The organism is Xenorhabdus khoisanae, from assembly GCF_001037465.1.
GTDB lineage: Bacteria > Pseudomonadota > Gammaproteobacteria > Enterobacterales > Enterobacteriaceae > Xenorhabdus > Xenorhabdus khoisanae.
In genome coordinates, this window is record NZ_LFCV01000021.1 from 1 (window position 1) to 57,671 (window position 57,671).

Consider the following 57,671-nt stretch of genomic DNA (forward strand, 5'->3'; position numbering starts at 1 on the left):
ATAGATATCTAACGCCTTATTCTATAAGGCTGTTTATTTTTCATTATGTTACGATTTTTCTTGGTACAGAAGAGAAGCGAAGAATATAAAATTAAATCTCTTTACTGAATGATAATAATTTCATTATATTGGCTTAAGGGAATAGGATTTTTCTTAAATAACGAATTTAGCGCATTTTTAGCTTACATCAAATATCGGGAAAATATATTCCAACACAAAATGTGTGGAAAACTATTAATATATCAAGGTGCTATGTGGTTAAATTAAAGATAAGACAGTATGTAATTGGTTCAATAATTACTATTGCCATTATTGGTGCTGCTGCAACGTTTTGTTTTGAATCCCCGCGTCCCAGCGTTGCGCAAGTATTATACTCAAGGCCTATTAAATCAACTGTTGCTGTTAGTCAATCCTATTGCCATATCACAGTATCTCCCATTCCTGTTACAGTAAAAGATATTGCGGAAAATTTTTTACCGAATCATGAATACCGTATATTAACACTTATTAATACCTTAAAAGTAAAAAGGGAATACCCTGCGTTAAAGCATTCGGAGCTAAAAAATTGTGTCACCGTTGATCTTAAGCAACCACGTGTTGTTGGATACGATGTCGTTTATCTTATCGGAGATAAACCAGGAAAAATCAGGATTCCATATATACCAGGGGAAACGATTCCTTTAAATGAGAAAGGCCAATTAATTCTAAAAATACAGTAGAATAATACGTTCACGATACTCTTTAATAGAGGGTTAATTAGAGGATTACACTGTTTAGCAGGTAGTTCACATGAAATTACATTAGTGAACTGTATTAGCAAAACAGTGCAATCATAGAATAAATCCCTCAACTTTTAATTTACAGATTGAAAGCTATTGGGGACAACTCTGATGTTGAACAAACGCTTCCAACAATTGCTGAATGAAAGATAAACGAGCTGCTCGCTCCGTTAATTCTGTAATGAATTTCAGTTTAGACGGGCCATCTAGCCGATAGATATGAGGCTGAGTCTGTAATAAACCGATCAAATAATTAGGATCGACTTTATTATCATTGCTAAAATCAACGAAACCACCTTTCTCATGTGCTTCAATACGTTTGATACCCAATTTACGGGCTATCAGACGAATGGAAGCCGATTGTAACAGTTGGCGTCCCGGGTCAGGTAATAAACCAAATCGATCAATGAGTTCGACTTTCAATTCATCCAATTCGGCATTATCTTGTGCGCTGGCGATGCGCTTATAGAAAGACAAGCGCATGTTTACGTCCGGGATATAATCATCGGGTAAAAGTACCGGCATGCGTAGCTCTATGTCGGTCTGGTTATTGGTGAGATCTTCAAGTGAAGGTTCACGCCCATTTTTGAGTGCATCAACAGCACTTTCCAACAATTCCATATAGAGAGTGAAACCGATGCTGGCCATCTGCCCGCTTTGATCTTCACCTAGTAATTCACCTGCCCCTCTGATTTCCAGATCATGGGTTGCCAATGCGAAACCAGCGCCTAAATCCTCAAGAGATGCAATAGCCTCCAGCCGTTTTTGAGCATCACTGGTCATGGCCTTTGGATGTGGTGTCAGCAAATAAGCATAGGCTTGATGATGAGAGCGTCCGACACGTCCACGTAGTTGGTGTAATTGAGCCAACCCAAAATGATCGGCGCGTTCAATGATAATGGTATTGGCACTGGGAATATCAATACCTGTTTCAATAATGGTGGTGCACACCAAAACATTAAAGCGTTGGTGATGGAAATCTGTCATAACGCGTTCCAAATCACGTTCACGCATTTGACCGTGTCCTACAACAATCCTGGCTTCGGGAACCAGTTCTTCCAATCGTGCTTTTGCCTTTTCAATGTTTTCGACATCGTTATAAAGATAATAAACTTGCCCGCCACGCAATATTTCACGCAGGATGGATTCACGAATAACAAGACTGTCATATTCCCGCACAAAGGTTTTTACTGCCAAACGACGGGCAGGAGGAGTGGCGATAATGGACAAATCGCGCATGCCACTCATTGCCATATTGAGTGTACGCGGGATTGGCGTTGCAGTAAGCGTTAGGACATCAACATCGGCACGAATGGCTTTAATACGTTCCTTATGGCGAACCCCGAAGCGATGTTCTTCATCAACGATTAGCAAGCCGAGATCTTTCCAGTGCAGATCACTTTGCAGAAGTTTATGGGTGCCAATAATGATATCCACTTTCCCTTCAGCCGCCATATCAATGACTTGTTGTTGCTCCTTTGCACTACGGAAGCGTGACATAACTTCAATGTGCACAGGCCAGTTAGCAAAGCGATCACGGAAATTATCATAATGCTGTTGTGCCAATAGGGTTGTTGGTACAAGTACGGCGACTTGCTTGTTATTGGTAATGGACAGAAATGCGGCACGCATCGCCACTTCCGTTTTTCCAAACCCGACATCGCCACACACCAGACGATCCATAGCAATCGGCTGACACATATCACCCAATACAGCATTGATGGTCTGTTCCTGATCAGGTGTTGTATCGAATGGGAAGCTTTGGCAAAACAGTTGGTATTGTTCGCGATCTTGCTTGAAGGCAAAACCCGGCTTAACGGCGCGCTGGGCGTAAACATCCAATAGTTCGGCAGCAACATCACGCACTTTTTCGGCCGCTTTTTGGCGGGCCTTGATCCATGCTTCTCCTCCCAGTTTATGCAGCGGTGCACTTTCCTCTGCGCCACCAGCATAACGGCTTATAAGATGGAGAGAGGAGACAGGCACATACAGTTTGTCTTCTCCTGCGTAGGTAAGGATAAGATACTCAGCCTTGATGCTGCCCGCTTCCAGCGTTGTTAGCCCTTGATAACGCCCAACACCATGTTCAAGATGTACGACAGGTTGACCGTGCCGTAACTCAGCGAGATTTCGGATTAGCGTATCGGTATTGATAGTACGCCGGTTATCCTGGCGGCGGCGACTGACTCGCTCCCCAAGCATGTCACTTTCACAAATAAGCGCGAGTTTATTGTTTTCATCAATAAAACCGTGCTCTGATGCCCCAATCATCAAAAAATGGCCGGGTTTATCAGCATCTATTAGCTGGCTTATTTTGATTGGATTGACGTTGATGCGTGATAGCAATTCTTGTACGGATTCCCGGCGTCCTTCACTTTCCACCGAGAACACGATCTTACCGTTAAACTGCTCCATAAAACGGCGCAATTTATCCAAAGGCGCTTTTTGCTGTGGAGACACAGATAGATCAGGCAGAACTTGATAAGCAAGATTGGTGGTTCCTGATTTTTGGGGAAGTGTTTCGTTATCAACTTGAAGACGGGGCCAGTTTTTTAACTCTGAGAATAGATTATTGACTGGCAACCAAATCCGCTCAGGGGAGAGTAGCGGACGCATGGGATCAACTCTGCGGCTTTCAAATCGCAGTTTTGTGTCCTGCCAGAATCGCTCGGCAGCACTGATAAAATCCTGCGTGATTAGCAGCGTATTTTCGGGTAGATAATCAAAGATGGTCGGCAAAGGCTGTTCAAAGAATAGTGGTTGCCAATACTCAATGCCGGCGGGTAACACTTTTTTACTGACTTGCTGATAAATATGCTCAGCATCACGGCGAACTTCAAACTGCTCGCGCCATTGACTGCGAAATAGTTCAATCGCATCTTGGTCAGTTGGAAATTCATGGGCTGGCAATAAACTGATTTTTTCCACTTCTGCCAGCGTTCGTTGGGTATCTACATCAAAGGTGCGCAGACTATCGATCTCATCATCAAAAAAATCAATGCGATAAGGATATCCACTGCCCATTGGAAACAGATCGAACAAGGCTCCGCGCGTAGCAAATTCACCATGTTCAAGCACCTGTTCAACGCTGCGATAACCGGCCTGTTCTAATTCTGCCCGCAGTTTATCACGGGAAAGGTGTTGCCCCTTGTGCATGACCAAAGCGTGTCCCTTGAGGTACTCATGGGGGCAGACACGTTGCATCAGCGTATTGACAGGTAGGATTAATGCGCCTTTTGTCATGAATGGCAAGTGATACAGCGTGGATAGACGGTTAGAGATGATTTCCTGATGAGGAGAGAAACTATCATAGGGCAAAGTTTCCCAATCTGACATCATATTTATCGGTGCGTGGGTGAATTGTTGGATTTCATCACGCAATCGAAGGGCATTCTGCATATCCTTTGTCACCAGCAGTATTGGCCCTGAGTGGCGTTCAATGATTGCGGCGCATTCAACAGCGCAGGCGGCACCGGTCAAGTGACCTAGTTGGCGGATATCACCGCGGCGTTCAGGAAGTTGATAACGATTTTTTGCTGACATAAGTGTTTGATGTGTTCTCTAAGATTCAGTTCATTCCCAACACACTTTTGACCCAGTAGCCTTGTAATAAATAAGCTGGCAGGTTGAGAGAAAGTAAAAAAACAGAACCGGGATGTGAATGGCTCCATAAAGTACAGCTACCCTTTATTATCCTCGTACACTTTGCTTTGGCAACAGGAGAGTAGCAGATTTCATGTAAGGATAGGTTGTACAGCCAACTTGAGTCACTGCAAAAGAACAGGAATTTCTTAATCCGGGTGAAAAATATCGTATCGTTAACTGGGTAGCCTGCATATCTATAAATGTTGAGAATATTTTAGGACGGCGTTTTTGGCTGAATAAGGTTTACGTTGAAAGTGAATTTTCTAGTTTAAAATCGGTAGTATTTGTTGTCTGAATTCAGTTTTATATACCCGCGTTATCAATAATCAGATTAAACGATATCTTTAAGTGGAAAGGGGACATTTTTTTACCTTCAACTGGGAGTGGTGATAAGTAAATCTCTGCCAAACGATGATAATATGTAACAAGTGAACTATATGGATTTGAGTTTTGTACATAATACGTACAAAAATAGGGGTTAAAGATGAATTTTCTTATTAATCTATTGTTTCTAAATAAACTTCTTTGATACGGCGGATTTCATGTTTCAATCTGTCTCATTATTTATAGGATTGCGCTATATGCGCGGACGAGCGGTCGATAAATTTGGCCGTTTTGTTTCATGGTTATCAGCTATTGGCATTACGCTGGGGGTAGCTGCACTGATTACCGTATTGTCAGTAATGAACGGTTTTGAGCGCTCACTGGAGAACAGCATTTTAGGCTTTATGCCTCAGGCTATCATTACATCGGAAAAAGGTTCTATTAATCCGGTTGAGCACCCGAGTGATCAATTGAAAGGATTAAAAGGTGTTAACAACATTACCCCTATTGTGCAAGGAGATGTTGTGCTACAAAGCCCCGGTAATGTTGGGGTTGGTGTTATGTTGGGTATCACCCCACATGAATATTCTCCATTGGTGAAACATATTGTCGATGCTGATCGTAGTCAGTTACAACCAGGGCGATACTTTGTCATTCTGGGAGAAAGATTGGCTGCAAAATTGAATGTTAAACGTGGTGATAAAATCCGCGTTATTGTACCAAGTGCCAGTCAATTGACACCGATGGGGAGAATTCCTAGCCAGCGGTTATTTACCGTCGCTGGCACGTTCTTTGCTAATAGTGAGGCTGATGATACAGAAATGCTGGTTAATCAGCAGGATGCAGCACGATTGTTACGTTATCCTATTGGTAATATTACAGGCTGGCGTTTGTATCTCAATGAACCCCTGTTGGTTGATGAACTGAGCCAACAAACTCTGCCGGAAGGGTTGATTTGGAAAGATTGGCGCGAACGTAAGGGAGAATTTTTTCAGGCAGTACGCATGGAAAAAAATATGATGGGTTTATTGTTGAGCCTGATTATTGCTGTTGCTGCTTTTAATATTATTACTTCTCTCTCTTTGCTAGTGATGGAGAAACAGGGGGAAATAGCCATTTTGCAAACGCAAGGGCTGACCCGCCGTCAGGTAATGGCAATCTTTATGATCCAAGGCGCAGGTGCAGGCATCGTTGGTGCTTTACTGGGAACTGGATTGGGAGTGCTGCTTTCCAGCCAGTTAAATAATCTTATGCCGGTTGTTGGCCTGCTGGTTGAAGGCATTCAATTACCTGTTGCGATTGATACCACGCAAGTGGTGATGATCGCTATCAGTGCGATGCTGATATCCCTATTATCGACTTTATATCCTTCCTGGCGCGCGGCTGCCACTCAACCTGCTGAGGCTTTACGTTATGAGTAACCAACCTTTATTGTTGTGTCATCACCTGTGCAAAAAATATCAGGAAGGAAAGGTTTCCACAGAAGTATTGAAAAATGTCACTTTCTCCATGCAGCAAGGAGAAATGATGGCTATTGTCGGGAGTTCGGGCTCAGGTAAAAGTACACTTTTACATTTACTTGGTGGTTTGGATTCGCCTACTTCGGGTGAAGTACTTTTCAAGGGGCAATCACTGAACGATATGTCCTCTTCTGCGCGGGCAGAATTGCGCAACAATGAAATTGGTTTTATTTACCAGTTTCATCATTTATTGCCTGACTTTAATGCACTGGAAAATGTTGCCATGCCGCTGTTGATTGGAAGGAAATCGATTGGTGGGAAATCAATTGGCAGTAAGAGACGTCTGGCACAACAAAAAGCGCTGGAGATGCTGGAGGCTGTTGGGTTGGAACATCGGGCACAACATCGGCCATCCGAGCTGTCAGGAGGGGAGCGGCAGCGTGTAGCGATTGCCCGGGCGTTGGTCAATGAGCCTTCATTGGTATTGGCGGATGAACCAACCGGCAATCTTGACCAGCGTAATGCAGACAGTGTGTTTCAGCTTTTGCAAGAATTGAACCAGCAGCAAGGCACGGCATTTCTGGTCGTGACTCATGATTTGAAATTAGCTGACCAACTGACACGTCAGGTAGAAATGCGTGATGGGTATTTACAGGATGAATTAACCCTAACGGGAGAGATGTAATGGCAAATCTGCCTCTTGCATTACTGACTGCTTTACGGTTCAGCCGGGGCCGCCGCCGTTCAGGAATGGTATCTCTGGTTTCTGTCATTTCGACACTGGGAATTATGCTGGGCGTTGCAGTATTGATTATTGGTCTGAGTGCTATGAATGGTTTTGAGCGAGAGCTGAAAAACCGGGTACTTTCCGTTGTTCCTCATGGGCAGATTTATGCCGTAGAGCAGCCTTTTCAAGATTGGCAACCGGCACTTGAGCGTGTAAGGCAGACTCCGGGTATTGCGGGAGCGTCTCCCTATATTACGTTTACTGGCTTGATGGAACGTGGCGAAAAACTCCATGCTGTACAGGTGCGGGGTGTAGATCTGGAAACTGAAGCGGAAGTCAGTACCTTACCTCAGTTTGTGCGTAATGAAGCATGGAAAACGTTCAGGGCAGGTAAACATCAGGTAATCTTGGGGCAGGGTGTGGCGAATTCACTGAATGTAAAACAAGGTGATTGGCTGACGGTCATGCTCCCCAATACGGATCCGAGCCTGAAACTCTTACAACCTAAACGTATCCGCTTACAAGTTGCTGGCATTTTCCAATTGGGGGGGATGCTAGATCACAGTTTTGCTTTGGTTCCTTTATCTGATGCCCAGCAATATCTGGATTATGGCAATGCCATTACAGGGATTGCTATTAAAGCTGATAATGTTTTTGCTGCGGAGCAGCGGGTTTTAGAGGCTGGTAAGGCTACTGAAAAATATGTTTATATCAGCACATGGTTAAAAGATTATGGCTATATGTACAACGACATCCAGATGATACGCGGCATTATGTATCTGGCTATGGTGCTGGTTATCGGTGTCGCTTGCTTTAACATCGTTTCAACGCTGATTATGGCCGTGAAAGATAAAAGCAGCGATATTGCCATCTTGCGCACACTGGGCGCTAAAGACAGTCATATCAGGGCCATATTTTTGTGGTATGGATTACTGGCAGGCATGATTGGTAGCATCATTGGCGTGGTTGTTGGGGTTTTCACATCATTAAATTTGACGACTATTATTAAAGGGCTGGAAAAACTGCTTGGGCATCAATTTTTGTCAGGCGATATCTATTTTATTGATTTTCTGCCGTCAGAATTACATATGATGGATGTTTTTTATGTTTTGCTAACGACATTGGTATTGAGTTTATTGGCTAGTTGGTATCCTGCTCGTCGGGCCAGTAAGCTTGATCCAGCCCGAATTTTGAGCGGTCAATAATAAGCCAAAGTATCAACATGTATCTAATCACGCTATTGTATGATCTTCAATCGGCAAAAACGCTCTTGGCATATGTCCTGAGTGGAATAGTGATTAAGAATGAAGGGTATTTTAACAATCGGTTTTTTAAGCAATCAGTCTTTAAGAAAATCGTGCCTTAAGGAAATAGCCATATGCGGGTTCGTTATCGGTACAGTAAATTTTGCCGGATTAGACGGTTACGGCGTCAGAGACTGCAAAGACAAATTTTTTACAGGGATACTCAATTGGCAAATAAAATAAGAAAACCCCATGTGGTGGTGCTGACTGGAGCGGGTATTTCCGCTGAGTCAGGCATTCAAACATTTCGCTCTTCCGATGGCCTGTGGGAAGAGCATCGTGTTGAAGATGTTGCTACACCTGAAGGTTTCCAGCGTGATCCGAGTTTAGTACAGGCTTTTTACAATGCACGGCGGGAACAGCTTCAACAACCAGAAATTAAACCTAATGCAGCGCATTATGCTTTGGCAGAGCTTGAACAGGTGCTTGGTGACCATTTTCTATTGGTGACACAAAATATTGACAATTTGCATGAGCGTGCAGGGAATCATCGTGTGTTACATATGCACGGTGAATTGCTGAAAGTTCGTTGTTGCCAGTCTGGGCAGGTGATTGAATGGACGGCTGAACTAAGCATGGAAGAGCGTTGCCATTGTTGCCAATTCCCCTCTCTGTTGCGCCCTCATGTCGTGTGGTTCGGGGAGATGCCACTAGGTATGGAGCAAATCTATTCTGCTTTGACTGACGCCGATATTTTTATCGCTATCGGAACATCAGGTCACGTTTATCCCGCTGCCGGTTTTGTACATGAAGCAAAGTTATCTGGAGCACATACTGTTGAACTGAATCTGGAACCTAGCCAGGTTGAAAGTCTATTCGATGAAAAACACTATGGCTATGCCAGCGAAATTGTTACTCAATATGTTCAGTCTTTAATTCAGCAGGTGAAGGCAGATAAAAGCTGATTTGACGCAATACCTGCTCTATTCATCTTCTCCATAATAAATCCACATAAATTAGGGGGAGAAGATGGATAGACTATTAGAGCGTTTTTTTAAATATATAGCATTTAATACTCAATCAAAACCATCCGCTAAGACCATTCCCAGCAGCGGCGGTCAACTGCAACTCGCCAAAGCCTTATATGAGGAGCTGATTCAACTTGGCTTTGTCGATATTACTTTCGATGAGCGGGGATGTGTTATGGCTACATTACCATCAAATGTTGCCTGGCATGTACCAGTGATTGGCTTTATTGCGCATCTTGATACCTCACCGGACTTTTCTGGAAAGCATGTTAATCCTCAAATTTTGGAAAATTACCGTGGCGGTGATATTGCATTGGGAATAGGCGATGAAGTTTTGTCGCCGGTGATGTTTCCGATATTGCATAACTTGCTGGGAAAAACATTGATTACGACCGATGGAAAAACCCTGCTAGGTGCGGATGATAAAGCAGGTATCGCTGAAATCATTACCGCTATGGTGCGCTTGCGGCAAAAGAATATTCCACATGGCGATATTCGGATTGCATTCACGCCTGATGAAGAGATTGGTAAAGGTGCGCACTATTTTGATATAGATGTTTTTGGTGCTGAATGGGCCTATACCGTTGATGGAGGAGGTGTGGGGGAATTGGAATTTGAGAATTTTAATGCAGCATCAGTGCTTATTAAGATTGCGGGTAACACGGCTCATCCCGGCAGAGCCAAAGGCGTAATGGTCAATGCGTTGTCGCTGGCAATGCGTATTCACCATGAATTGCCTGCCGAAGAGACGCCTGAACATACAGAGGATCGTGAGGGTTTTTATCATTTACTGAGCATAAAAGGCACGGTAGAGCGTGCTGAGATGCACTATATCATCCGGGATTTTGACAGTACAAATTTTGAGAAACGCAAAAAAACACTACTCGCCATTGCTGAAAAAGCAGGAAAAAGGCTGCATCCGGATTGCTATATAGAACTGACGATTGATGATGATTATTACAATATGCACAATGAGATAATTAAACATCCGCATGTGATTGCATTGGCTAAACAAGCCATGCTGGATTGTGGTATTGAACCGATCATCCAGCCGATTCGGGGTGGCACGGATGGAGCACAGTTATCTTATCGTGGGTTACCTTGTCCGAATATTTTTACTGGAGGATATAATTATCACAGTAAGCACGAATTCATTTCGCTGGAAGGTATGGAGCAGGCGGTTAGCGTTATCATGCGGATTGCTGAATTGGCGGCAAGTCATGAAAATAGAGTGATACCTGATTAATGCTATGACACCAACAGGGTATTTTCCCCTTATACCCGTCGCCTTTCAAGTTGCCTCTTTGTTGGCTGCGCTCGCTCACCCCGGTCACATAGTTATCTATGCTCCCGGGGATTCACTCTCTTGCCGCCGCGATGCATCTTGAAATTCATAGGGTATGTAACTGATGACGGTTCAGAAATATGTATCTCAGGTTAAAAAATACGGGAAAAGGGGCAGAAGAGTGCCCCTTTGTTCACGGATTAATCATTAAAATACCAATAACCGCTATTGACCAAAGCTGTGAGCAGGCTGATAAATCGAACATCATCGATCGCATCGCCCAAAAGTTTGGCGTTGACTTTATCATATTGACAGAGCGCATCAGCAGCGTGGATATGAGAAGTATCCATCAACTCTCCATTGACGAAACATTGATCACCGACACGCAGGACGCGCAATCCACTCAACCGATTTAGCTCTTCACCCTGTTTCAGCAATTCATAAATCTCGTCACTTTCATAAGGTGGTTCAGGTGGTGCAAGATCCAATTCATGGCGTGATTGCGAGATAAATTCACCAAACCAATTCTGGAAAGTTTCGGGTTGTTCTAACAATTCACGCATCATTGAATGCAGTGAATCCAGTTCATTTGTTTGGATCAACGCTGGGTTATCACGGAATTTCAGGTCAGGATCGCTGTAACGATAGCTGCCTAATTCATTTGCCAGAATATAATCAGCAAATCCACTGAATAACTCACGGGCATTGGGGGCACGGAATCCGACCGAATAATTCAGCGAGTCTTCAATAGCATAGCCTTCGTGTGGGAAACCCGGTGGAATATAAAGTATATCGCCCGGCAACATTTCTTCATCGATAATGGCCTCAAAGGGATCAACCTGTAATAAATCAGGATGAGGGCAATGTTGTTTCATTGGGATTTTCTCGCCTACGCGCCAGCGTCGACGACCTTTTCCCTGAATGATAAAAACATCATATTGATCAAGATGGGGGCCGACACCGCCACCGGGCACAGAGAAAGAGATCATCAAATCATCCATGCGCCAGTCAGACAGCACACGGAAAGGCTTCCTAAGTGCAGAAGAGGGGAGATGCCAATGGTTGACGGCCTGTACAAGCAACGACCAGTCTTTCTCGCCTAAATGGTCGTAGGATTCAAATGGCCCATGGGAAACTTCCCAGCGCCCATTTTTCTGGCTGACCAAACGGCTATCAATTTCATTTTCCATCGCCAGACCCGCCAGTTCATCGGGAGAAAGGGGATCGATAAACTGATGGAAACCCTGCTTAATCAGCAATGGTCGTTTTTGCCAATGGTTTTGCAAAAACGCCTGCCAGTCCAGATTCAGCTGATAATCCATGGTGACATCCTGAAGTGAGAAGTGAATTTCGCGCTATTATAACGAATAGTTAACGGCGATATCAGATTTGGTTGAAATATTTCGCGATTGTTATGACGATCACTTAACTATCAGTCAGCTAGATATCAGCCACCTAACTATCAGCGACATTGATTTGCTGCACCCGAAATATCACGCTCACTCTGGCCCCACCAAGTGGGCTATCTTCAATACTGATAGTGCCTGCATATTGCTCGACAATTTCAGAAGCTATCGACAGACCTAATCCTTGCCCTGCTTGCAATGTATCAGCTCGTAAACCACGCTGAAAAATCATTTCACGTTTGTCTGGTGGTACACCGGGGCCATCGTCATCAACTATTATGGTGACAGAGTTTTCTCTCATGGTGGCGGTGACTCTGACAAACTCCAGACAATATTTACAGGCGTTGTCCAGAATACTTCCCATCACTTCCAGAAAGTCATTCTTTTCACCTAACCACGTAACTTCAGGAGATACATCCAGCGTAATACTGATGCCTTTATGTTGATAGACTTTCGTCAGCGCACTGATAAGGCTATCCAGCAAAGTTGGGACGGAAGAAACTTGTCTGAGGAGCAGGGGATGATCACTGTGCATATTGGCTCGATGCAGATAGTAGCCGATTTGTTGGGATATCCGATCAATTTGCTCAAGCATGATGGGTTCAGCTTGTTCAATGGTCATTTTTTGTGGGGGACGCAGAGAGCGTAGGGTCGATTGTAGTACTGCTAAAGGTGTTTTCAGGCTATGCGTTAAATCAGAAAGCGTTGTGTGGTATTTTGCATAGCGCTTACGCTCATTGTTTAATAAGGAATTTAAATTCCTGACCAGTTTTTTTAATTCTGTGGGAGGATTTTCATCAAGTTTTTCTCGTTCTCCGTTTTCTAAAGAGCTTATTTGAGTAATCAGCGATTTAATGGGACGAAGGCTCCAATCAGCAGCAAGCCAAATGAGTGGAATAACCAGAAGTAGGTTAGCTATTAACACATACCCAAACCATTCCCAGACCTTTGCTGATTCTTGTACATCCTGTGGCATGATATCAATAATGACGATAGTCAATGCAGGCAGTCTATCAGTTGCGGGATAAATATTGACCGCAACCGAATAGGTTAACAACACATCATTATCGTCGACTGACTTGTTTGTATCACCTTGATTTGACGTTTTATTATAAAGAAAATCTCCTTTTTCTTTGAAATTTGTCTCCAGTTCATGTAAACCATCTTTTTTCAGCCAATTAGGGTCGAGCATTTTTTCCAATTCAGGCACATTATTCTGACGCCAGAGTATATTTCCCTTATTGTCATAAATCAGAACTGATAAACGTGGGTTCATGGAAAAATGCTTTGGAATAAGAATTTCCAGCTTGTTGTTATTCCATTGAGCAAGCGTAAAAAATAAATTACTTTGACTCCGGAGTATAGAGTAAGTTGTTTTATCAAAACTCACTAAATACCCAACAATAGCGACAATTCCATATGATAAGGTTAAGGCTAAAATAATTGCTGCCGTTGCTATAAGGAACCGGGTTCTCAAAGAAAGATGTTTTTCAGAGAAATTACGCATCATGTGGTTTCACGTCAAAACGATATCCTTGACCACGGACAGTGACTATCACCTCTTTGGACCATTCATTCAATATTTTTTTCCTCAATCGTCCCATTAATACATCAATGGTATGACTTTCACGTAACTCTGCATCAGGATATAACTGACGCATTAACGACTCTTTACTGACAACCTTGCCATTATTACGCATCAAGGTTTCAATAATAGTATATTCAAAGGCGGTCAACTTGATATTGGTACTATTGATAGAAAACTCTTTTCGTGAAAGATCAATTAAAAAGGGTGAAATTTCAACTAATTGTGATGCCAATCCATTATTACGGCGCATTAATGCTTGTATCCGGGCATTAATTTCTTCCAGATGGAAAGGCTTAGTCACATAATCATCTGCTCCTGCGTTTAACACAGTCGCTTTTTCTTGCCAGCTATCACGAGCAGTAAGGACAAGGATAGGTAAGTTAATCTGCTCATTACGCCAACGGCGTAACATACTCAGCCCATCCTCGCCAGGTAAACCCAGATCAACGATAGCAATATCAGGATGACTTTCTTTAAGATAATAATCGGCTTCTTTAGCATTCTCCGCGGCATCGACTTGATGCCCAATATCCCGCAGTTGTACGGTTAAGTGATGACGAAGTAATGCGTTATCTTCAACAATCAATATCCGCATAATGATTCCTTATGCTAATCAGTAACGTTTACCAAATAAATTTAAAATAGCTAAGTAGTCAATTTCGTCAATAAATATTAAATAAAATTATGGGTAAATCTTTTTATGTGTAACCTAAGTATAGTAACTATTTAGCCTTTGTTGGTATGTTAATGAGTGAATCATTTAAAAACAAATATTTAGATAGAAATAACAAATGAATTTATAATCTATTTATATTTTATATAAGGTTAGGCTGTTTTTGGAGAAATTGCTCTCTGTATTTTAACCTACTGTTCTGCTAGTTTTATTCACTTCTTCAAACCCTGTGGTTATCTATGCATTAATCACGGCTCCCAATAGAGAGTCATTTTTGTTTCAGTTCTGTTTCAATACTGAAAACATAAGATTTACAGGTGATTTTTGGTAGGAAGTTCAGCTAATTAAGAAAATGAGTTAACTGTCGTTGAAGTACAACTTGGGTGAGGCGTATTGAGTATGGGCGGGATATACTCCGCCCATTTGCATGCAGAAAGTTTATTTCAACTTATCAACTAGCGAAGTGGCATAGCCAATGTAGTTTGCTGGTGTCATGGTTTTGAGGCGTTCTTTTTCCGCTTCAGGAAGTTCAAGGCCATCAATGAACGTTTTCATTCCTTCTGCATCAACACGTTTGCCACGTGTCAATTCCTTCAATTTTTCATAGGGTTTTTCAATGCCATAACGGCGCATAACAGTTTGAATAGGCTCCGCCAGCACTTCCCAGTTGTGATCCAGCTCATCCAGGAGGTGCTTTTCATTAACCTCTAACTTACTCAACCCTTTCATAGTGGATTGATAAGCAATCAGAGCATATCCCAAACCTACGCCAAGATTGCGCAGCACGGTTGAATCCGTTAAGTCACGCTGCCAACGGGAAACAGGAAGTTTGCTGGCAAGGTGCCCCAGAACGGCGTTTGACAATCCCAGATTTCCTTCTGAGTTTTCGAAATCAATCGGATTGACTTTATGTGGCATGGTGGAAGAACCGATTTCCCCAGCAATGGTTTTTTGTTTGAAATGGTTCAGGGCGATGTAACCCCAGATATCGCGATCAAAATCGATCAGAATGGTATTGAAACGCGCTACACAATCAAACAGTTCCGCAATGTAATCATGAGGTTCGATTTGGGTGGTATATGGATTCCATTGGATGCCCAGAGAAGTCACAAATGATTCACTGAATTGGTGCCAGTCAATGTGTGGATAGGCTGACAGGTGCGCATTATAGTTGCCAACTGCCCCGTTGATTTTACCCAGAATGTCTACCTGGCTGAGCTGACGGAATTGGCGTTCCATACGATAAGCTACGTTAGCCAGCTCCTTGCCGACGGTAGAAGGGGTCGCTGGTTGCCCGTGAGTACGTGATAGCAGAGGAAGATCGCGATAATCGTGCGCCATACGCGTGATGATATCGATCAATTGACGCCACTGAGGCAGTAAAACTTCTTCACGGGCAGTTTTAAGCATCAACGCATGTGACAGGTTATTGATATCTTCTGATGTGCAGGCAAAATGAATAAATTCTGCAACTTGATGCAAAGCCGGAATATGCGCGACTTTTTCTTTCAGCAAATATTCAACAGCCTTAACGTCATGGTTGGTTGTGCGTTCAATTTCTTTGATACGCAACGCATCTTGTTCATTGAAATTTGCAATAATTTCATCAAGGTAAGCGTTTGCGTTTGCGTCAAAAGCAGGAACTTCTTTGATTTCTGCTGTAGCGGCCAGTTTTTGCAGCCAACGTACTTCGACCTGCACACGAAATTTCAGTAAGCCGAACTCACTAAAAATGGCGCGTAACGCGCTGACTTTATCGCCGTAACGGCCATCAATTGGAGAAACAGCGGTCAGTGAGGATAATTCCATTGGTAGCAACTCCCGGATTTTATTTAACAGTTTGTGTCTGATAATTTTTGTTTAACAACGAGCAAGGATATCTTTTGCCTGTTTGATCAGGCGCTGACGGGAAAACATGATTTGCAGGCGGGTACCGCCAACTTGTTTCCATAAAACGGCACTGCGAATGCCCGCCAGTAAAACGGATCTGACTTTTGCCTGAATGAGTGTATTACGTAATACATCAGGTGACCCTGTCACTTGGATACGAGGCCCTAGTGGACTGATGACATCGACATAAATTCCAGCAAGAGCGTTGAGCATCCCTTCTGACATCGGTTCAAAATAGGCTTGTTGGCGATCTAACTGATTGATGCGATTTGCTAATTCATTAGCAGAAGATTGATTTTTATTCAGATGACGTTCCAGAGCCATTAAACCCAGCATATAGCGGGTAAGGTCGGCAGAAACACCGCTATGTGAACCATTGAACATGCCCAGCATAGCATCGAGGCCAATACGAAGGTTACAGGCATTATTGCCAAAAACATCCAACGTGGATGCCGGATTCATATTCAAGATACTGTTGAGCATCATTTCAAAAGCATCATTATCGCACTGGCCTTCATGGGCAAGCTTTTGTACCAGACGACCTGACTGGCAGATACCTGCCAGCGCCAGTGTAATGTCGTAATAATTTTTAGCCACAATTACTCCTGTATACGTTGTTCGATCACGCCACCACCGAGACAGACCTCATCTTGGTAAAACACGGCTGATTGGCCGGGAGTGACGGCGGCAACAGGGCTATCAAAACGAATTTCAATTTTATCTTCGCCTAGCGGAATGATAGTGCAGGGAATATCGTGCTGACGGTAACGCGTTTTCACTACACAACGGATTTCTGTCTTCAAGGGTTGGCGATCAACCCAATGAAGTTGCTGTGCAATCAAACCGACAGACATCAGGCGAGGGTGTTCATGGCCTTGAGCAACAATCAGCGTATTGTTTTGAACATCTTTATCAACAACATACCATGGTTCTTCACTGCCATCCTTCGTTCCGCCGACCCCCAATCCTTTACGTTGACCCAGTGTATGGTACATCAGGCCAGAATGCTGGCCGATAGTTTGCCCGTCTACCGTGATAATTGGGCCCGGTTGGGCAGGCAAGTAGCGTCCCAGAAAATCACGGAACTTGCGTTCACCAATAAAGCAGATACCCGTCGAATCTTTTTTCTTTGCCGTGACCAGACCGAGCTCTTCGGCAATGCGGCGTACTTCAGGTTTTTCGAGTTCTCCGACGGGGAATAGACTCTTGGCAACCTGCTGGTGACTTAAGGTATATAAAAAATAGCTTTGATCTTTATTGCCATCCAGACCGCGAAGTAATTGGCTAATGCCATCTACATCCCGACGACGGACATAGTGCCCGGTTGCAATGTAGTCAGCACCCAAATCCTCAGCGGCAAACTCTAGAAACGCTTTGAATTTGATCTCTTTATTACAAAGAATGTCCGGATTTGGGGTTCTGCCAGCTTTATATTCAGCAAGAAAATGTTCGAATACATTGTCCCAATATTCGGCTGCAAAATTGATGGTATGCAGTTCAATGCCCAGCTTGTCACAAACGGCTTGCGCATCGGCAAGATCGGCGGCAGCCGAGCAATACTCTTCACCATCGTCTTCTTCCCAGTTTTTCATGAACAGGCCAGCTACCTGGTAGCCCTGCTGTTGCAGAAGGTAGGCGGAAACTGATGAATCAACACCGCCGGACATTCCGACAATGACTTTTTTCTGGCTGTTATCTGACATGGATATATCTCACTGCGGAAAAAAACAAACGCGATACTTTAGCACGTTGGCGGCTGTGGTGCATCAAACGTCTCACGTTCTTTCTATTCGATTTTTTTATTTATGCGGCCATTTTCAAAAGGGGGACCGTAACTGTCCAACATTGATAGAGGATACGCCTTGTGCTCTAAGTAACAGCGAATACTTTCAGCGACCAGTGGTGAGCGTAGTTGTGAACTGTTAAGAATTTCTTCTGCGCTTAACCAGTGGCAGCAATGGATATCATCATCTTGTGGATTGGTATCAATAATTTTTTCCATTTCAACCAAGAACAGAAAACGGATAAATGGCGTTCCGTCGGGAGCAACCCACTGATATAGCTTCAAAAATGCCTGTGGTTGAGCACAAATCCCTGTTTCTTCCCATAATTCCCGTTCAGCGGCTTCCTGCAATGTTTCTCCGGCTTCAAGATGACCAGCCGGCTGGTTCCAGAGAGATTTGCCATTGATTAACTCTTCGACAACCAGAAATTTATTTTCTGCGTGTACAATACAAGCAACAGTGATGTGTGGACTAAACAAGATTAATTTCTCTCCATTCTCCGGGGGACAATGAGCTTAATTGTATCGAACCCATACTGAAACGAATTAGGCGCAGTGTGGGAAAACCAACATGAGCAGTCATTCTGCGTACCTGACGGTTACGGCCTTCATATAGCGTTATCTTGAGCCAGCTTACGGGAATATTTTTTCGCTCTCGAATGGGCGGCGTCCGTTTCCAGAGCCATTCTGGTTCTTCCACTCGTTCTGCACCGGCAGGTAGCGTCGGGCCATCTTTTAACGTGATGCCATTGCGCAGCTTACCCAAAGCTGCTTCATCAGGAATGCCTTCTACCTGAACATAATAAACTTTAGCTGTTTTTTTGTGAGGTTGAGTCAACCTGGCTTGCAATTTACCGTCATTGGTTAACACGAGTAATCCTTCGCTATCGCGATCCAAACGACCTGCGGCATAAACATCAGTAAATGGAATAAAATCTTTTAACGTTGTTCTTCCCATTTCATCGGTGAATTGGGGAAGAACATCATAAGGTTTGTTAAAGATTAATACCCGACGAGGACCTGTTAATTTTTTTATCGTATTGTTATTTTTTCTTTGGCTGAATCGGTTAAGTTGGCGTTTTTTAAAAGAGATATTTGTCATGATAAGCCATCGTGAAAAATTAGGGTACGTATTATACCTTAAATCTGTGACCATTGGCGTTTGCAGAATATTCAAGTAGTATTGACACGTCCCTTACAAAAATTTAACAAGGCATTGCGTTTATTTGAAAGGAGAGGTTAATGGAAAGCAAAGTAGTTGTTCCGGCGGAAGGTAAAAAAATTACTATCGATGCCAAAGGTAAATTAAATGTTCCGAATAACCCTGTAATCCCTTATATCGAAGGGGATGGCATTGGTGTTGATGTTACGCCGGTCATGCTGAAAGTTGTGGATGCTGCTGTTCAGAAAGCGTATAGCAGCGAGCGCAAAATTTCTTGGATGGAAATCTACACAGGTGAAAAATCCACACATGTTTATGGTAAAGATGTTTGGTTGCCAGATGAAACACTGGATTTGATCCGTGAATACCGTGTTGCTATCAAAGGCCCTCTGACAACGCCAGTTGGTGGCGGCATCCGCTCGCTGAATGTGGCACTGCGTCAGCAATTGGATCTGTATGTCTGCCTGCGCCCGGTTCGTTACTATCAAGGTACGCCAAGCCCTGTTAAACAGCCTGAGCTGACTGATATGGTCATTTTCCGCGAAAATGCTGAAGATATCTATGCGGGTATCGAGTGGAAAGCCGGTTCAGCGGAAGCGGACAAGGTCATCAAATTCCTGCAAGATGAAATGGGTGTTAGCAAAATTCGTTTCCCTCAACAGTGTGGCATCGGCGTGAAGCCTTGCTCAGAAGAGGGCACTAAACGTTTGGTACGTGCTGCAATTGAATACGCTATTGATAATGATCGTGACTCCGTGACTCTGGTTCATAAAGGCAACATCATGAAGTTCACTGAAGGTGCCTTTAAAGATTGGGGTTATGAATTGGCCCGCACTGAATTTGGCGGAGAACTGCTGGATGGCGGCCCGTGGGTTAAGATCAAAAATCCTAAGAGTGGCAAAGACATTATCATTAAGGATGTGATTGCAGATGCTTTCCTGCAACAAATCCTGCTTCGCCCTGCTGAATATGACGTTATCGCTTGTATGAACCTGAATGGTGACTATATTTCTGATGCATTGGCTGCGCAAGTCGGCGGTATCGGTATCGCCCCGGGCGCAAACATTGGTGACGAGTGTGCATTGTTTGAAGCAACACACGGTACTGCACCTAAATATGCGGGTCAGGATAAAGTCAACCCGGGTTCTGTCATTCTCTCCGCTGAGATGATGTTGCGCCACATGGGATGGTTCGAGGCTGCCGACTTAATCGTTAAAGGCGTTGAAGGTTCCATTGCTGCCAAGACCGTAACTTACGATTTTGAGCGTCTGATGGAAGGTGCTAAGCTACTGAAATGTAGCGAGTTTGGTGATGCAATTATCTCTCACATGTAATTGATTGCGTAACTGAATAGATAACGGGAGCTTAATGGTTCCCGTTTGTTTTTAGTTCTATACAATTTCTTGGAGTGAATATCCAATAATGGCTTATACTCATTAATAACTCATCTAATTATGGTGTGCTTATGTGGAACAGCTATCCCCAGAGAGGAAATATGCGGTTATTAGCAAATTTTCTGTCACCAATAGATGCTCACATTATCTTGGGTAGAATGTTATCAGAAGGCATTTTTGCGGTAGTGATAGATGAAGATATCGTATGGAATAACTACATGTGTTCTCAAGCATTTGGAGGGGTGAAACTCCTTGTCCATCATTCTGATATTGAACGGGCAAAAGAGATACTTTTTAAAATTGAAGATAATCAGTATTTTTTAGATGGAAGACAATCGAGTTTAAAAAAAAGAAAATTATCATCATCTCGATACTCTTTTACGATGCTAATAAACACTTTTTTAGTTCTTTCTTTGTTTTTGACAACAGGAATAGCTCTACCTTTAAAATTTAATGATTATTCTTCTCTGTAATTATAATAGCCTGAATGTGCGGATTTTGACGGTGAGAATTCTCAATGTCATGGCGATTTTATATAACAGGGAGGATATCAGGAAAAACAATAAATGGTGCACGTCCGTTATTGGAAATACCTTGTAATAATGGGTGTGAACGCAGTTGTAAGGGGTAGAAATTGCATTCTAATTAATTACTAATTGAAATTAAAAACAAACTTATTAAATCATCATGCATATAGTCTAATAAAAATAAAATCAAAGAAAATACTGGTAATGACAATAAAACTTGAAGTATGATGCTGCGTCTGCAAAATACAGCTATTCATTAAACCCCACTAACAACTGAAAAGGAGAAATTTATCATGATGACAATAACAATGACTCTTTTCAGGCCAGCCCATAGCTAATTACGAAATTAGTTTTTTCAGTATTGCTTGGCTAGGAAGGCCTGACCACACCCTTATTTTTTCATTGATCATAAGGTTGATCTATGGGCAATACTTTGCATTCGGCTGCACCAAACGTACAGCTTATCGTAACAGAAAATACTTGGCTGGAAGGCAAGGCTATCCAGCAACTTGAAACAACAGCACGACTTCCCGAGATGGTCCGCGTTGTCGGCCTGCCAGATCTCCATCCTGGCAGAGGATATCCAGTTGGTGCGGCATTTTTTACACAGTCACATTTCTATCCGGCACTTATCGGGAACGATATTGGTTGCGGTATGGCATTGTGGCGAACAGATTTGACATTGAATAAATGGTCACTGGATAAGCTGGAGAAACGGCTTGGTTCCATTGACGCTCCCTTGGAAGCAGAAGATTTACCTGACGATATACCTGAATATTTTTGCCATTCACCGGGAACGATTGGTGGTGGAAATCATTTTGCTGAGTTGCAGCAATTGGATGAAATTTATCAACCGGAATTGCTCGAAACATGGCAACTAAATAAACAGCAACTTCTGTTATTGGTGCACAGTGGTTCACGTGGTATGGGGCAAATGATCCTTGAGCAACATGTTCGTGAGCATGGGCATAATGGGTTGGTTGCATCAAGTCCACAGGCTCAGAATTACCTTCAGCAACATCAACAAGCGTTGGATTATGCTTGTTTTAACCGACAATTAATTGCTGGAAGAATGCTGAAACGCTGGCGGGCCAACGGAGAGCATTTGCTTGATGTCTCACATAATTTGCTTACGCCATGTACTATTGGCGGTGTTGATGGCTGGTTACACCGCAAGGGAGCAACGCCCGCAGACCAAGGCCCGGTAATTATTCCGGGATCTCGTGGAGATTACAGTTACCTAGTGCAACCGCTACCCAGTGAACAGAGTTTGTTTTCTCTTGCGCATGGAGCGGGGCGGAAATGGATGCGCGGTGAATGTAAGGAACGCTTAAGCGGGCGTTATAATGCTGTGCAACTTTCTCGTACTGCATTGGGTAGCCGAGTTATTTGCTTAGATAAACAGTTGATTTTTCAAGAAGCGCCAGAAGCCTATAAACCTATTGATGGCGTAATGGAAGCTATGTTACAGGCTGGTTTAATTCAATTGGTAGCGCGGCTGAAACCTGTTCTAACATATAAAACGCGGGGAGGCAATGAGTGATATTGTTGCAGATTTCCTCGGCTCAAGGGCCAGATGAATGTATGTTAGCTGTTAATAAGGCGTTGGAGCGATTGATTCAAGAAGCCGAAGAATTGAGCGTAAGAGCGAATATTCTGGAGGAAGAAAGGGGATTGCGTTCCGGTACGTTGCGTTCGGTATTAGTGGCTATTCATGGAAAAAATGAACAACAACTATTTGAGTGTTGGAACGGTACGATTAAATGGATCTGCGAAAGTCCTTGGCGAAAAGGAGCAGGTCGTAAAAATTGGTTTATTGGTGTGAGGCAGTTTGAACCGATGCCGGAAATGAAAGAAAGCGAAATTCGGTTTGAAACATTGAAAGCTTCTGGCCCGGGTGGTCAGCATGTTAATAAAACAGAATCAGCGGTTCGGGCAGTGCATATTGCCAGTGGTATCAGCATCAAAGTACAGTCCGAGCGCAGTCAACATGCTAACCGTCGACTTGCTCATATGTTGTTGGGGCATCGGCTCCAGCAACATCAAAATATGCATCAGGCACAGATCAAAGCAGAAAGACGGATATTTCACCATCAGATTGAAAGGGGAAATGCAGTGCGTACTTTTATCGGAATGAAATTTATTCCACAGAATTGATATATACCTGACAGATTTCAAGTTGTAGCACAGTCAATAAAACAACAATTTGAAAGATAAAGGTATAGATATTAATGAAATAGAGCGACGACATGAGTCAGTCGCTCTATCAGAAGTTTATTTAACCCCCTGAGATAAGGAATGCTTTGTTTGCTCTTTGCAGGCTTTGACTGATTTATCCAACGATTCATCAAAATGGCGGGTACTCGGGAATGCCTGTTTATTTTTTCTGACTTCTGTAACGGTTTGTTTGATAGATGCAATAAACTCATTCTTGTTGCTATGGATCTCTTTAAGATCGAACCCCTTATTGTTTAATTCACTAAAAGCTTTTTGAGCTATCGCATCAGGTGAGTCATTGGTTTTAAATGCTTCGACAGAGACTTTTCCAAACAAATCACAATAGGTTTCTACTGTTTTATCTACATTCGCCTGTGCGGCATAAGAGAAGAATGGGGCAAGGAAAAGTGGCAGTAAAAGACGTTTCATAATTTCCTCTTGATCGACTATACATGATAGTGGTGACAACATTAACAATAGTACATTATTCATTGTTTGCGCCGAATCCCGGTAGAAAATCGGACTTGTTAAATATGCGTTTATTGGTGTTTCTGCGCTACACACTGACCTCTTTTACATAATGCACGGAGTGCCTTAACGGGATCATTCTTACCGTTTATATTGATGCGAGTAAGAAGGTTAACATTTTTGTCAGTAATTTTGAGCGCATCAACTTCCAGATAATTCCCAGATCCTACCGAAAGCTTGGTGACAATTAATTCTTTGGCGCCATCACCGTTGATGTCTGCAAATGTAATCCTGGGTTTATTGTTATCATCAAACACTGAACCGTCACGGGAAAAAATGGCACCAGTTTCAAATTCTGAGAGCTCTTTATCTTTGAAAACAGCGATTGAATAGCTTCCAATTGATTCACTTTCCAGATCACCGACTGATATAACGGCAAATCGTTTATCAGGTAAGTTAATCAATGTTCCATCTTTTGCGATAGCTGGCACTGATAAAAACAGGACGGTTAGAGAAGAAATAACAATATTTTTTAGGCTCTTACTTATACACATAAGCAATACTCCATTGTTTACTATCTTGTTCGACATACTCATAGGGTGAGTTTTATAGAGTAGCACGAATTTTGAAAGACCATATTTTTAGTAAAAGGTGCAATTCGGAACCTATTTGGGCCCAACGCTATAGTGCTTAGTTGTTAGAAATAAAACGTCAGGATATCTGATTTTTGTGGGTCTTTTGGAAATGCCATTCATTAATATAAGGAATGGAAAGATATTTTGTGGTATAGGTTATTTTTGATGTATTTAATGAATTTTATTCAAATAGTGTAATGCTGTGGAGTCAACGGGAGTGGTGACTCCCGTTTCTTTATTAACTTCAACATATATTAAACTCTATGTGCTGTTTTTTTCTATTTTTTCGACAATCTTATTGTACTCTTTCCAAACAACGGATACAGGTGAACTCAAACAGCAGATAGAGATTGAACCGCCTGTTGCAGGATGATATTCATACTTTGATTTTCCTCTATAAACTCTTTTGGGCAGTATGTTGTCCGCGGGGTTTTTTCTTTTGCGCTCTAACATCAATTATAACCTCACTTGCAGATTACCTGATGGCCAGATAGTGGAATATTAACATGTTATTAACTTGCTATTGTGATTTCCTACCGTAAAAATAACAATTGAAAATTTTAATATGGGATGGTGGCTTTTTCCAACTATCACAGTATTAAAATTTAATAATCTCATTTGAAGAAAAATATTGCTATATATTTCCAAAAATATTAGAAATTTCAATATTAAATTTTGTAATTATTTTGTGGTTTTTAATGAATTAGATTATTGCTATGTAAACGATATCACTCAGAGTGACCATCTAAATTTGTTTGGTACATTTGTGTAACTTGGCATCAAGAACTTTTGATTAACACTCTCTTTTTGTAGGGTTATTGCGTTGGTGTTGTTTTATTATGATTGCCATTTAGTTATTCAATAGTTTCTTATTTTGGGTTGAATTGTTAATCAATTAATGCTCCTTACTTATATATAGGAAAGGAAAATTCTCGTATTTATTATTTGCAAAATGAGTCAAACAGGCTTGATATGGGGAATGAGGCATTATGAATACCAAAAGAAATGTTTAGTAACGCTAAAGTAAATGTAAAAAATTCATTAAAAGTTACCCATTGAAATAGATCTTGTGTTACATTCTTTTCGTTTTACTGGCTAGTATCTCTGTGTTTTTTGTATACAGAATTGTATTACCTGTTCATTAATAAAGGAAATTAAGCACAACAAAATTTCGCCGGATACTGCATTATGGTCAGCTAATGTTTTAATTAGTAAGGGGAAAATATCTTGACGGATCCGATTAACTTCATTAACAACATTCTTTGGGACTATGTACTAATATACCTGCTGCTTGGGGTTGGTCTCTACTTCACACTGCGTTCTGGTTTTATACAACTTCGCCATTTTGGCCACATGTTTTCAATTCTGAAAAATAGTAATAAATCAGATAATTCTGGCATTTCGTCTTTTCAGGCTTTATGTACTAGTCTAGCTGCCCGTGTAGGAACCGGTAACTTAGCAGGGGTTGCTATTGCAATTACTGCCGGTGGACCAGGAGCTATTTTCTGGATGTGGGTAGTGGCATTCATTGGTATGGCAACTTCCTTTGTGGAAAGCACGCTTGCCCAGTTATACAAGACGAAAGACGATCAAGGGAATTATCGAGGTGGCCCTGCCTACTATATGGAGAAGGGGCTCAATAAGCGATGGATGGGAGTGTTATTTTCATTCTTCCTTATTATCGCGTTTGGTCTTGTATTTAATGCCGTTCAGGCAAACTCAATTGCGGAAGCGGCTGCCTTTGCCTTTAATATCAAACCTCTTTATGTCGGTATTGTATTAGTCATCATCAGTGGCGTAATTATTTTCGGCGGATTGCGTTCTATCGCACGGGTAGCGGAATTAGTTGTACCGCTTATGGCAGGGGCTTATTTAATACTGGCATTTTGGGTTGTTGGTCACAATATTGAACGCATTCCAGAAGTATTTGCATTAATTTTCAAGAGTGCCTTTGGCCTTCAGGAAGCGATAGCCGGAACATTAGGCTACGGTATCTCTCAGGCAATGCTTCAGGGTGTTCAACGCGGATTATTTTCGAATGAAGCAGGGATGGGTTCTGCGCCAAATGCGGCGGCGTCAGCTTCTCCATATCCTCCACATCCTGCCTCTCAGGGTTATGTGCAGATGTTGGGGGTATTTATGGATACCATCGTTATCTGTAGTGCAACGGCTGTCATCATCCTCTCTTCTGGAGTTCTCAACGAAAACGTCACGGCTATCAGCGGAATTGAATTGACTCAGCGAGCATTGTCATCTGCGGTTGGACATTGGGGAACATCCTTCATTGCTATTGCTATTTTCTTCTTTGCCTTCACATCGATCATTGCTAATTACGCTTATGCTGAAAGCAACATGATATTCCTGGAACGTAACCACACAGCCGGTTTATTCATTCTGCGATTGGCTGCGTTGGGAATGGTGATGTTTGGTTCATTGGCAGAAGTCCCTGTGGTTTGGAATATGGCTAACTTATCGATGGCTTGTATGGCTATTGTTAACCTGATTGCCATACTGCTATTGTCAGGTATTGCGATAAAGCTGGCCAAAGACTATAACCGGCAGAGAAAATTGGGTCAGTTACCAACATTCAATATCAACTCTTACCCAGAAATTCAGCAGCAAGTTGAAAAAGGTATCTGGGATAATGATGCTGAGCATAACAGTGGGAAAGATACTCGTTAGTACTGAAGGGGATATCCCAAGAGATAGATTGAAGATGCCGCTAATAAAGCGGTAACTTGAAAGATGATGGGTAATAGACTAAAGCCGTAACAAGGTATTGCTCATATAAAATAATATTATCAGCCGGGCATTTCGACCATTTCACAAATGCCCGGCTTTTATTTGTTCTTAAAATTATGCTTGAAAGTAAAAAACATCACATCTATTTTAGTTTCATCTACTATATAGTCATCATAACGTTACTTTTTTAAAATATCTGACCAATCATGATAAGAATATTAATAGCATGCGTGTTTATCACTCTGTTGATTGGCTGCTCTTATTCCCCTGAGCGTGAAGACAGAAATAGTCATATCGTTGATCATTCCTACCCTTATTCAACTAAGCAACCTATTGATTCAGTTGATTTCCTTGTTTTGCATTATACGGCTTTGGATGATAGACGCTCTCTACAAGTATTAACGGGAGGAAAGGTCAGCGCGCATTATCTTATTCCCTCTCAACCAAAGTATGAGAATAAAGAGCCGATTATTTTTCAATTGGTTTCAGAAAAGGAAAGGGCATGGCATGCGGGAAAAAGTGAATGGGATGGATACCAAAGTCTAAACCGCTATTCTATTGGTATTGAAATTGTTAATTGTGGATTTAAGCAACACTTTATCAAAAAAGAGTGGTGCTTATATCACCCATCACAAATTGATGCAGTGATTCGATTGGTAAAAGATATTACTCAGCGTTATCAAATTAAGGCTGTGAATGTTGTTGGTCATAGTGATATAGCACCACTTAGAAAAGAAGATCCCGGGCCTGTTTTCCCGTGGCAATTACTTTATGAACAAGGGATCGGTGCTTGGCCTGATCATGTGACAGTCAATAAACATTTGGCCGGTAGGGCTCCTGATGTGCCAGCATCAGTAATATCAATACAGAAAGCCTTGGCTCATTATGGCTATAGCATCCCTCAAACGGGTTTACTGGATGATGCAACCCATAAAATTATCCAAGCATTTCAGATGCATTTTCGCCCGTCAGATATCAGTGGCAGTCCCGATGCAGAAACGGAGGCGATTGCTTTGGCATTGGTCGAAAAATATCGATAACCGTGTATGCTTAATGTACCGGAAAAGAAAAATACCAAAATGTTATTTAGCAAAAGGGATCGTGAGGGATCATGCAGGAGCGGCCATTGAATGGCCGCTGAAGATATTAAGTTTTATGATTCGCAGTTGTAAGTCAGGTGCAATGGAAGTTTAACTTCAAGTTCAATATCTATACTTTGGCGAAAATCATAAGGTGTAATGCCATATTCTTTGCGGAACATATATGTGAAATGGGATTGAGAACCGAAGCCGAAATCCAGGGCAATATCAAAAATTGGCAATGAACTGTTTCTCAGTAGGGAAACCGCGCCAGCCAAGCGTCTCTGGCGAATGTATTTGCCAAGCGATATTCCTGTGACTTCTTTGAATATTTTCTGCATGTGCCAAAGTGAATAGCCAGAGTAAGCAGCAAGCTCTTCAAGATGAATAACACGGCCAAGATGGTTTTCTATCCATTTACTCAGTGCGCATACAAGTGCTAAGTGGTTATCTTGTGGCATTACAATTTTAAATTGGTTGAAGGTTGGGAAAGTATACACAACTTCTTTTCAAGATGACAAAATCCATCATTGCGAGGCTCAGTAATGACTGAACTAAAATTTGAATGTTTTATCATATAAAACCCTTCATTATATTTGATTATAACATTAACTACAATGAAATTATTCTAAGGTGGCCTAATTGAATATGAAAGTAATAGTATTAATTTTGTGCTTGATATTAGTATGCCTATTTTTGTATTTACTGGCACTGGATGTACATTGTGAGCAAGGCACCGTACACGGTGTTCAAGACCATGGTCATGGACAATTCGAATTAGGTATTTGCTCTATTACCCGATATTTACCTTTTTGATGAGCATCCTAATCATTTTCCTGCTTGCATGTGTGTTAACATACACTCGTGGTATTCATTCTTTGTAAATGATGTTTTAATATCCACCTGATTCTAATTAACAGACTAAATATCGCGTTAAATCAGGGAATAACCCAATTATTACAATAATTGAAGTAATTTAGGTTCGACAAATTTTGTGAGAATTGGGAGGTAGGTGGATTTTTTACGCTACTCAGGTCTAAGAGCAACAAATAAAATGGCTTTTAATGAGACAAGTTCCAAGCATCGCAAAAAGAGGACTAGATGGCAGGACAACAAGAACAACAAACCACGCTTAAGCGTGGTTTAAAAAACAGGCATATTCAGCTTATTGCCCTCGGTGGTGCAGTAGGAACAGGATTATTTCTGGGCATTGCCCAAACGATAAGAATGGCCGGCCCTTCGGTACTTCTCGGATATGCAATTGCTGGGTTTATTGCATTTTTGATTATGCGCCAGCTAGGGGAGATGGTCGTTGAGGAGCCTGTAGCGGGGTCATTCAGCCATTTTGCTTATAAATACTGGGGAAACTTTGCTGGTTTTTTATCGGGCTGGAATTACTGGGCAATGTTCATTCTGGTCGGAATGGCAGAGTTAACCGCCGTTGGTATATATATCCAATATTGGTGGCCAGAAGTTCCGACATGGGTTTCTGCTGCAATATTCTTTGTACTGATCAATCTTGTTAATCTGATTAATGTTCGGTTATACGGTGAAACCGAATTTTGGTTTTCTATCATCAAAGTTACTGCAATTATCGGCATGATTATCTTTGGAAGCTACTTACTGATTAGCGGTAATGGCGGCCCACAGGCAAGCATAACCAATTTATGGCAGCAGGGCGGTTTTATGCCAAATGGGGTTACTGGCCTGATTATGGCGATGGCGGTAATCATGTTTTCATTTGGTGGGCTGGAAACTGTGGGAATTACTGCGGCGGAAGCGGAACATCCTGAGAAAAATATACCAAAAGCAACCAATCAGGTTGTTTATCGAATTTTGCTGTTTTATATCGGTTCACTGGCTATCTTGCTTGCACTTTACCCTTGGCAAAACGTAGTAGAAGGTGGTAGCCCATTCGTTTTAATCTTCCATGATCTGGATAGCTTTTGGGTAGCGAATATTCTAAACGTGGTGGTACTGACGGCTGCATTATCTGTTTATAACAGTGGCGTGTATTGTAATAGCCGAATGTTATATGGTTTGGCTAAACAAGGTAATGCCCCCCGCATCCTGACACAAGTTAATAAACGCAGTGTACCTGTCTTGTCCATTGGTTTATCGGCCTTAGCAACATCGATTGGTGTGTTGATTAACTATATTATGCCCGGTAAGGCATTTGAGCTGCTGATGTCATTGGTGGTGACAACGTTGGTCATTAACTGGATTATGATTTGTTTTGCTCACCTGAAATTCCGAGCGGCTAAGAACAAAGACGGTGTTAAAACCCAATTCCGGGCATTATGGTATCCATTCGGGAACTATCTGTGTTTGGCATTCTTGGCGTTCATTCTCATTATTATTCTGATGATGCCGCCAATTCGTATTTCAGTTATTCTGATGCCATTCTGGATTGGTGTATTGTGGGTAGGTTACTTGGTGGCTAGATCAAAAAAGCAAAGAAACGAGTAAACTAGCTATTAATCCATTCAGCATGTTTTTCAGCCGGGTATGATATCGATATCCGGCTGATTATTATTGTCAGTACCAATATTACAAGCATAGTGATATATGAAAACCAACTGATAGAGAGAATTTTTGATATATACCTAATGGATTTCGATATATTAGCTTACTTACCATTGCCAACGTAACCAGCTAAACAGCACATTACCGTTATTGTATGTACCGGGAATATAGGTTGATTGAAAAGAGAGCCTATTATACTCAATGGAAAAAATCGGTAATGGTATGGGCAAGGGAATATATTGATAATCATGACGTGCTGTAATACTAAATGTAAACCCTCCACCCACTCTGAAACTATCAGGGCCATTAGGGACCCACATTTTTTGAAACCCATAGCCAATAATAGGCTCAAGACGATTATGTGAGTCCATAAAAACCATCGCATACAAAGAGTGCCAATCGTTATCTTTATCGTAATGAGATTTGCCGTAACCAAATCCCCAGGGCATTTCGTTGTATTTATCTGTTTTTTCCTTATCATAGGTAAAACGGTTATGCCATGTGATTACGGGTAAATAAATATCATTATCTGGTGAATCCCATGTTAATAAAATATTACGCCTGAATTTTTCCCATAATGCAGAATAAGCGTATTTATAGCCTTTTTCTGATTCTTCCCGCGGTACAATCCCATGCTCTGGAATGTTACCTGAATAGGCTATTTCTGATGAGATAAATAATGTTATTGGCAGAACATATGATGCGGCTAAATGCAACTTCATTTTAAACTCCAACCACTCTAATTTCAGTAAGCTGTATGGAATCAGTTTATCATTAGATAGAATAGTAGATTTTTAGCAATCAATATTATAATTGAATAATATTTAATAAATGATAAACAAAAAGTAAACTGGTTATATGTAGTATACTTATATTGTATGCTTCAACAAACAGGTGCGAAATTAGCCATTATTTTATAGTCATCTAAAATGGAACTTCGGGATAACTATAACTCTCTGATCTACCCTGTGGCAGACGTAAAAAACAGCATTATATATTAGATTAATTAAAGTTGTTTCTTGGGTTAAAATTTTCTTTTTGTATTTATTCATGAGGTTATGTAACTTAAAGATTATTGTGTAATTTCAAATTGGTATGGATGTTAAGCATTTTAAATATGTGCGTTGGCTCCAGCACCTGAAAAAAATGGCTTGCGATTATATAAAGAGTATGTGATAAAACACATGGGTAAACGAAGTTCTATTTTGTTAATAAATAACAGCAACCAATACTGGTTTGTTTATTTTTATGCCAGTCGGCTAATAAAGTGATTCAAAGGAAATTTTTGAAATGGCAAAAATCACTGGTACTGTGAAGTGGTTCAACGAGTCTAAAGGTTTTGGTTTTATTACTCCAGCTGATGGTAGCAAAGATGTATTTGTACATTTTTCTGCAATTATGAAAGATGGGTTTAAAACATTGTCTGAAGGCCAACAAGTTGAGTTTGAAATTCAGGATGGTCCTAAAGGCCCTGCTGCTGCAAACGTCTCAGCTTTATAGTAATAAATTTATTTTGGCTGGTATTTAATTACTGGCTAAATATATTATTGTCAGTCTGGTTTTATTGTCTGATAATAAACTATTGCAAATATCACTCTATTGGGATACTAATAGAGTGATTTTTATTTTGACTCGGGGCGTTCTTTATTGAGCTGAGAAGTACCCGTATTACCTGATCTGGATAATGCCAGCGTAGGGAAGTCATGGTATCTCCTATTTTGATATCTGCTTTTCTTTGGCTGGTGATAGGAGTCACCATAATGAGAATTAACTCACTGACTATCGCAGGGACAGATCCCAGCGGTGGTGCCGGCATTCAGGCCGATTTAAAAACTTTTTCCGCGCTTGGTGCTTATGGCACGACTGTGATAACTGCACTGGTTGCTCAAAATACAATGGGCGTACAATCAGTTTATGATATCGATCCCCTCTTTGTTGCTTCCCAACTTGAATCTGTACTTTCAGATATCAGAATAGATAGCGCCAAAATTGGCATGTTATCGAATGCTGCCAATGTCGCGATAGTGGCTGAATCATTGCGCCGTTATCCTATCCCTTACATCGTATTGGATACTGTTATGCTGGCAAAAAGTGGTGATCCGCTATTATTACCGGAAGCCGTTACGACAATGGTAGAACAGTTACTGCCAATTGTTTCTTTGATTACCCCGAACTTACCTGAAGCCGCCGCCATACTGAAATGCGACCTTGCCAAGACAGAAGCTGATATGTTGCAACAGGGGCGTGAATTGCTTTCAATAGGATGTCAGGCCGTTTTATTGAAAGGAGGCCATTTGATCAATGCGGCGGAAAGCCCCGATTGGCTGTTTACTCTTGAAGGCGAATGGCGTTTTACTTCAACCCGGGTGAATACACGGAATACTCATGGTACAGGTTGTACTTTGTCTGCCGCACTTGCTGCATTGAGACCCCGTTATCCTGATTGGCAAAGCACGTTGCCTGTTGCAAAAATGTATTTGCAAAATGCGCTTGCACAGGCTGATACCCTCGAAGTTGGTCGGGGAATAGGGCCAGTCCACCATTTTCACCAGTGGTGGTGAATAATGTGGATGCTCGCTTGTTATTAAATGATGCACTTGTATTAAATAATGGGGATATTTGTATCCCCATCTTGAGTATGAAAGATGAAAAAAGCAGGATTACGCGATTGTGATCTTTTTGTCGAGATAAACATCCTGAACGGAGTGGATTAGCTCAACGCCTTCTTTCATTGATTTCTTGAATGCTTTGCGGCCAAGGATCAACCCCATGCCCCCGGCACGTTTGTTGATGACAGCGGTGCGGACTGAATCACTCAAGTCGTTATTGCCGGAAGCGCCACCAGAATTGATTAATCCAGCGCGCCCCATGTAGCAGTTAGCAAGTTGATAGCGAACGAGATCAATCGGGTGTTCAGTGGTCAAATTGCTATAAACACGTTTATCAGTATGGCCAAACCCAATAGCAGTATAGCCACCATTGGTTTCAGCCATTTTCTGCTTAACGATATCAGCACCGATTGTTGCTGCCAGATGATTTGCCTGGCCCGTTAAGTCGGCGCTGGTATGGTAATCAACCCCATCTTTTTTGAAAGCGGAATTACGCAGATAAGCCCATAACACAGTAACCATGCCTAGTTCATGAGCGCGTTCGAAAGCGGCAGAAATTTCTTCGATTTGACGACGTGATTCAGGAGAGCCGTAATAGATTGTTGCACCGACCGCAACTGCCCCCATGTTAAATGCCTGTTCGACACTGGCATACAAGGTTTGGTCATATTGGGCTGGATAGGTCAACGTCTCATTATGATTTAGTTTCACCAAGAACGGAATTTTATGGGCATAACGGCGAGAAACTGATGCCAGCACACCATAAGTTGAAGCAACACAGTTACAACCTGCTTCGATCGCCAATTCAACGATATTTTTGGGATCAAAATAGAGAGGGTTGGTGGCAAAAGAAGCACTCGCAGAATGCTCAACGCCCTGATCTACCGGCAAAATTGAGAGATAACCAGTGCCTGCCAGACGACCGTGATTCATTAAGGTCTGCATGGAACGTAGAACAGTATTGGGTCGATTATTTTCGATCATCACTCTATCGACAAAATCTGTACCGGGGAGATAGAGATTTTCACGTGGAATGGTATTGCATTGATGTTGTAATAAACTTTCAGCGTCTTTTCCTAACAACTTAGCGATATCAGTCATGATTAACTCCAGTTTGCAAAAGGCGCTGCTGATTGTTGTTGATATTTATATTGATCACAAGGTAAGCAGAAAGGGAAACCGTAGTGGATCGCTTCAGTTAATACAAAACTTGTTAAAATTTAATCATTCTGCATGACAGTAAAGTAAAATAATACTTATTTGGCATGATGATAAATAACCATTAGGCTATTCTGTAATTGAATAAATTGAGCGGTGTTTTCTTAAAGTTTCCTTCATTAAACTGAAGGAATCCAGATGATATTTATTGCTATATGATTTCATTGCTGATAATAAATAACGTTACCAGTTTCTGATTAATATGCATCCAATGAGAAATTGAAAAACATTAAACTAATTTATACTTTTGAATTGATATGCTTTTTATAATTGATTGAATTTATTGCTATTTTTATTTCTTTGTATAAAAGAAAAGGCCAGCCCAAGGGAGATTGAGCTAGCCAAGGAGGTGGTTCCTAGTCTTACAGTAAAACTTTTTTAGTTCTTAGTTTTTCAAAGCTGATAATACGAGAAATAAAATGGTATTGATGTGATCTGTTTCTAAAAAAACAGAAGAATTTCTTTAAAAACTTATTTCGAATTATTTCACTTGAAATTCTTGTGAATGAGGAGCTCTGGTATTACCGCTCTTTAAATGTCGGACAAGTAAAGCATAATTCAGATCAATTTCTTCAGGAATTGGGAGATAAACGATATGCCCATCACCGGGCGCTACTTCCACTGACTGACCTTTCTTATTTGTCATGGATTCTAACGTAAAATTAATATTGCCTGATGGTGTCATGAGTTCCAGTTGATCTCCAACAAGAAACTTATTCTTCACGGCGACTTCAGCCAACCCGCTGATTCGGTTGCCAGTAAGCTCACCAACGAATTGCTGAGTGTCTGATACCGAATAGCCGTATTCATAAGTCTGGTAGGCATCATGGGTATGACGACGCAGGAAACCTTCTGTATAGCCACGGTGTGCCAGACCTTCCAGAGTAGTCATGAGAGTGGGGTCGAAAGGTTTTCCGGCAACGGCATCATCAATGGCACGGCGATATACCTGAGCTGTGCGGGCACAATAATAGAAAGATTTTGTACGGCCTTCGATTTTTAATGAGTGAACACCCATGTCGGTCAATCTTTCCACATGCTCAATCGCACGTAAGTCTTTAGAGTTCATGATATAAGTGCCATGCTCATCTTCAAATGCTGACATGTATTCGCCCGGGCGCTTGGCTTCTTCGATCATGAATACTTTGTCTGTTGGAGCACCTTGGCCCAATGTGGGTTCAACATTCTTGACAGGGATAGGCTCGTGCATATGAACGATATTACCGACAGTATCTTCTTTACCTTCCTGAACATTGTATTCCCAGCGGCAGGCGTTAGTGCACGTTCCCTGATTGGGATCGCGTTTATTGATATAGCCTGATAACAGGCAACGGCCAGAATAGGCCATGCAGAGTGCGCCATGGACAAAAACTTCAAGTTCCATTTCTGGTACTTGCTGACGGATTTCAGCAATTTCTTCCAGTGAAAGTTCACGGGAAAGAATGACACGCGTCAATCCCATTTGCTTCCAGAATTTGACCGTAGCCCAGTTAACCGCGTTTGCCTGAACCGAAAGATGAATATCTATTTCAGGAAATGCTTCGCGCACCATCATGATTAAACCCGGATCGGACATAATCAGCGCATCAGGTCCCATTTCCACAACAGGTTTCAAATCACGGATAAATGTTTTCAGTTTTGCATTATGTGGTGCGATATTGACGACGACATAAAAACGTTTACCTAATTCGTGGGCTTCTTTAATGCCTTGAGCCAACGTTTCATGGTTAAATTCATTATTGCGGACACGCAGGCTATAGCGGGGTTGCCCGGCATAGATAGCATCAGCCCCATAGGCAAATGCATAACGCATGTTTTTCAAAGAGCCGGCAGGAGAAAGTAATTCTGGAGTAAACATATTCTTAGCATTCTCGGTCTGAGTTCAAGTCAGCCCTTACCCTATCATCTTTATCATTACTAAGGGTAAGGTTAAAGGGTGGGGGATTTTAGCGCTTATTCCGTCATTAGCACAAATATATTATTGTCCCGGAAGGGGGGCTAGGGATGATTTCTTCTGAGACTACTTTAGTCACCAGAACAAGTTAGCCTGCATTGGTTATAAATTGAATTACCGAATATGGTTAAAGAAAAACGCGCCACTGATACGGCGCGAGTCATTAATTGTGTTTGGTCAAATCACGAATACTTTCTGTCGGCCCGGTTTTCATGACCGATTGTATACATTTCTTCATGCTGTCTTCATTAGCATAAAGTTCACTGACACCAATAACCTGATGATTGCGAGCTTTCAGGACAAAATAAGACTTACCCGACTTATTTTTTCTCACTTCATGGCGGGTTTTATCGGGAGAATTGACCCGTACAGAGTGAATACCTTTATTGGCGGCAGCCTTAGTGGTATACATTTCACTGCTCAAAATAATATCACCGTTTGCCGCCACCAGAGTGAAGTAAAATTGCCCGTTCTTTGCTTTCTTAAGATCATAATGTCCAGTAGCCATAAGAAATTCTCCTGATTGGGGAATTATCAGCTTAATTTTAGCTTGAATTTTGTACGGCGAAGTGGTTTGGCAAAAAATTTATTTGTAGTGTAGTAGTAACTTGACGTTAGTTCATTAAAACGAACATAGAGCTGCTTTGATGTTGATGGAAAGAGGCTACATGAATATATTACAGTAAAATCTTATTCAGAAATAAATATACCCAATGGATTTCAAGTTGCGTCGCGGCGGCAAGGGAACGAATCCCCGGGAGCATAGATAACTATGTGACTGGGGTGAGTGAGTGCAGCCAACAAAGAGGCAACTTGAAAGACGAAGGGTATAGACTCTATTTGAATAATAAACCCATTAATTTACCCTTGAATTAGGAACTCCCTATGCCGGCAGCTATCTGGGCTTTAGCCATCGCAACATTTGGCATTGCTACAACTGAATTTATTGTCGCTGGTTTACTTCCTGAAATTGCAACGACATTTAGTATTTCAATACCAACTGCGGGGTATATGGTAACCAGTTATGCACTTGGTGTCTTTGTTGGAGCACCGGTTCTGATTATCTTGGGAGGGCATATTGAAAGAAAAAAGATGCTTTCCATATTAATGATATTATTTATTATCGGGAATGCATTGACTGCTTTTTCATCGACATTTTATCTGGCAATTATTGGGCGCATTGTTGCTTCCCTTACTCACGGTGCTTTCATGGGAATAGGGGCTATTATTGCCGCTGAACTGGCACCAGAAAATAGAAAAACCACAGCTATCGCATTTATGTTTAGTGGAATGACACTGGCCAATTTGGTCGGAATACCGTTTGGGACATGGATAGGAAAAGAGATTTCTTGGCGTGTCACTTTTGTAATAATTACTGTGATTGGCATCATTGCGTTGGCTGGAATTTTAAAGTTATTACCCAGATTCGCTCAGAAAACGCCTGTCAGTATCAGAAAGGAATTGTTGGCTTTTACGAATATCCATGTCCTACTGGCGATGGGGATTACCGTTTTAGGCCCTGCTGCATTCTTTACGACGATTACCTATATTTCCCCACTCATGGTTAATATTGCCGGTTTCTCTGAGAGTGCAATCACATGGGTCCTTCTGGTGTTGGGGTTAGGATTTTTCTTTGGCAATATCGTTGGTGGAAAGCTTGCAGATAAGGCAATGATGCCATTGCTGTATTGGACATTGGGGCTGCAATCTCTAGTGCTGTTTATTTTTTGGTTATATGGAGCGAATCCATTCATTGCTTGTTTGAGTATATTTTTCATGGCGGCGCTTGGTTTTGCTACCGTATCGCCAATCCAGCGTCTGGTGATGGATAAAGCACAAGAAGCGGGTGCAGCTAATTTGGTTTCCTCAGTCAATATTGGTTTTTTTAATCTGGGTAATGCAGTCGGCGCATGGCTGGGTGGTGTGATTATCGCATCTAATTATGGTTACACAGCCCTCAATTTTACAGGGGGAGTATTAGCTTCTATGGCATTGTTATTAGCTGTAATTTCAGGCTTTCTTGCTTATAAGAAAAATCGTGTGACTTGTTGAAACAAAACCGACTTGTTGAAACAAAACCGACTTGTTGAAAAAAACCCGAATTGTTGAGGCAAAACCGATTGCCGTGAATATTGTCACATCAAACGACAGATCTCGGCTTCCCAACGATAGCCCAGGCCATAAATTGAACGAATAAAAGATTTATCTTCATCCAATTGTTCTAGCTTTCTACGCAAGTTTTTAATATGGCTATCAATGGTACGATCATTCACGATGCGATGATCATCATAAAGATTATTCAATAGCTGATCACGGGAAAAAACACGCCCCGGTTGGCTGGACATAATCTTAAGCAAACGAAATTCAACGGGTGTCAGTTCAAGCACCCGTTCAAGATAACGTGCCTGAAAGTGATTTTCATCTATCGTCAGCGCACCTTGTTCGCTGACGATATCTTGCGGGCGATAACAACGGCGCAGGATTGTTTTTACTCTGGCTACCATTTCCCGTGGGCTATACGGTTTGCAGATATAATCATCAGCCCCAATTTCCAATCCGAGAAGCCGATCAATCTCTTCCGTTTTTGCCGTCATTATTACAATCGGGATATCAGAAAACTTACGAATTTCCCGACAGACCGATAACCCATCAAGACCGGGTAGCATCAGATCAAGCAAGATAATATGGGGTTGATATCTTTGAACATGATCAATGACTTCATCACCGCGTTTCAGCCATTCAGTTTGATAATCTGCCGATTGCAAATAATCAACCAGCAGCCGTCCCAACTTCGGTTCATCTTCAACGATGAGAACGGTATATTGTGTAGAATGTATACTCATTGCGTTTCAAGTTCAGAGTGTTTCATGTTCAAAGTGTTTCAGGTTCAGAGTGTTTCAGGTTCAGAGAATGTCATCAACGGCAATTCTACGTGAATTTTTATACCACCTAAAGGTGATCTTTCTGCATGAATGGTTCCATCATGTGCTTCGACAATATTATAACAAATTGCCAGCCCTAGCCCGGAACCACCGCTTGCACGATTGCGGGAAGATTCACATCGATAAAAACGCTCAAAAATATGTTGGCATTGCTCGGCAGTCAGTCCGGGAGCACTGTCTTGCAAATCCAATATCCATCTGCGTTGCTCCGAGTAGGCTTGAATAATTATTTTTCCGTGTTCATTGGTGTAGCGCAGGCTGTTTTCCAGCAAATTTTGGAATAGCTGTATCAGTCGATCTGGATCAGCAAACAGAGTTACATTTTCTTTCAGGCTCAACGCCAAGGTGATTTGTTTATCAGCGAAACGACCTTGATAACCTGCCACAGAGAGTTGCAGTAATTCACTGACCCTAACGGCTTCTTTTCTATAAGTCAGAGAGCCACGATCGGAAAGTGATAGTAAATGCAGGTCGTCGACCAATTTTGTTAAGGTCGTGACTTCCGTGAGTAGAGAATGGATAGTCTCCTGTGTCGGTTGCCGCACACCATCCTGCAAGGCTTCCAGTTCTCCACGCAGCACAGAAAGCGGGGTGCGCAATTCATGGGAAATATCCGCCATATAGTCACGTCGCATCTGCTCATTTTTTTCCAGTGTACTGGCAAGCTGATTAAAATCTGACGCTAACTTACCGATTTCGTCCTGACTGGATGGAATAACGCGGACACTAAAATCACCAGCGGCAAGTTTGTGGGTTCCTTCTACCAGACGTTTGACCGGTCTTAAAAAACCACGGGAGAGAAGAAAAGTCGCAATCAGTGCCAGTAAGGTGGAAAAACCAGCAATAATCCAACTGGTGAATTGTTGCTGGTGGGCGAAACTAATATCGGCCTGACGAGTAATTTTATCTGAAGTGCTGACAATGACCCAACCGACAACATTATTTTGATAGGTGACAGGTTCACGGTAACTTTCTGCCGGAATATCACTGGAATGACCTACCAGACGATTCATTTGAGTGTCTACAACCCAGAACTGGGGACGCCAACCGTGGGAAGTCGTTTTTTTATAGATATCACTATTTTGTTCAATAGTACGGATGATTTGAAAAATCATCCGATCATTTTGGGTTAAGAAACGCCAATCGCCGTATTGCTGGTATTGTTCTGTCAATGCTTCTGCCAACATCTTTGCCCGCATTTGGCTATTTTGTTTGATATAGCCAATAAAGCCGTGCTGGAAACTGAGGCGAACGCCCCAGTGCATAGTGACCAATACCAACATACAAGTGGCAAAAATCGCCAAAAATAACTTACTGCTGATGCCTGTTTTTATCATGAATTTCCTGATGATGCCGATGCATGAGGCTGTTTGGTACGACGTCGCAGCCATTTTTCGCGCAGTCGGTCAAAGAACAGGTACACAACAGGAGTAGTGTATAGCGTGAGCAACTGGCTCATCACCAGACCACCGACAATAGTGATACCCAACGGGAAACGCAATTCAGCGCCATCACCGTGGCTCAATACCAAAGGTAAGGCACCGAACAACGCAGAAAGCGTTGTCATCATAATCGGCCGGAACCGCAATAAACAGGCTTGAAAGATTGCCTCTTGAGGACTGACATTGCCGTTTCGTTGTGCTTCGAGGGCGAAATCCACCATGATAATGGCGTTTTTCTTGACAATTCCCACCAGCAACATGATTCCAATCATCGCAATCAAGCTAAATGGCGTATTGAATAACTCCAGTGCTAATAATGCCCCTACTCCCGCAGAGGGCAGGGTAGAAAGAATCGTCAATGGATGAAGATAACTTTCATACAAGACGCCCAGAACCAGATAAACCGTCACAATCGCAGCAAGGATCACAAACAATTGGGAGCGTTCACTCTGTTGGAAATCTTGTGCAGTGCCTGCGAATGAACTGCGGACTGACGAAGGAACACCGAGTTCTGTCATAGTTCTTTCTATTACACTGATTGCGTCAGTCAACGTATAATCCGGCGCAACATCAAAACCGATAGTGGAAGAGGCAGAAAGCCCTTCGTGGTAAACATCTAACGGGGCGTTAGCAGGACGCCAGTGAGCAAAATAGGAAAGCGGGATACGTTCCCCTTTGCTATTAATGACAAACATTTTCTCCAGAGCCGTTGGGTCCTGATTGTATTGCGGTGCAACTTCCATCACCACCTTGTACTGATTTAACGGTTGATAAATGGTAGAAACCTGCCGTTGCCCAAAGGCATTATAGAGTAAATTATTAGCATCAGAGACATTGATGCCTAAACGTGCCATGACATCACGATCATAGATAATTGCTATTTCTGCCCCTTTAGCCTCTTCATCCTCATCTGAATTGACATCCACCAATTGCGGCTGTTTTTCCAATGCTTTTTTGACAATAGGACTCCATTTGCGCAGTTCACCAAAATCATCGGACAGTAAATTAAACTGATAAGTGGATTTTGAACCACGCCCCCCGGATCTGAGATCCTGAACAGGAACTAAATAAAGGCGTGCTCCTGCCTCATTGGTGAGCTTACTCCTTAAACGCGTTATCACTTGTTGAACACTTTCAGAACGCTCTTCCCGTGGTTTCAGGGAAATAAACATAACGCCAGTGTTGATGCTATCACCACCGGTAGATCCCACAACATTATCCACTGTTGGATCTTCATCAATGATCTGCATAAAACGTTTCATTTTTTCACGCATAGCTTGAAATGAAATACTTTGGTCCGCAACCACAAAGCCCAACATTTTTCCCGTATCTTGTTGAGGAAAAAATGTTTTCGGAATACTGATATAGAGCCAGATATTCAGAGCGATAATGCCGACTAATGTGAGCAGTACCCAGCGGGTATGGTTGAGTATCCATTTCAGTGAGCGGCCATAACTTTGCTGAATTTTCAGCAATACCTTATCGAAGCCTTGCTTTTGTCTCTGTGTTTTTATCGGTGATGACTTGAGTAAATACGCGCACATCATTGGAGTCAATGTCAGTGAAACTAACAGAGAAATCCCAATGGCGGTTGCAAGTGTGACAGCGAAATCCCGGAAGAGCCGGCCGAGTAGCTCATCGATCAACACGAGAGGAATGAATACGGCAATGAGTGACAGACTCATGGCAAGTACGGTGAACCCAACTTCCCTGACGCCTTTGAGGGTGGCTTCCATCGGCTTCAACCCGGCATCCAGATGCCGGGAAATATTTTCCAGTACAACAATCGCATCATCGACAACAAATCCGGTGGCAATGGTTAGTGCCATCAGCGAAAGGTTGTTCAAACTGAATCCACACAAATATATAGCAGTAAAAGTGCCAATGAGTGATACCGGAACGGCAATTGCCGGAATCAATGTGGCCCGGCCTGAACGTAAAAACAGGAACACGACCAGAATGACCAAGGCAACCGCAATGGCAAGTGCCCTTTCTACTTCTTGCAAGGAAGCACGGATAGCTGGTGAGCGATCCTGTGCGATGTTTAATTGAATACTGGCAGGCAGGGATTCTTGCAGGATAGGAAGTTGATCACGAATGCGTTGAACCGTTGCGATAATATTCGCACCTGCTTCACGGCGGATAATAATGACAATTGCAGACTTATTGCCGGACATCCCCGCTGCCCGAATATCCTCGACAGAATTCTTAACATTTGCGACATCCTGCAAACGGACCGGAGCGCCATTATTATAATGCACAATAATAGAGCGATAGCTGTCTGCTGTTTTCAGTTCGTCATTGGTGTGCAGTTGCCAGTTTTGTTTATCTGAATCAACATAGCCCGTCGGGCGCAGGACATTGGCATCACTGATCGCATTGCTGACATCGTTGAGGGAAACACCTTGATTGAAAAGGGCGTTAGGATTCAATTCAACACGTATAGCAGGTAATGAACTACCGCCGACACTGACTTTACTGACGCCTTCTACCTGAGAAATTTTTTGAGCCAATCTGGTGGAAGCCAGATCATAGAGCTGCCCTTCACTATAACTGTCTGACGTGAGGGTTAATATCATGATCGGGGCGTCTGATAGATTGGCTTTATAATATACCGGTTTGCTTGGCATACCGGAGGGCAATAAGCTTTGTGCAGCATTGATGGCGGATTGAACGTCCCTTGCTGCGCCATTGATATCCCGATTGAGGTCGAACTCCAAATAAATAAAGGAGGTTCCCAACGAGCTGGTGGACCCCATCTCTTTTACCCCTGCAATCCTGCCTAACGAGCGTTCCAGAGGTGTCGTCACAGAGGACGACATCGTTTCTGGTGACGCACCGGGCATAGAGGCATGGACTGTTATCACAGGAAAATCAACTTTTGGCAGCGGTGACACAGGCAACAAGATAAAACTGAGCGCACCACACAGCGTGATGGCTAAACTCAGCAACGTCGTGGCAACCGGCCGCTGGATAAATAGGGCGAAAAATTTCACAGCGGCTCCTGATGATTAACAGAGGGTTTATCAAGCTTCGTTTGATTATCTTTCCCAGCCTCCCGGTTCTTATTTTTCCGGTAATTACTTTTCCGGTAATTACTTTTCCGGTAAGAATGCGCTAACTGATCAAAAAGTAGATAAATGACGGGAGTTGTAAACAAGGTCAGAATCTGGCTCATAATCAAACCGCCCACCATGCTGACACCCAATGGGCGACGCAGTTCCGCCCCAATACCGGTACTGAGCATCAGAGGCAATGCACCCAATAGTGCCGCCATTGTCGTCATCAATATCGGCCTGAAACGTAACAGACAGGCTTGATAAATAGCCTCATAAGGGGACATGCCCTTTTCACGCTCCGCTGCCAGAGCAAAATCGATCATCATGATGGCATTCTTCTTCACAATGCCGATTAAGAGAATGATCCCAATAATGGCGATAATATCTAATTCATATCCACCCACCATCAAAGCCAGCAGTGCGCCAACACCCGCAGTAGGCAAGGTTGACAAGATTGTGACTGGATGGATAAAACTTTCATACAGTATACCGAGCACGATATACATAGCGACGACCGCAGCCAGAATCAACCAAAGGGTATTGCTGAGAGCATCTTGGAACGCCAGCGTTGCCCCTTGAAATTGCGTGATAATATCTTTTGGCATTTGAATCGACCGTTCTGTCTCCTTGACGGCGTTTACTGCGTCTTCAAGGGAAGCGCTTTTCGCAGTATTGAACGAAAACGTGACAGAAGGGAATTGTTGCAAGTGATTGATAGATAAATTCCCAAGCCGTTGTTCAACGGTAGTAATGGCATTAAGTGGCACCATTTTTCCATCTTTTCCAGTCAGGTAAAGATCGTTGAACGCTTCCAGACCTGATGAATTTTTCGTATCTTGTTCAAGAATGATTCGGTACTGATTTGACTGTGTGTAAATGGTCGAAATCAGGCGTTGGCCGAAAGCGTTATACAGCGCATTATCCACGGCAGCCATGGAGATCCCAAATCGGCTGGCCATATCACGATTTACATTGAGATAAGCGACAAGCCCCTTATCCTGCCAATTGTGACCGATATCTACCAACTCAGCTCGTTGCTTCAGGGCACTTTGCAATTTGGGAACCCAGACAGCGAGTTCATCAAGGGAAGTTGCCTGTAATGTGAATTGGTATTGCGTACGGGATACTTGGGTGTCAATTGTTAAATCTTGTGTCGGTTGTAGGTACAATGTGATATCGGGTACTCCGGCAATCCGTTTCTGTAATCGTGGAATTACCTCGTCAATCCGGTCGTCGCGTTGGTTGAGTGGTTTCAACGTAATCTGGAGACGTGCATTATTCAACGTTGCATTATTACCATCAACGCCGATAAATGTCGTGACATTATCCACCGCAGGATCTTGCAGTAACAGCGTAGTCACCTGCCGTTGTTTATCTGCCATTGCATTGAATGAAATGGATTGTGGGGCTTCCAGTGTGCCCTGAATCAACCCGTTATCCTGCAAAGGAAAAAAACCTTTGGGGATCATGATATAGAGCAGGGCAGTCAGCGCTAACGTACCAAACGCAACGCTAAGGGTGATCCAAGGATGATTTAACACCCGTTTCAAAAAGACCGCATATATGGCAATCATGCGTTCAAAGAAATGTTCGCAAGCTTGTTCAAAGCGGTTGTGTTTAATTTCTGCTTCGGATTTCAACATTCTTGCGCACATCATTGGTGTTAGTGTCAATGACACAACCGCAGAAATTAAAATGGCGACAGCAAGAGTAATAGCAAATTCCCGGAACAGGCGGCCGACGATATCTCCCATAAACAGCAATGGGATCAATACAGCAATTAACGAAAAGGTCAGAGAAATAATAGTAAAGCCAATTTCTCCCGCTCCTTTTAATGCTGCCGCCAGCGGTTTTTCTCCCCGTTCAATATAACGGGAAATATTTTCTATAACGACAATTGCATCATCGACTACAAAGCCGGTTGCGATGGTTAATGCCATCAAAGTAAGGTTATTGACGGAAAAGCCGCAGAAATACATAACGGCAAACGTACCCACCAATGAAAGCGGTACAGCAATACTAGGAATCAGGGTTGCCGTGGTATTGCGCAAGAACAGATAAATCACCATGACAACCAGCGCAATAGCCAGCAACAGTTCAAATTGCACATCCTTGACTGAATTGCGGATTGTAACAGTACGATCTGTCAGGACTTCCACATTGACTGATTTGGGCAGGCTGCTGATCAGCTCTGGCAGCATGACACGGATATTATCTGTCGTCTCGATAACATTCGCGCCGGGTTGGCGTTGAACATTGATGACAATAGCGGGTTTTTCATTGGCCCATGCGCCGAGTTTGTCATTTTCTGCCCCTTGTTCAATGGTCGCAACATCACTCAGGCGAATAGGGGAGCCATTTTTATAGGCGACGATTAACTTGCGATAATCATCGATAGATTTCATCTGATCATTGGAGGAAATCGTGATTGAACGTGTTGGCCCATCAAAACTGCCTTTTGCAGAATTGACATTGGCTTTCATGATAGCCGAACGAATCGTATCACTGTCTAAACCTTGCGCAGCGATGGCCTGAGCATTCAATTTCACACGTACCGCAGGACGTTGCCCGCCAGCCAATGTCACCAAACCCACGCCACTGACCTGAGAAATACGCTGGGCTACACGGGTTTCCACCATATCCTGCACTTGCGTCATAGGCAGGGCATCAGATGTTACGGCCAGCGTCAAAATAGGGGGATCAGCCGGATTGACTTTGCTATAAATGGGGGGATAAGGCAAATCTTCCGGCAATAGATTGCTGGCTGAATTAATGGCGGCCTGTACATCTTGCTCGGCTACATCCAATGGCAGTGAAAGCTGGAATACCAGCGTGATAACAGAGGCTCCCCCGGAACTTCTGGAAGACATCTGCTTTAAGCCGGACATTTGCCCGAACTGGCGTTCCAGCGGCGCTGTAACGGCAGATGTCATAACATCAGGATTGGCTCCGGGATAGAGCGTGACCACTTGAATAGTCGGATAATCCACTTGTGGCAACGCAGAAACGGGCAACATCCGATAGCCGATAAACCCAGCCAGCAATATCGCAATCATAAACAGCGTCGTGGCAACAGGACGCAAGATAAACAGACGGGATGGCCCCCCGCCTGAAATTGGAGAATCAGGTTGCATCAGGAATTCTCCACTTTACCGTTTAATTGCGCTGTGTTTTTCTGAACGTTATCGGTATCAAGTGACTCCGCTGTCAAAGGTTTGACAATTTCGACCCTGGCACCTTCGGTCAGTTGGTCAATACCATCGGTGACAACACGTTCGCCTGCGGACAAACCGCTGTTGATAACCACGAGTTGGCTGTTTTGCAGCCCCGCAATGACTTTATGCTTGCTGACCTTATTTTCTTTATCCACTTTCCAGACAAAGTTACCTGAATTACCCATTTGTAACCCGGCTGTTGGGATCACAATGACATTATTCAGTGTATCGACTTTTATCTGCATATTGACGAACTGATTAGGAAACAGCACGTTGCCCTGATTATTAAATTGAGCTTTCATCTTAATCGTGCCGGTAGCGACATCAATTTGGTTATCAATACTGTGTAGTTTACCTTGCGCCAATTGTTGCTGATTATTGCGATCCCACACGCTGACCGGCACATTGGCGTGATTTTTCTGGGCGTTTAACACGAAGCCGATATCATTTTCAGGCAGAGAAAACAGGACATCAATGGGATCGACTTGTGTAATAACAACAATCGGAGTACCACCTGCGCCAGATATGTAATTACCGATATCAATACGTTTCAAACCAACACGACCGGAAATAGGTGCAGTAATGCGGCTGTAGTTCAATTGTAGTTTAGCTTCGTCGATATCTGATTGATCAGCTTTCAGACTGGCTTCGCTCTGACGTACCAAAGAAATTTGCTTATCCAGCTCTTGCTGGGAGATAAGTTTATTTTTCACCAATTGTTGAAAGCGGATCAGATCTTGTTTGGCATTTGTTAATGTTGCCTGATCTTTGGCATATTGCCCTTGTGCTCTTGCTAATTTGACCTGAAGAGGACGCGGATCAATTTCAGCCAGTAAGTCCCCTTTTTTGACATATTGGCCTTCATTGAAATGCAGATTTATTAACTGGCCTTCCACTTGGCTGGTGACAGTCACGGTATTGGCAGCCTGAACCGTCCCTAATCCTCTTAAATAATGGGGGACAGATTTTATTTCAGCCGTTGCTACTTGCACAGGCGATCGAGCTTGCTTGATTTCATTTTGTTCTGATTTTGGATCCTGGGTCTTATCTGATGTTGAAGGCGTGTTAAGGTATTTCCACGCAAAGAAAACCACCACGACGATCACGGCTATAGCCGCAGCGAGTCGGAAAAAGTAGGAACGACTTTTGTTATTCATTTGCTCGACATTCTCTCAATGTTGTGGCGATAATCAATCGTGCCGCATCTTACGCCAAATAGATGCAGAATATATTATTAGTGTAACCAGCGAGAATTAGTCAATAATGAAGAAAATATGGAGGTTGTGTCAAAAAGATAATGTTTTTGATAGTGATTTTTCATGAAATTTGTGATGAGGCATCCAATGGGACACCAAGAAGTATGTTACGAACGATAGGCGTTCCTCTTGTACTTTTTGTGTAAAACCGAGTTCGCTATCAATTTTCGTAACTGTGATTGTTGCAGCTAAACCACCAACAAAATCAGCTTCGTCTTTCAGTATTTGTTCTACTAACCTGATTGCCACTCAGGATCTTACATATAGCAGGATAGTTTGTTAATTTTATATATTCTGTACCATTGCGGGAAAAGTTAATGATCTGTATTTTTTCTCATAGGGTTAATCTGTTACTTTATAAAAATTGAAGTTCAATAAACTCAATATTGGCAGGAATAAGTTTATATAAATAAACAACATTGCTGTATAGTGATTATTCTCATCATTGATTTTTCGAGAATAGATAAGATGGAAAGAATAACAATAGGATGCTTTATATTATTATGTTTTTGTGGAAGTTTACAAGCGTAAGGAAATAATTTTCCAAAAGATTATGTTAAAACGTGTGCTTAAATAAATTTAAGATAATTCTCTTATTGTACAGTGAGTTTAATCACACTTTTTTACTACCCCTCTAACCGTATTTAGCGCTATATTAGCACGGTCTGATCGTACTTTATGAACCTTAACCACAACAGGGAGTTATTATGGCAAATATGATCTATCTAACGTTACAGGGAGACAAACAGGGGTTGATTTCGCAAGGTTGTTCTTCTGTTGAATCCATTGGTAATAAGTATCAGGCTGGTCATGAGAATGAAATATTTGTATTAAGGTTACATCATTCCATTCACAGAGAACAAAATGTTAACCATAGTCCAATTGTATTTGTAAAACCACAAGATAAATCATCACCATTATTAATGATGGCAATTTCAGATAATGAAACATTAAATCTGAAATTTGACTTTTATCGCACAGCCCAATCCGGGGCACAGGAATTATATTATTCTATCGAATGTCGTGATGCGACAATCCTTGATTTATCTCCGAACTATCCGCACAGTGTTAACCATGCGGAAGCACAACCAGAAGAAAGTGTTTCTATTAAATATAAAGACATTATTTGCCGTCACCATATGGCGGGAACTTCTGGATATAGTGTCTGGGACGACAGAGTATATTAATAATTGAGATAAACGCCGATGATCTAATCGGCGTTTTTACATAAGCCCCAATTGTAATGCGTTGGGTAAAATAATATATGAAAGCACTTAAACCAAAAACAGTGTTGCCAATCCCAAAAAGATAAAGAATCCACCAGTATCGGTAATTGCTGTAATCATTACGCTGGAACCAATTGCAGGATCTCTTCCCAATTTCATCATAATAAATGGAATCAACACACCCATCAGGGCTGCCATCAATAGGTTCAGTATCATCGCCATTGTCATCACACCACCCATAGCCAGATCATTGTAGAGTAAGTAAGTGACAACGCCCATTATTCCCCCCCAAATAATACCGTTGATTAAAGCAACGCCAAGTTCCCTTAATAACAGGTAAGAAAAACTACCGGTTTGGATTTGATGGAGTGCCAGCGCCCGGACGATCATCGTAATGGTTTGGTTGCCGGTGTTACCCCCAATCCCTGCCACAATAGGCATTAAAGTTGCCAGGGCAACGAGCTGAGAAATAGTATGTTCGAACAGCCCGATAACACGTGAAGCGACAAAAGCTGTACATAGGTTTATCGCAAGCCATGTCCAGCGAGTTTTGACAGCTTGCCCAACAGGAGCAAAAACGTCTTCTTCCCGGCTCAAGCCCCCCATGCGGCGGATATTGGTATCCGTTTCTTCACTTAAAGTATCAACGATATCTTCAACGGTCAGACGACCCATCAAACGCCCATTATTATCGACTACCGCAGCAGAGATTAAGTCATAACGTTCGAACGCACTGGCGGCATCTTCACCTTTTTGCTCTGGCGAGAAAGTCACGGTATCCGTATTCATCACTTCGGAAACCAATCTGTCCGGTGCGTTGGTCAGCAAGGTTGTGAGAGGAAGTTCCCCTTGAAGGCGGTTTTTGCGATCAATAACGAAGATCTTATCTGTCGTTTCGGGAATTGAGCCTCTGGAACGTAAAAAGCGTTGAACTGTACTGAGCGTAATGCTTCCCCGTACTGTTACGAACTCAAAATCCATCATCTGGCCGATGCTGTCTTTATGGTACTGCAATACTTCGCGGATGCGGTTGCGTTGACTCGGCTCCAGATAAGTCAGTAAGCGTCGTGTGGTTTCACGTGGCAGATATTCCGCAATGTAAGCCTGCTCATCCACATGCAGTGTACCAATGGCGCGTAGCAGCTTGACGTCAGACATATCTTTAATCAAGTTGTCCCAGATCGGGACAGAGGCTTCAACCAGAACTTCACCGCGTTGGTTATTGTCGATCAAACGCCACAAAGCAAGACGCTCATCATAGGGTAAGGCTTCCAGAATATCCGCAATGTCGGCAGCATGCAGGTCTGCCAGCAGGGTACTGACTTCCTCTATTTTCTCCAGTAACTGTTCGTCGCTGATGACTGAATGTTCATCAGCCTGGCCCAATAATTTATCGACAAATAGCTTGTCGTTAATGAATAACGAAAGTAAGCGTTGGCGAACATGTGCCAGTTTTTGGGAACGCTGGTTGGCAACAGTTGCATTATCAGGTGTAAAAGCCGGCTGTAACATGATGTACCTTTAAGGCAGAAAATAGGGCAAAAAAACAGGATAATTACAATAACATAATCTGGAGTATTGACCTTAAGTTAGCATAATAACTACTTTATTTCTGGTCTACTAAGATATTCCACCGATTGCTGTTTTGTTTGCTTTTGCTGGTAATGCTCCAGAGCTGCAACGAATGAATAGATAAAGCGCCCAAATAAAATCAGAAAGCTGATAAGCAGTATCAATTTTGTAATTTGAACAGTTTTCTTTTTCTTCTTCATAACGTGTATCGTTAAGTCGATTCCTCTTTAATGTGTAAATTCCAGCCTGTCACGTCACTCCAGTAGTCTTGTTCTTTCTCTAAATCAAGCTGCACGAGGGCATTTTGCGTTAGATAATTGGGTGGCAGATAGAGCGTCCAATGCCCATGATCAGTTTCCAGCCTCAGGGTTTCTGGTGTCGTGGTCGATTGGCGCTGATTATTCAACAGTGTTGCCAACCGCAATATCTTCAGCATAGGAAGATACTGTTTTTTCTTGAACAGATAGAAACGGGGATGCTCATGTACTTTAATCGCCTTGCGATGATAACGTACCAGTGTTGCCAGTAACGATTGCTGTTCTTGATTAAACCCCGGTAGATCGGTATTTTGCAGGATATAAGCGGAATGCCGTTGCAGCCCACTCAGATTGATACTTAAACCGACTTCGTGCAACATGGCAGCCCACAGCAGAATAGATTCCAGTTGTGGGTGCGTCCGCTTGGGATTTTGCTCTACCCATTGGTCATAAAGGTTTTTGGCGGTGTTCCAGACCCGGTCGGCTTGTTCCCGGTCAATATTGTAGTGTTCAGCAAGACTTTTGGCGGTTCTTTGACGAATATCTTGATGGCGGAAACGATCTTCCATTTCGTAAAGTACACCTTCCCTTAGCGCTCCTTGAGATAGACGCAATTCCTGAATATGCAGGGCGTCGAAAATACCACACAAGATTGAAAGGCCGGGAACAAAAGTTCGTTTGCGGTCAACGGAAAGCCCCGGCAGATCCAACGAATCGAAATTTTTGTGTTTCAGGCTCCGTTTTACCAGCATATTGAGGCGTTCTGGTGTAATCAGACCATCTTTTTCGCCTAGTTCCACCAATAGTTCGTGGATAGCTTTAATGGTTCCCGATGCCCCCAAGGCAAAATCCCAGCCTTTTATGCGGAATTGCCAAACAAGATTTTCCAGTTTTTGGGTGGCCTGAAGCCGTGCCTTGCGGAAATTATGCTCGTTGATTACACCGTCAGGAAAGAATTGACGGGCAAAACTGACGCAGCCCATGCGACGGCTTTCAATCAGAAGAGGTTCGAAGTCCTCACCAATAACCAATTCTGTTGAACCACCACCAATATCAATGACTAATTTTCGGCCTTTTTCTGGTTGAGTATGTTCAACGCCCATAAAAATCAGGCGAGCTTCTTCATGACCAGAAATAATTTCAATCGGGTAGGGAATAATTTCTTTTGCCCGTTTTAAAAACTCTTGCGCGTTAGTTGCTTCGCGTAAACTATGCGTTCCCACCAAACAGACATTATCTGCGGAAAAACCCTGCAATCGTTCGGCAAACAGAGAAAGGCAGCTCAAACCACGCTGGATAGCTTCTTCGCTTAATTCATTTTCGCTGTTTAAACCATCGGCAAGGTAAACCCGCTTCTTTAAGCGTCCAATAACCTGTAATGCGCCGTTTACAATACGAGCAATTACCATATGAAAGCTGTTGGAGCCTAAATCAATAGTCGCAATTTCTTGGGGTTTGGGCATGGGAGTGTCGTGTTTCAACGGCATAAATCAGGCTCTGGGTTCCGGTTGTTCAAGGTTTTTCAGATAATCATAAACAGCAAGTTGCGCACGGATTTTACGCTTATTTCCTCGTGGAACATAGCGGTTGCTCAACTCCTTATCAATATAATGTGCCTTGACGGTATCACTGAACTGTAATTCGAGAATATCCATAACCTGTTGTTTTAACATGGGTTCCAGCAGGCAAACTGCTACTTCAATGCGATAATCGATATTTCGTGTCATCCAGTCAGCAGAGGAGAGAAATATTTTCTCATCACCTTTATTGGTAAAAACATAAACGCGATCGTGTTCCAGAAAGCGATCGACAATGCTGGTGACCTGAATATTTTCACTGAAACCCGGCTGATTGGGAACTAAAGAACACATGCCACGTACCAGAATGCGAACTTTAACACCGGCTTCTGAGGCATCATACAGGCGATCCACCAGTTCTTTGTCCACCAGATTATTGATTTTCAGGGTAATGCCGGCCACTTCACCCGCTTTGGCGTTTTCGATTTCTTGAGTAATCAATTGATTGAGCATTGCCCGTGAATTTTGCGGCGATACCATTAAATTATCAAATGTAACCGGACGATAAGGGTTTTCAATAAAGTTAAATACCCGACGAACTTCATTGGTGACTTCGGGCTTTGCGGTCAACAGTGAGTAATCGGTATATAAACGCGCTGTTTTTTCATTGAAATTCCCTGTACCAATATGGGCATAACGGATAATTTCATTTCCCTCAAGGCGCGAAATGATGAACAGCTTGGCGTGAATCTTCAGGCCAGGAGCAGAAAAAATAACATGGACGCCAGCTTCGGTCAGGCGTTTTGCCCAATGAATGTTGGCTTCTTCATCAAAACGTGCCTGTAACTCCACGACGACAGTGACTTTCTTGCCGTTATGTGCCGCATGGATCATGGAGTCGATAATGCGTGAGTCTTTTGCAACACGGTAGATATTAATCTTGATAGAAATCACGCTGGGATCGAAAGAAGCCTGCCGCAGTAATTCCAGTACGTGCTCAAACGTGTGGTAAGGATAATAAAGCAGGACATCTTTTTCGCGGATAGCATCGAACCCGTTGCGGAAATGGTCGAACCAGGTATGGCGCAGCCGTGGCATGGGTTTGTTCAGTAAGCTGCGGTTTCCTTCATTGGGAAATTTAATGAAATCTTTAAAATTATGATAGCGTCCGCCTGCAATGACTGAATCATCATTGGAAAGCCCTAGTTTACTGCGCAGCAAATCCACCATTTCATCTGGCATATCACGTTGGTAGACAAATCGTACAGGCTCTGCCGTCAACCTCTGTTTAAGCGTGGAGGACATTAATTCCAGAAGGCTGGATTCCATTTCTGTTGCCAAATCATATTCGGAATCGCGAGTCATTTTCATGGAATAGACATTCAAAGTATCGTAATCGAAGAACCCTTTGAAAATTTCATCCAACGTGTAACGCAGAATATTATCAAGCAATATCATTGACTTGCGTCTGCGTGGCATTTCGGGAGGAAGGTTAACGAAGCGAGGGACTTTATCCGATGGAATTTCCAGCAAGGCGTATTGCGTTTCTTGACCACGGATAATTTCAACGGCCAAATAGGTATAGTCATCTTTGAGAAACTCAACCAGATTGGTTTCTGGATTGATGACAATCGGCGTAATGTGTGGGCGCAAATGTTGCCGAAAATATTGCCGTAGCCAGATTTGTTGATTCGGCGATATTTGCCGTTCATTGATCAAAAAAATCTGGTTGCGAGCCATTTCCAGTAGCAGCTCGTTATAGAGTTCATCGAACTCTTGATCGATTTTGGCCACTTTGGACTCAATTTTTTTCAACAATTGGCGGGCGCTGGTGGCTGAACCCCGTTCCTCACTGATAAGAATTCGCCGTTTTACGTCAGCAAAACGAACTTTATAAAATTCATCCAGGTTATTGGAGTAGATCCCTAAGAACCTCATTCTTTCGATCAGCGGGTTACTTTTGTCAGCCGCTTCCTGAAGTACACGTTCGTTGAAAGAGAGCCAGCTCAGTTCTTTTTCGGTATAGAGACGATCGTGGGACATTACTACTCCATTTGGTTTTCCATTTAATCTAATGGTCAGCGTTTAATGGGCCAAGCGTTTAACCGGCTAAGTGTTTAACCGACCAAAATATCGGTCTGGGTTTCACGGGCTTTATTGGCAAAATAGTGGTGTTGGAATGTACACATCCTAATGGCTGTATGATAAGAGCCATTCACAAAAAATTCATCGATTAATTCGCCTTCGGTGTAGAATCCCAATTTATTGTATATGTGAATTGCCTTCGAATTTTCTTTATCGACAATTAAGTACAGCTTGTAAAGATTCAAGACAGCAAAAGCGTACTCCATCGCAAGTTTGGCGGCTACGGCAGCATAGCCTTGCCCTTGATAGGCCGGGGCAATGATAATTTGGAATTCTGAGCGACGGTGGACATAATCAATTTCGACTAATTCGACTAACCCGACTTTGGAGTTCATGCTTTCGATAATAAAACGGCGCTCACTTTGGTCATGAATGTGCTTGTCATAAAGATCGCATAATTCAACAAAGGCTTCATAAGGTTCTTCAAACCAATAGCGCATGACACTGGCATTATTATCAATTTGATGAACAAAAGGGAGATCTTCCCGCTCAAGGGGGCGCAAATTTACGGATGGCCTTTCTGGATCACTGGACATTGGATACCTCAGTGCTTCTTTCGGATTGTATGAATTCATTCTATGCCCTTCAACTTTCTTCAAACGGGTAAGGTGAAATCCATTGGGTATATAGCTAATAATGTTCGAATAAATAATTATTACAAGATAAATAATTATTGTCGGGCTAATATTTTTAGTTGGATAGATAACCAGATTCTTTAGGCATGTAAGTATAATAGAAGTATAAAGGTATGGAGGCATAGAAATAGAAACCAATCCGAAACGGCAACTTACAGCAAAGTATTATCTTAATTACAGTATATTAACCAAAATGCGTATTAACACTGAGCTGTAAGTTAGAGGCTAATTATTCTGAAGCATAACCTTGTGGCGGTAAAACTTTGCCATCCATTATCGCTGTATTTCCTTCCATAGCTAAACGACCATTCAGGAACCAATTAATGACCAGAGGGTAAATATTATGTTCTTGGGTCTGGACGCGTCCGATAACGTCTTCTTCCTTATCTCCATCAAAAATAGGCACTTTAGCTTGTAGAATGATTGGGCCACCATCCAGCTCCTCTGTAACAAAATGGATGGAAGTGCCATGTTCTTTATCACCATTTGCAATGGCTTTCTGGTGAGTATGCAGGCCGGGATATTTTGGTAATAGGGAAGGGTGAATATTGAGCAGGCGTCCATGATAATGCCGGACGAAATCAGGTGATAAAATTCTCATGTAACCTGCCAACACAACCAAGTCCGGCTGATATTGATCGATAGCCTTGAGCAGAGCAATATCATAACGGGTGCGATCAGCATATCCTTTGGGGTCAATAAAATGGGCTGGAATATAGGTCTGTTCAGCCCGTTTCAAACCATAGGCATCAGCATTATTACTGAAGACGGCAGAAATACTCCCATTAATCCGGTTTTGTTGGCAGGAATCTATGATGGATTGAAGATTGCTACCATTGCCGGATACTAAAACGACAATTTTTTTCATGGTTTCTCTTAGCTGAAGATTTCATTGACTGGTATACCCTTTATCTTGCAAGTTGCAGCCAATAAAACTGCAACTTGAAATTTATTGGGAACAATATTTGTTTCTTTATAATTTATTTATTGATAACAACCGGTTGATCATCAGCGTTGAGTTCGGAAATTGTACCAATTTGCCATGCACTTTCACCTGATGCTTTCAGATATGAAATTGCCTGTTCTGCCTGAGATTGGGGCAACGCAATTATCATACCCACCCCGCAGTTAAACGTGCGGTACATTTCATGTTCGCTGACATTGCCAGCTTGCTGTAACCACGTGAAAATTGATGGCCACTGCCAACTGTCGGCATTGATTCTGGCTTGCATATTTTCTGGCAGAACGCGAGGAATATTCTCCCAAAAACCACCCCCTGTCAGGTGTGAAATTGCATGAACGTCGACTTTTTCAATCAATTCAAGGATTGATTTAACATAAATTTGCGTTGGGGCAAGCAGATGATCTGCGAGTGATTTTCCGTCAAGCTCAGTCGTTTCAGGGTTTGCCTGACTGACTTCGAGTATTTTACGGATTAAAGAATAGCCGTTGGAATGTGGGCCACTGGATGCCAGCGCAATCAGTGCATCACCAACCTGAACCTGACTGCCATCAATAATCTCTGCTTTTTCAACGACGCCGACGCAAAAACCAGCGACGTCATAATCTTCACCGTGATACATACCAGGCATTTCTGCTGTTTCACCGCCAACCAGCGCACAGCCTGCCTGTTTGCAGCCTTCTGCTATACCTGTGATAACACTGGCTGCGGTATCCACATCCAATTTGCCTGTAGCATAGTAATCAAGGAAGAAAAGAGGCTCTGCTCCCTGAACAACCAGATCATTGACACACATGGCGACCAAATCAATCCCGATGGTATCATGGCGTTTCAGATCCATGGCAAGGCGCAGCTTGGTACCAACACCATCTGTACCGGAAACCAACACCGGCTCACGATATTTCTGTGGCAGGGCACATAATGCACCGAAACCACCCAATCCCCCCATTACTTCAGGGCGACGGGTCTGTTTTACGACACCTTTGATACGATTGACTAAGGCATTGCCAGCATCAATATCGACACCAGCATCTTTATAGCTAAGAGAGGTTTTGTTGGTCACTGCGTAGCTCCCAGATGG

Annotated in this window: 45 protein-coding genes and 1 riboswitch; of the genes, 18 read left to right on the forward strand and 27 right to left on the reverse strand. The window is 42.5% G+C overall.

Translation table 11 applies throughout. The features are described 5' to 3' along the window. Positions 1 to 254: 254 nt before the first annotated feature. On the forward strand, positions 255 to 719 hold the full coding sequence (umoD, locus tag AB204_RS03700; protein WP_047962038.1) for a UmoD family flagellar biogenesis regulator: 465 nt from the start codon (positions 255 to 257) through the stop codon (positions 717 to 719). A gap of 153 nt (positions 720 to 872) precedes the next feature. Here umoD and mfd read toward each other — a convergent pair whose 3' ends face one another. Continuing rightward, on the reverse strand, positions 873 to 4,322 hold the full coding sequence (mfd, locus tag AB204_RS03705; protein WP_047962039.1) for a transcription-repair coupling factor: 3,450 nt from the start codon (positions 4,320 to 4,322) through the stop codon (positions 873 to 875). Positions 4,323 to 4,966: 644 nt separating this feature from the next. Here mfd and lolC point away from each other — a divergent pair. From lolC to pepT, 5 genes are all read left to right on the forward strand, one after another. Continuing rightward, positions 4,967 to 6,169: a lipoprotein-releasing ABC transporter permease subunit LolC gene (lolC, locus tag AB204_RS03710; RefSeq protein WP_047962040.1), complete on the forward strand. Its 1,203-nt coding sequence runs from the start codon at positions 4,967 to 4,969 to the stop codon at positions 6,167 to 6,169. Continuing rightward, positions 6,162 to 6,893, forward strand: coding sequence for a lipoprotein-releasing ABC transporter ATP-binding protein LolD (lolD, locus tag AB204_RS03715; protein ID WP_047962041.1), 732 nt, complete (start codon positions 6,162 to 6,164; stop codon positions 6,891 to 6,893). The genes lolC and lolD overlap by 8 nt, the downstream gene beginning before the upstream one ends. Then, complete coding sequence (lolE, locus tag AB204_RS03720) at positions 6,893 to 8,140, forward strand: lipoprotein-releasing ABC transporter permease subunit LolE (RefSeq protein ID WP_047962042.1); 1,248 nt, start codon at positions 6,893 to 6,895, stop codon at positions 8,138 to 8,140. The genes lolD and lolE overlap by 1 nt, the downstream gene beginning before the upstream one ends. A gap of 173 nt (positions 8,141 to 8,313) precedes the next feature. After that, positions 8,314 to 9,144, forward strand: a complete 831-nt coding sequence (gene cobB / locus AB204_RS03730; protein ID WP_047962043.1) for a Sir2 family NAD+-dependent deacetylase — start codon at positions 8,314 to 8,316, stop codon at positions 9,142 to 9,144. 64 nt (positions 9,145 to 9,208) lie between these two features. Next, entirely contained in the window at positions 9,209 to 10,453 is a 1,245-nt protein-coding gene (gene pepT / locus AB204_RS03735; RefSeq protein ID WP_047962044.1) for a peptidase T, read from the forward strand. A 239-nt stretch (positions 10,454 to 10,692) separates the two neighbouring features. On the opposite strand, the gene AB204_RS03740 is transcribed toward pepT, so the two are convergent. The 8 genes from AB204_RS03740 to rluE form a co-directional block, all read right to left on the reverse strand. Then, complete coding sequence (locus tag AB204_RS03740; protein ID WP_047962045.1) at positions 10,693 to 11,814, reverse strand: ribosomal protein uL16 3-hydroxylase; 1,122 nt, start codon at positions 11,812 to 11,814, stop codon at positions 10,693 to 10,695. Positions 11,815 to 11,947: 133 nt separating this feature from the next. Further along, entirely contained in the window at positions 11,948 to 13,405 is a 1,458-nt protein-coding gene (phoQ, locus tag AB204_RS03745; RefSeq protein ID WP_047962081.1) for a two-component system sensor histidine kinase PhoQ, read from the reverse strand. Then, positions 13,398 to 14,081 (reverse strand): two-component system response regulator PhoP, encoded by a 684-nt coding sequence (gene phoP, locus AB204_RS03750; protein WP_047962046.1) that lies wholly within the window; start codon positions 14,079 to 14,081, stop codon positions 13,398 to 13,400. The genes phoQ and phoP overlap by 8 nt, the downstream gene beginning before the upstream one ends. Positions 14,082 to 14,597: 516 nt before the next feature. Further along, positions 14,598 to 15,968 carry an adenylosuccinate lyase gene (gene purB / locus AB204_RS03755; RefSeq protein ID WP_047962047.1) on the reverse strand — a complete coding sequence of 457 codons (1,371 nt, stop codon included), beginning with the start codon at positions 15,966 to 15,968 and terminating at the stop codon, positions 14,598 to 14,600. A 51-nt stretch (positions 15,969 to 16,019) separates the two neighbouring features. After that, positions 16,020 to 16,646 carry a high frequency lysogenization protein HflD gene (gene hflD / locus AB204_RS03760; protein WP_047962048.1) on the reverse strand — a complete coding sequence of 209 codons (627 nt, stop codon included), beginning with the start codon at positions 16,644 to 16,646 and terminating at the stop codon, positions 16,020 to 16,022. Between the two features lie 2 nt (positions 16,647 to 16,648). Then, the gene (gene mnmA / locus AB204_RS03765) at positions 16,649 to 17,752 is read right to left on the reverse strand and encodes a tRNA 2-thiouridine(34) synthase MnmA (protein ID WP_047962049.1); all 1,104 of its coding nucleotides are present in this window, start codon (positions 17,750 to 17,752) and stop codon (positions 16,649 to 16,651) included. Positions 17,753 to 17,835: 83 nt separating this feature from the next. Next, a complete protein-coding gene (locus AB204_RS03770) occupies positions 17,836 to 18,312 on the reverse strand; it encodes an NUDIX hydrolase (protein WP_047962050.1) in 477 nt (158 codons plus the stop codon). Then, positions 18,305 to 18,934 (reverse strand): 23S rRNA pseudouridine(2457) synthase RluE, encoded by a 630-nt coding sequence (rluE, locus tag AB204_RS03775; RefSeq protein WP_047962051.1) that lies wholly within the window; start codon positions 18,932 to 18,934, stop codon positions 18,305 to 18,307. The genes AB204_RS03770 and rluE overlap by 8 nt, the downstream gene beginning before the upstream one ends. A gap of 140 nt (positions 18,935 to 19,074) precedes the next feature. Here rluE and icd point away from each other — a divergent pair, with 140 nt between their 5' ends. From icd to prfH, 4 genes are all read left to right on the forward strand, one after another. Continuing rightward, positions 19,075 to 20,328 carry an NADP-dependent isocitrate dehydrogenase gene (gene icd, locus AB204_RS03780; protein WP_047962052.1) on the forward strand — a complete coding sequence of 418 codons (1,254 nt, stop codon included), beginning with the start codon at positions 19,075 to 19,077 and terminating at the stop codon, positions 20,326 to 20,328. Positions 20,329 to 20,459: 131 nt separating this feature from the next. Continuing rightward, entirely contained in the window at positions 20,460 to 20,861 is a 402-nt protein-coding gene (locus AB204_RS03785; RefSeq protein WP_047962053.1) for a putative signal transducing protein, read from the forward strand. A 475-nt stretch (positions 20,862 to 21,336) separates the two neighbouring features. Then, positions 21,337 to 22,458, forward strand: a complete 1,122-nt coding sequence (locus tag AB204_RS03790) for an RNA ligase RtcB family protein (RefSeq protein WP_047962054.1) — start codon at positions 21,337 to 21,339, stop codon at positions 22,456 to 22,458. Further along, on the forward strand, positions 22,455 to 23,072 hold the full coding sequence (gene prfH, locus AB204_RS03795) for a peptide chain release factor H (RefSeq protein WP_047962055.1): 618 nt from the start codon (positions 22,455 to 22,457) through the stop codon (positions 23,070 to 23,072). The genes AB204_RS03790 and prfH overlap by 4 nt, the downstream gene beginning before the upstream one ends. Before the next feature lie 117 nt (positions 23,073 to 23,189). Here the strand turns inward: prfH and AB204_RS03800 are convergent, their stop codons facing one another. Next, positions 23,190 to 23,561 (reverse strand): hypothetical protein, encoded by a 372-nt coding sequence (locus AB204_RS03800; RefSeq protein ID WP_047962056.1) that lies wholly within the window; start codon positions 23,559 to 23,561, stop codon positions 23,190 to 23,192. Between the two features lie 110 nt (positions 23,562 to 23,671). Next, positions 23,672 to 24,154 carry a PliI family lysozyme inhibitor of I-type lysozyme gene (locus AB204_RS03805; protein ID WP_047962057.1) on the reverse strand — a complete coding sequence of 161 codons (483 nt, stop codon included), beginning with the start codon at positions 24,152 to 24,154 and terminating at the stop codon, positions 23,672 to 23,674. Between the two features lie 1,308 nt (positions 24,155 to 25,462). On the opposite strand from AB204_RS03805, the gene AB204_RS03810 reads away from it, so the two are divergent. Beyond that, positions 25,463 to 26,917, forward strand: coding sequence for an alanine/glycine:cation symporter family protein (locus AB204_RS03810; RefSeq protein WP_047962058.1), 1,455 nt, complete (start codon positions 25,463 to 25,465; stop codon positions 26,915 to 26,917). 269 nt (positions 26,918 to 27,186) lie between these two features. Next, the gene (locus tag AB204_RS03815) at positions 27,187 to 28,017 is read left to right on the forward strand and encodes an N-acetylmuramoyl-L-alanine amidase (RefSeq protein WP_235428019.1); all 831 of its coding nucleotides are present in this window, start codon (positions 27,187 to 27,189) and stop codon (positions 28,015 to 28,017) included. A 113-nt stretch (positions 28,018 to 28,130) separates the two neighbouring features. On the opposite strand, the gene AB204_RS03820 is transcribed toward AB204_RS03815, so the two are convergent. After that, positions 28,131 to 28,517: a helix-turn-helix domain-containing protein gene (locus tag AB204_RS03820; RefSeq protein WP_047962082.1), complete on the reverse strand. Its 387-nt coding sequence runs from the start codon at positions 28,515 to 28,517 to the stop codon at positions 28,131 to 28,133. A gap of 187 nt (positions 28,518 to 28,704) precedes the next feature. On the opposite strand from AB204_RS03820, the gene AB204_RS21150 reads away from it, so the two are divergent. Together AB204_RS21150 and AB204_RS03825 are read left to right on the forward strand one after the other, a co-directional pair. Beyond that, positions 28,705 to 28,872: a PhoP/PhoQ regulatory lipoprotein MgrB gene (locus AB204_RS21150; protein WP_072061384.1), complete on the forward strand. Its 168-nt coding sequence runs from the start codon at positions 28,705 to 28,707 to the stop codon at positions 28,870 to 28,872. A gap of 285 nt (positions 28,873 to 29,157) precedes the next feature. After that, positions 29,158 to 30,525 carry an amino acid permease gene (locus AB204_RS03825; RefSeq protein WP_047962060.1) on the forward strand — a complete coding sequence of 456 codons (1,368 nt, stop codon included), beginning with the start codon at positions 29,158 to 29,160 and terminating at the stop codon, positions 30,523 to 30,525. A gap of 164 nt (positions 30,526 to 30,689) precedes the next feature. Here the strand turns inward: AB204_RS03825 and pagP are convergent, their stop codons facing one another. Continuing rightward, positions 30,690 to 31,304, reverse strand: coding sequence for a lipid IV(A) palmitoyltransferase PagP (pagP, locus tag AB204_RS03830; RefSeq protein ID WP_084728519.1), 615 nt, complete (start codon positions 31,302 to 31,304; stop codon positions 30,690 to 30,692). Between the two features lie 568 nt (positions 31,305 to 31,872). On the opposite strand from pagP, the gene cspE reads away from it, so the two are divergent. Then, positions 31,873 to 32,082 (forward strand): transcription antiterminator/RNA stability regulator CspE, encoded by a 210-nt coding sequence (cspE, locus tag AB204_RS03835; protein WP_047962061.1) that lies wholly within the window; start codon positions 31,873 to 31,875, stop codon positions 32,080 to 32,082. A 123-nt stretch (positions 32,083 to 32,205) separates the two neighbouring features. Then, positions 32,206 to 32,298: riboswitch (TPP riboswitch) on the forward strand. 44 nt (positions 32,299 to 32,342) lie between these two features. Next, positions 32,343 to 33,143, forward strand: coding sequence for a bifunctional hydroxymethylpyrimidine kinase/phosphomethylpyrimidine kinase (gene thiD, locus AB204_RS03840; protein ID WP_047962062.1), 801 nt, complete (start codon positions 32,343 to 32,345; stop codon positions 33,141 to 33,143). 99 nt (positions 33,144 to 33,242) lie between these two features. Here the strand turns inward: thiD and fbaB are convergent, their stop codons facing one another. The 3 genes from fbaB to AB204_RS03855 all read right to left on the reverse strand — a co-directional run bounded on the left by fbaB (position 33,243) and on the right by AB204_RS03855 (position 36,871). Continuing rightward, complete coding sequence (fbaB, locus tag AB204_RS03845) at positions 33,243 to 34,292, reverse strand: class I fructose-bisphosphate aldolase (RefSeq protein ID WP_047962063.1); 1,050 nt, start codon at positions 34,290 to 34,292, stop codon at positions 33,243 to 33,245. Between the two features lie 598 nt (positions 34,293 to 34,890). Then, positions 34,891 to 36,267 (reverse strand): prephenate-dependent tRNA uridine(34) hydroxylase TrhP, encoded by a 1,377-nt coding sequence (gene trhP / locus AB204_RS03850; RefSeq protein ID WP_047962064.1) that lies wholly within the window; start codon positions 36,265 to 36,267, stop codon positions 34,891 to 34,893. Between the two features lie 259 nt (positions 36,268 to 36,526). Continuing rightward, on the reverse strand, positions 36,527 to 36,871 hold the full coding sequence (locus AB204_RS03855; RefSeq protein ID WP_047962065.1) for a YegP family protein: 345 nt from the start codon (positions 36,869 to 36,871) through the stop codon (positions 36,527 to 36,529). A 377-nt stretch (positions 36,872 to 37,248) separates the two neighbouring features. On the opposite strand from AB204_RS03855, the gene AB204_RS03860 reads away from it, so the two are divergent. Further along, entirely contained in the window at positions 37,249 to 38,415 is a 1,167-nt protein-coding gene (locus AB204_RS03860) for an MFS transporter (protein WP_047962066.1), read from the forward strand. Positions 38,416 to 38,498: 83 nt separating this feature from the next. Here the strand turns inward: AB204_RS03860 and baeR are convergent, their stop codons facing one another. Genes baeR through AB204_RS03885 form a run of 5 tightly spaced genes read right to left on the reverse strand, consistent with a single transcriptional unit; the run spans position 38,499 to position 48,178 of the window. Further along, on the reverse strand, positions 38,499 to 39,206 hold the full coding sequence (gene baeR, locus AB204_RS03865) for an envelope stress response regulator BaeR (protein ID WP_047962067.1): 708 nt from the start codon (positions 39,204 to 39,206) through the stop codon (positions 38,499 to 38,501). A gap of 44 nt (positions 39,207 to 39,250) precedes the next feature. Further along, positions 39,251 to 40,639: an envelope stress sensor histidine kinase BaeS gene (gene baeS, locus AB204_RS03870; protein WP_047962084.1), complete on the reverse strand. Its 1,389-nt coding sequence runs from the start codon at positions 40,637 to 40,639 to the stop codon at positions 39,251 to 39,253. Further along, the gene (gene mdtC / locus AB204_RS03875) at positions 40,639 to 43,743 is read right to left on the reverse strand and encodes a multidrug efflux RND transporter permease subunit MdtC (protein ID WP_047962068.1); all 3,105 of its coding nucleotides are present in this window, start codon (positions 43,741 to 43,743) and stop codon (positions 40,639 to 40,641) included. Before mdtC ends, baeS begins: the two co-directional genes overlap by 1 nt. Beyond that, positions 43,740 to 46,940 (reverse strand): MdtB/MuxB family multidrug efflux RND transporter permease subunit, encoded by a 3,201-nt coding sequence (locus AB204_RS03880; protein ID WP_047962069.1) that lies wholly within the window; start codon positions 46,938 to 46,940, stop codon positions 43,740 to 43,742. Before AB204_RS03880 ends, mdtC begins: the two co-directional genes overlap by 4 nt. Then, the gene (locus tag AB204_RS03885; protein ID WP_047962070.1) at positions 46,940 to 48,178 is read right to left on the reverse strand and encodes an MdtA/MuxA family multidrug efflux RND transporter periplasmic adaptor subunit; all 1,239 of its coding nucleotides are present in this window, start codon (positions 48,176 to 48,178) and stop codon (positions 46,940 to 46,942) included. Before AB204_RS03885 ends, AB204_RS03880 begins: the two co-directional genes overlap by 1 nt. Before the next feature lie 806 nt (positions 48,179 to 48,984). Here AB204_RS03885 and AB204_RS03890 point away from each other — a divergent pair. Further along, entirely contained in the window at positions 48,985 to 49,464 is a 480-nt protein-coding gene (locus AB204_RS03890; RefSeq protein WP_047962071.1) for an Hcp family type VI secretion system effector, read from the forward strand. Positions 49,465 to 49,551: 87 nt separating this feature from the next. Here the strand turns inward: AB204_RS03890 and mgtE are convergent, their stop codons facing one another. From mgtE to purM, 6 genes are all read right to left on the reverse strand, one after another. Beyond that, positions 49,552 to 51,015 (reverse strand): magnesium transporter, encoded by a 1,464-nt coding sequence (gene mgtE, locus AB204_RS03895; protein WP_047962072.1) that lies wholly within the window; start codon positions 51,013 to 51,015, stop codon positions 49,552 to 49,554. 271 nt (positions 51,016 to 51,286) lie between these two features. Continuing rightward, positions 51,287 to 52,819: an exopolyphosphatase gene (gene ppx / locus AB204_RS03900; protein WP_047962073.1), complete on the reverse strand. Its 1,533-nt coding sequence runs from the start codon at positions 52,817 to 52,819 to the stop codon at positions 51,287 to 51,289. Between the two features lie 3 nt (positions 52,820 to 52,822). After that, a complete protein-coding gene (gene ppk1 / locus AB204_RS03905) occupies positions 52,823 to 54,892 on the reverse strand; it encodes a polyphosphate kinase 1 (protein ID WP_047962074.1) in 2,070 nt (689 codons plus the stop codon). 74 nt (positions 54,893 to 54,966) lie between these two features. Then, positions 54,967 to 55,530 (reverse strand): spermidine N1-acetyltransferase, encoded by a 564-nt coding sequence (gene speG, locus AB204_RS03910; RefSeq protein WP_047962075.1) that lies wholly within the window; start codon positions 55,528 to 55,530, stop codon positions 54,967 to 54,969. Positions 55,531 to 55,858: 328 nt separating this feature from the next. Beyond that, positions 55,859 to 56,497, reverse strand: coding sequence for a phosphoribosylglycinamide formyltransferase (purN, locus tag AB204_RS03915; protein ID WP_047962076.1), 639 nt, complete (start codon positions 56,495 to 56,497; stop codon positions 55,859 to 55,861). Between the two features lie 112 nt (positions 56,498 to 56,609). Further along, a complete protein-coding gene (gene purM / locus AB204_RS03920; RefSeq protein WP_047962077.1) occupies positions 56,610 to 57,653 on the reverse strand; it encodes a phosphoribosylformylglycinamidine cyclo-ligase in 1,044 nt (347 codons plus the stop codon). Positions 57,654 to 57,671: the final 18 nt, after the last annotated feature.

Excerpts from the sequence above, each read along its gene's own strand:
- mfd (WP_047962039.1), bottom strand. The coding sequence starts at position 4,322 with ATGTCAGCAAAAAATCGTTATCAACTTCCTGAACGCCGCGGTGATATC.
- lolC (WP_047962040.1), top strand. The coding sequence starts at position 4,967 with ATGTTTCAATCTGTCTCATTATTTATAGGATTGCGCTATATGCGCGGA.
- lolD (WP_047962041.1), top strand. The coding sequence starts at position 6,162 with ATGAGTAACCAACCTTTATTGTTGTGTCATCACCTGTGCAAAAAATAT.
- lolE (WP_047962042.1), top strand. The coding sequence starts at position 6,893 with ATGGCAAATCTGCCTCTTGCATTACTGACTGCTTTACGGTTCAGCCGG.
- cobB (WP_047962043.1), top strand. The coding sequence starts at position 8,314 with ATGCGGGTTCGTTATCGGTACAGTAAATTTTGCCGGATTAGACGGTTA.
- pepT (WP_047962044.1), top strand. The coding sequence starts at position 9,209 with ATGGATAGACTATTAGAGCGTTTTTTTAAATATATAGCATTTAATACT.
- AB204_RS03740 (WP_047962045.1), bottom strand. The coding sequence starts at position 11,814 with ATGGATTATCAGCTGAATCTGGACTGGCAGGCGTTTTTGCAAAACCAT.
- phoQ (WP_047962081.1), bottom strand. The coding sequence starts at position 13,405 with ATGCGTAATTTCTCTGAAAAACATCTTTCTTTGAGAACCCGGTTCCTT.
- phoP (WP_047962046.1), bottom strand. The coding sequence starts at position 14,081 with ATGCGGATATTGATTGTTGAAGATAACGCATTACTTCGTCATCACTTA.
- purB (WP_047962047.1), bottom strand. The coding sequence starts at position 15,968 with ATGGAATTATCCTCACTGACCGCTGTTTCTCCAATTGATGGCCGTTAC.
- mnmA (WP_047962049.1), bottom strand. The coding sequence starts at position 17,752 with ATGTCAGATAACAGCCAGAAAAAAGTCATTGTCGGAATGTCCGGCGGT.
- rluE (WP_047962051.1), bottom strand. The coding sequence starts at position 18,934 with ATGACAAATATCTCTTTTAAAAAACGCCAACTTAACCGATTCAGCCAA.
- icd (WP_047962052.1), top strand. The coding sequence starts at position 19,075 with ATGGAAAGCAAAGTAGTTGTTCCGGCGGAAGGTAAAAAAATTACTATC.
- AB204_RS03785 (WP_047962053.1), top strand. The coding sequence starts at position 20,460 with ATGTGGAACAGCTATCCCCAGAGAGGAAATATGCGGTTATTAGCAAAT.
- AB204_RS03790 (WP_047962054.1), top strand. The coding sequence starts at position 21,337 with ATGGGCAATACTTTGCATTCGGCTGCACCAAACGTACAGCTTATCGTA.
- AB204_RS03800 (WP_047962056.1), bottom strand. The coding sequence starts at position 23,561 with ATGAAACGTCTTTTACTGCCACTTTTCCTTGCCCCATTCTTCTCTTAT.
- AB204_RS03805 (WP_047962057.1), bottom strand. The coding sequence starts at position 24,154 with ATGTGTATAAGTAAGAGCCTAAAAAATATTGTTATTTCTTCTCTAACC.
- AB204_RS03820 (WP_047962082.1), bottom strand. The coding sequence starts at position 28,517 with ATGCCACAAGATAACCACTTAGCACTTGTATGCGCACTGAGTAAATGG.
- AB204_RS21150 (WP_072061384.1), top strand. The coding sequence starts at position 28,705 with ATGAAAGTAATAGTATTAATTTTGTGCTTGATATTAGTATGCCTATTT.
- AB204_RS03825 (WP_047962060.1), top strand. The coding sequence starts at position 29,158 with ATGGCAGGACAACAAGAACAACAAACCACGCTTAAGCGTGGTTTAAAA.
- pagP (WP_084728519.1), bottom strand. The coding sequence starts at position 31,304 with ATGAAGTTGCATTTAGCCGCATCATATGTTCTGCCAATAACATTATTT.
- cspE (WP_047962061.1), top strand. The coding sequence starts at position 31,873 with ATGGCAAAAATCACTGGTACTGTGAAGTGGTTCAACGAGTCTAAAGGT.
- thiD (WP_047962062.1), top strand. The coding sequence starts at position 32,343 with ATGAGAATTAACTCACTGACTATCGCAGGGACAGATCCCAGCGGTGGT.
- fbaB (WP_047962063.1), bottom strand. The coding sequence starts at position 34,292 with ATGACTGATATCGCTAAGTTGTTAGGAAAAGACGCTGAAAGTTTATTA.
- trhP (WP_047962064.1), bottom strand. The coding sequence starts at position 36,267 with ATGTTTACTCCAGAATTACTTTCTCCTGCCGGCTCTTTGAAAAACATG.
- AB204_RS03855 (WP_047962065.1), bottom strand. The coding sequence starts at position 36,871 with ATGGCTACTGGACATTATGATCTTAAGAAAGCAAAGAACGGGCAATTT.
- AB204_RS03860 (WP_047962066.1), top strand. The coding sequence starts at position 37,249 with ATGCCGGCAGCTATCTGGGCTTTAGCCATCGCAACATTTGGCATTGCT.
- baeR (WP_047962067.1), bottom strand. The coding sequence starts at position 39,206 with ATGAGTATACATTCTACACAATATACCGTTCTCATCGTTGAAGATGAA.
- AB204_RS03880 (WP_047962069.1), bottom strand. The coding sequence starts at position 46,940 with ATGCAACCTGATTCTCCAATTTCAGGCGGGGGGCCATCCCGTCTGTTT.
- AB204_RS03885 (WP_047962070.1), bottom strand. The coding sequence starts at position 48,178 with ATGAATAACAAAAGTCGTTCCTACTTTTTCCGACTCGCTGCGGCTATA.
- AB204_RS03890 (WP_047962071.1), top strand. The coding sequence starts at position 48,985 with ATGGCAAATATGATCTATCTAACGTTACAGGGAGACAAACAGGGGTTG.
- mgtE (WP_047962072.1), bottom strand. The coding sequence starts at position 51,015 with ATGTTACAGCCGGCTTTTACACCTGATAATGCAACTGTTGCCAACCAG.
- ppx (WP_047962073.1), bottom strand. The coding sequence starts at position 52,819 with ATGCCGTTGAAACACGACACTCCCATGCCCAAACCCCAAGAAATTGCG.
- ppk1 (WP_047962074.1), bottom strand. The coding sequence starts at position 54,892 with ATGTCCCACGATCGTCTCTATACCGAAAAAGAACTGAGCTGGCTCTCT.
- speG (WP_047962075.1), bottom strand. The coding sequence starts at position 55,530 with ATGTCCAGTGATCCAGAAAGGCCATCCGTAAATTTGCGCCCCCTTGAG.
- purN (WP_047962076.1), bottom strand. The coding sequence starts at position 56,497 with ATGAAAAAAATTGTCGTTTTAGTATCCGGCAATGGTAGCAATCTTCAA.